Genomic DNA, 56,423 nt, shown 5'->3' on the forward strand with positions numbered 1-56,423 from the left:
TCGCCGGCCCGGAGCGCCAGGACACCTTGCCGGCCCGGGGAGCACCAGGACACCTTGCCGCCCGGAGCACCCGGGCACCTGCTTGGATGGCGCCATGAGTGCGGCAGACGAGATCCTCGACATCGTCGACGAGCAGGACCGGGTCGTCGGGCAGTCCCCCCGCGGCGAGGCGTACGCGCGGGGCCTGCGCCACCGCTGCGTGTTCATCCAGGCCCGGGACGCCGAGGGCCGCGTCTTCGTCCACCGCCGCACGCCGACCAAGCTGGTCTTCCCCTCGCTGTACGACATGTTCGTCGGCGGGGTCGTCGGGGCGGGCGAGTCCTACGACGACGCGGCCCTGCGCGAGGCCGAGGAGGAGCTCGGGGTGACGGGGCTCCCCCGCCCCGAGTACCTCTTCAAGTTCCTCTACGACGACGGCGCCGGCCAGACCTGGTGGTCGGCGGTCTACCAGGTGCGCTGCGACCTGCCGGTGCGGCCGCAGGCCGAGGAGGTCGCCTGGCACGACTTCCTGCCCGAGGACGAGGTGGAGCGCCGCCTGCGGGAGTGGGAGTGGGTGCCGGACGGCTTGGCGGCGTACGAGCGGCTCAAGGCGTACAGGTCGATGGGGTGAGGTGGTCCGCAGACCACGGAGCTCCTGGGTAAGGTCCCTCGCGTGATCGACGACTTCGTACGGAACGTCCGGTTGTGGTTCGCCCCGCAAGAGGTCCGTCAGGAGGGCCACACGCCCGACTACCGCTTCTCGCTGGCCAACGAGCGGACCTTTCTGGCCTGGCTGCGCACCGCCCTCGCCCTGATCGGCGGCGGCTTCGCGGTGGACCAGTTCCTGCCGGACCTGCGCTGGGCCTGGCGCATCGGCCTCGCGCTGGCCCTGCTCGGCGCGGGCGTGCTGTGCTCCCTGCGCGCGGTCAACCACTGGGTGCGCTGCGAGCGGGCGATGCGTCGCGGCGAGGACCTGCCGGCGTCGCGCTTCCCGGCACTGCTGAGCGTCGTCGTCGCGGTCGTCGCCGTCGCCATGGTCGTCGTCGTTCTCGTCGGTTGGGAACGGTGAGCGCGGACACGGCGGGCCGGCGCCGGGACCCCGGACTGCAGCCCGAGCGCACCCGGCTCGCCTGGCGGCGTACGACACTCTCCAGCACGGTCGCCGCCGTCCTCGCCGTGCGGACGGCCCTGCGCGGCGGCGTGTCGCCCGCCGGTGTCGTCGTCTGCGCCCTGTGCTGCGCGCTCTGGCTGGGCTTCCTGCTGGTCGCCCACCTTCGCATCCGCGCCCTCGCTCGGACGGCCAGTCCCGCGGCCCTCGCCCCACGGCACGCCACGGCGGCCGCCCTGTGCACCGTGGCCGTGGCGGTCTGCGCGGCGGTGCTGGTCGTCTAGGAACGAGCTCGGCCTGCGGTCGGCCCGCCTACCGGCCGCTCTCCTCCTCCCAGTCCACCGTCACCACGATCTTCCCCCGCGTCCGCCCCTCCTGGTTCAGCCGCTGCGCGTCCGCCGCCCGCTCCAGCGGGAACGTCTGCGACACGTGCACGGACACCACGCCCTGCTCGGCCAGTTCGCTCAGCCGCAGCAGGTCTCGGGCGTCGGGGCGGACGAAGTAGTAGCGGCCGCGTAGTAGCGGCCGCCGTAGCCGACGACGTCCGGGTCCGCGATGGACACCAGGCGGCCCTCCGGCGCCAGCAGGTTCGCCGAGGTCTTGGTGGTGTCGCGTCATCGGCACGGCGAGCGAGCGCAACCACGACTTCGTGCGCTCCCTGGGCGGCGAACCGGTGACCTACGGCGAGGGGCTGGCCGAGCGGGTGCGGGGGCTCGCGCCCGAGGGTGTGGACGCGGCGTTCGACACCATCGGCGGACGCGGGCGCCGAAGTGCCGGGCCAGCTGCACGGCGATCGAGCCGGCCCCGCCCGCGGCCGCGTGCACGAGCAGGTCTCGCCCCGCTTCACCTCGAGCGCCTTGGTGAGCACCTGGTAGGCGGTGAGCCCGGTGAGCGGCAGACCGGCCGCCTCCTCGAAGGAGAGGGTGCGCAACTTGCGGGCCAGCGTGCGCACCGGGGCGGCCACGTACACGGCGAAGGTGCCGCGGCAAAGGAAGTCCTCGCGCACGTAACCGATGACCTCGTCACCGACGGCGAACTCCGTGACGGACGCCCCCGGCCGCACCACCACCCCGGAGACGTCCCAGCCGGGGACCACTGGGAAGACGGCGTCGAGCCGTCCAGGTAGCCCTCGCGGCACTTCCAGTCGACGGGGTTCACGGCCGCCGCCCGTACCTACACCAGCACCGAGTCGGGTCCGACCTTGGGGTCGCGGACCTCCCCGTACTCGAGCACCTCGGGGCCGCCGTAGCGGTTGTAGCTGATGCCCTTCATGCCACCGGCCCTCCGGGGTACTTGAACGCCACGCAACCGGGATGCCCGAATATGCACCGTTTGCGTGGCAGCCTGTCCGTCGTCATCACCCGATCCCCCTGAAGGTGAGCTCCATGACCGTCCTCCACCAGGAACACGCCACCCACACCCACACGCACGGCCCGGACTGCGGCCACACCGAGGTGCCGCACGGCGACCACGTCGACTACGCGCACGACGGCCACCTGCACCGCGAGCACGCCGGACACTGGGACGAGTGCGAGCCCGGCGGCCACACCGCCCACGAGGGCCATGACCACCAGCACGGCGAGAACTGCGGGCACCGGCGCGTTCGGCACGGCGACCACGTCGACTATCTGCACGACGGCCACCGGCACGCCGAGCACGACGGCCACTGGGACGACCACTGACACAGACACCGCCTGCCGGCCCGTGACGCGGCCGTCGCCCGACGGCCGCGGACCCGGTCGGCCACCACCCCCCCGACAGCTCCCCGCGCACCGCGCGGGGAGCTGTCGGCCTATCGTGGCCCCGATCACGTTCGGCCCGCGCACTGGACGACATACCGACCGGTCGGCATCATGGTCGGGTCCCGTTCATGCGTCCGTAGGAGCAATGATGAGCCCCGACCACCCGCCCGGACTCGATCTCGACCGGCTGCGCGGCCTGCTCGACCGAGAGCAGCCCGGCCTGGCGCAGGGCCCTCTGACCGGCCGGCTGATCGAGGGCGGACGGTCGAACCTCACGTACGAGGTCTCGGACGGCACCTCCAAGTGGGTCGTACGGCGTCCCCCGCTCGGCCACGTCCTGGCCACCGCGCACGACATGAAGCGCGAGCACCGGGTGATCAGCGCGCTGCACCCGACGAACGTGCCGGTGCCGCGTCCCGTCCTGCTGTGCGAGGACGAGGAGGTGCTCGGGGCGCCGTTCTACGTCATGGAGTTCGTGGCGGGCACGCCGTACCGCACCGCCGACCAGCTCGCCCCGCTGGGCGAGGAGCGCACGCGTCAGGCGGTGCTGTCGCTGGTGGACACCCTCGTCGAGCTGCACGCGGTGGACCCCGCCGAGTTGGGCCTTGCGGACTTCGGCCGACCCGAGGGCTTCCTGGACCGGCAGCTGCGACGCTGGGGCAAGCAGCTGGACGCCTCCCGCAACCGCGAGCTGGCCGGGATCGACGAGCTGCACGCAGCGCTCGGCCGCGCCCTGCCCACCTCGCCCGCCCCGGCCGTCGTGCACGGCGACTACCGGCTCGACAACGTCCTGATCGGCGACGACGACAGGATCAGGGCGATCCTCGACTGGGAGATGTCGACGCTCGGCGACCCGCTCACCGACCTCGGTCTGCTGGTGATGTACAGCATGCCGCTGAGCATGCCCGACTCGCCCGTCTCCACCACCGCCGAGGCCGCCGGGCACCCCTCGCCCGCCGAGCTGATCGAACGGTACGCCGCGCGCTCGGGGCGCGACGTCTCCGCGGTCTCCTGGTACACGGCGTTCGCCTGGTTCAAGCTCGCCGTGATCCTGGAGGGCATCCACTACCGCTACACGCTCGGACAGACCGTCGGCCGCGGCTTCGACCGCATCGGCGACCTGGTCCCCGTCTTCATCGAGCACGGCCTGACCACTCTTCACGAAGGCCTTCAGGAGGGCTGATCCGTCATGGACTTCGCGTTCGACGCACGCACCGAAGAGCTGCGCGCCAAACTCCTCGCCTTCATGGACGAGTACGTCTACCCCGCCGAGCAGGTCGCGCACGAGCAGCGCGCGCAGCTGGCCTCGCCGTGGGACACCCCGCCGGTCGTCGAGGAACTGAAGGCCGAGGCGCGCCGGCAGGGCCTGTGGAACCTCTTCCTCCCCGATGCGGAGTACGGCGCCGGGCTGACCAACCTCCAGTACGCCCCGCTCGCCGAGATCACCGGCCGCTCCCCGCAGTTGGCGCCCACCGCGACGAACTGCGCCGCCCCCGACACGGGCAACATGGAGGTGCTCGCGCAGTTCGGCGACGAGCGGCAGAAGAAGCAGTGGCTGGAGCCTCTGCTCGCCGGTGAGATCCGCTCGGCGTTCGCGATGACCGAGCCGGAGGTGGCCTCCTCGGACGCCACCAACATCACCACGCACATCGAGCGGGACGGCGACGAGTACGTCATCACCGGCCGCAAGTGGTACATCTCCGGGGCGATGAGTCCGGACTGCAAGATCTTCATCGTGATGGGCAAGACGGACCCGGACGGCGCGGACATCCGCCGCCAGCAGTCCATGGTCCTGGTCCCCCGCGACACGCCCGGCGTCACAGTCAAGCGGGCCATGCAGGTCTTCGGGTACGAGGACCACTACCACGGCGGCCACGCCGAGGTGGTCTTCGACCACGCGCGCGTGCCGGTCTCCAACCTGATCGGCGAGGAGGGCGGCGGCTTCGCCATCGCCCAGGCCCGCCTCGGTCCGGGCCGCATCCACCACTGCATGCGCCTGATCGGCATGGCGGAGCGGGCCATCGAGCTGATGTGCAGGCGAGCCGTCTCCCGGACGGCCTTCGGCAAGGCACTGGCCCAGCAGGGCGTGGTCCACAACTGGATCGCGGACGCGCGGGTGGCGGTGGAGCAGCTGCGCCTGCTCGTGCTGAAGACCGCCTGGATGATGGACACGGTCGGCAACCGGGGTGCCCACTCGGAGATCCAGGCCATCAAGATCGCCACGCCCCGCACGGTCGTCGACATCATCGACAAGGCGATCCAGCTGCATGGCGCGGGCGGCGTCAGCCAGGACTTCCCGCTGGCCGAGCTCTACGCCGGCGCCCGCACCCTGATGATCGCCGACGGCCCGGACGAGGTGCACCAGCGGTCCCTGGCGCGCCGGGAGCTGAAGAAGTACCTGTGAGCCACGGGTAAGGGGCGGCTGCCATGTGCAGCCGCCCCTTACCCGTGCGTGAACGGGAATTACGGGCGCAGCGCCCGCAGCAGCAGGTCGGCCAGGTGGTCGGCGACCTCCTGGGGGCTGAGCGGGCCGTCGGGGCGGTACCAGGTCGACAGGTGGTGGACCGAGCCGAAGTGGTAGTCCACCACCAGGTCGGCGGGGGTCGCCTTGGAGAAGACGCCCGCCTGCTGGCCCTCCTCGATGAGCGCACGGAAGCGTTCGTGGTAGCGCCGGCGCTCGGCGCGCACCTGCTTGTTCTTCTCCGGGCTGAGGTGGTGCATGGAGCGGAAGAAGATCATCGCGTCGTCGAGGTTCTCGATCGTCGTGACGACGACGTCCGCGGCCGCGTCCCTGAGGCGCTTCTCGACCGGCTCGTCGGCGTCCGCGAAGGCGTCCAGCCGCTCCTGCTGGACGCGCAGCACGCGCGCGTACACCTCGTGCAGGAGGTCGTCCTTGGAGCCGAAGTAGTGGTAGAGCGCCCCCTTGGTCACGCCGGCCGCCTCGACGATCTCCTGCACCGAGGTGCGGTCGTAGCCCTGCTCGGCGAAGAGCCGGGTGGCGGCGGCCAGCAGCCGCTGCGGCACAGGAGTCCCGTCCCCGTCCGTCGTCCTGGGCACTGCCGCCACCTGCCTTTCCGTGGTTCTACAGACTGTCGCGCGCGCGGGAACGCAGTTCCCGACGGAGGATCTTCCCACTTGCCGTCTTCGGCAAGTCCGGCAGGATCTCGACCTGCCGCGGGTATTTGTAGGCGGCCAGTCTCTCCTTGCAGTACGCGGCCAGCGCATCCGGGTCCGTCTCGGCGCCCGGACGGAGGCTGATGTACGCCTTGACGGTCTCCCCGCGGTACCCGTCCGGCACTCCCACGACGGCCGCCTCGCGCACCGCCGGGTGCGTGTAGAGCACATCCTCGACCTCGCGTGGCCAGACCTTGAAGCCGGAGGCGTTGATCATGTCCTTCTTGCGGTCGACGACGTAGAGCCAGCCCTGCTCGTCCATGAAACCGATGTCGCCGGTGCGCAGTTCCCCGTCCGGGAACGTCTCGGCGGTGGCGTCGGGGCGCCGCCAGTAGCCGGGCACGACCTGCGGGCCTCGCACGACGATCTCGCCCTGCTCGCCGAAGGGCACCTCCTCGCCCTGGTCGTCGACGATCCGTACGACGGTGTCCGGCCCGGGCACACCGACGGCCAGCGTCCCGGAGGCCGGGTCGACGGGCGCCTCGCGGCCGGGCGGAACCGAGGCACAGGGCGCCGTGCACTCGGTGAGGCCGTAGCCGTTGCGGATGTACGGCCCGAAGTCCGCCCGGAACTTCTCCACCAGCGCGGGCGGCAGCGGGGCGCCGCCGGAGGAGATGATCCGGAAGGAGGAGAAGTGGTCCGGGGTGACGGACGGGTGGGCGGCCAGCGCCATGAAGGCGGTCGACGGGCCGACCGTGTAGTGCGGCCGGTGCTCGGCGAACGCGTCCAGCACGGCCCCGGGCTCGAAGCGGTACGCCAGCACCAGCGTGCCCGCGCTGTTCAGGCAGGCGCCGAACTCGCAGACCATGCCGGTGATGTGGAACAGCGGCGCCATCGCGAAGTAGACGGGCGCCTCGGGCAGGCCCAGGCCGGTCCGCTGCCGCTCGGCGTTGTACATGATGTTGCCGTGCGTGTTGGTGGCCCCCTTGGGGGTGCCGCTGGTGCCGGAGGTGTAGCTGATCAGCGCGATGTCCGAGGGCGCCGGGTCGCGGCCCTCGGGCGCCTTGTGGCCCTGCCGGGCAACGGTCACCAGGTCGTCGGCGTCCGGGGCCTGCGGCAGCCGCTCGAAGGTGAGCACGCGCGGGTCGTTGCGGGTCTGGAAGTCCAGCTCACAGCCGGTGAGCACGATCCGCACCAAAGAATCCGCGGCCGTGGCCCGCAGATACGACTCCCAGGCCCGGTCGGAGCAGATCAGCGCGGCCACCTCGCCGTCCCGCAGGACGTGGCCGACCTCCCCCGACTTGTACATCGGGTTGACGGGCACGACGGTCGCGCCCGCCTTCCACACGCCGAGGACCGCCAGCACGAAGTGCGGGGAGTTCTGCAGCAGGACGGCGACCCGGTCGCCGCGTTCCAGGCCGCGGGCGGCGAGGTGGCCGGCGATCGAGTCGCTCAGCTCGTCGACCTCACGGTAGGTCAGGCGGGCGTCGAAGTAGGCGAGGGAGGGGCGGTCGGGTGCCTCGGCGACGGCCCGGCGCAGGGCGTGCACGAGGGAGTCGGCGGGGTCGATCGGGGCGCGCTGGGCGTCGTCGAGGAGGGCCAGCCAGGGCTTGGCCGCGTACCGGGAGGCGGTCACTGGACCTCCTCCCACTTCTGCTGGATGTGGTTCATGTTCGTCAGCCAGCGGTCGGGGTCGGTGGCCCGGGCCTGGTAGTACCCGGCGACCTCGGGGTGCGGAAGGATCAGGAAGCGGTCCTCCTCGATGCCCTTGAACAGGGCGTCCGCCACGTCCTCCGGCTCGATCGCGGTCGGCTGCAGGACCAGGTCGCCCGCGCTGCCGGTCGCGGCCAGCATGTCGGTGCGCACGCCCTGCGGACAGATGGCGTGCACCTTGATCCCGCGGTGGCGGTAGGTCAGCGACAGCCACTCGGCGAAGGCGTACGCGCCGTGCTTGGTGACGCTGTAGGGGGCGGCGCCGATCATGGTGAGCAGCCCGGCGGCGGAGACGGTGGAGACGAAGCGGCCGCTGCCGCGCTCCAGCCAGGCCGGGAGCAGCGCCTGGGCGGCGCGGACGTGGGCCATGACGTTGACGTCCCAGGCGCGGGCCCAGACCTGCTCGCCGGCGGCCTCGGAGCCGCCCGAGGCGAGGCCCGCGTTGGCGCAGTAGACGTCGACGGTGCCGCCGAGCGCGTCGCGGGCCTCGGTCACGATCGCGGAGGCGTCTCCCGGTACCGCGATGCCGCCGATCTCCCCGGCCACGGCCTTGGCCCGGTCGGCGTCGAGGTCGTTGACGACGACCCGGGCCCCCTCGGCGGCGAACCGGCGGGCCAGAGCAGCCCCGATGCCGCCCCCAGCTCCGGTGACGACCACTCCAGCACCCTGAACGGCTTCCACCATCGGTCTCCTTCGACACGACGTCACGGTGCGAGACACGCCCCGCATCGGCACTGCTGAAGCGTCAGACTAACCGGTCGGTATGTGGCGGCGGAAGAGGCGTCCCCGACGCGAACCGGTCCGGTTCGTTCCGCTGGGCCGTGGCGCACGCTAGCGTGCGTGGGCATGACACCGCCGCGATCACGGAGGTCACCGCATGAAGCTGTCCAGACGGAGCCTGCTCGCCGGCACGGCCGCGGTCGCGGCATTGGCGGCCCCCGCGGCCCCGGCACAGGTGGCCCCGGAGGCCGCCGGCCGCCGGCTGCGCACCGGGTTCGAGCGCCTCGCCGCGGACGGCTACGCCCTCCTCGACGGGCAGCGGGTCGGCATCGTCACCAACCCGACCGGCGTCACCCGGGACGTGCGCCACATCGTCGACGTCATGCATGCCGACCGCCGCGTGAACCTGGTCGCCGTCTTCGGCCCCGAGCACGGTTTCCGCGGCACCGCGCAGGCGGGCGGCTCCGAGGGCCGCTACGACGACCCGGCGACCGGGCTGCCCGTCTACGACACCTACCTGAAGAGCGGGCAGCCGCTGGCCGACGTCTTCGCCGCGTCCGGCGTGGACACCGTCGTCTTCGACATCCAGGACGTGGGCGCGCGCTTCTACACGTACATCTGGACGCTGTACGACTGCATGGAGGCGGCCCGGCTCGCGGGCAAGCGGTTCGTGGTGCTCGACCGGCCCAACCCGGTGACCGGGCGGGAGGCCCTGGGACCGGTGCTGCACAAGGAGTTCGCGACCTTCGTCGGGCGGCAGCCGATCTCCCAGGCGCACGGCATGACGGTCGCGGAGCTGGCACGGCTGTTCAACGGGGAGTTCCTGACCGCGCCGGTGCCGCTGGAGACCGTGCTGATGACCGGCTGGAAGCGGTCGGACTTCTACGACTCCTCCGGACTGCCGTGGGTGCCGCCGAGCCCGAACATGCCGACCCCCGACACCGCCCTCGTCTACTCCGGGACGTGTCTGTTCGAGGGGACGAACCTGTCGGAGGGGCGCGGGACCACCCACCCCTTCGAACTGCTCGGCGCCGAGGGCATCGACGGACGGTGGGCGGCCGCGGCCAACGGCCTCGGGCTGCCCGGCGTCCACTTCAGGGAGGCGTACTTCGCGCCCACCTTCTCCAAGTTTCAGGGCACGACCGTCGGCGGAGTCCAGATCCATGTGCACGACCGGGCCGCGTACGACCCCGTGCGGACCGGGATCGCACTGCTCGTGACCGCCAGGAAGATCTGGAGCGGCTTCACCTGGCGCTCCGACAACTGGATCGACAAACTCACCGGCTCCACGCAGGTGCGCACGATGATCGACGCGGGAGCGGGCACCGACGAGGTGGTGGCGGGCTGGCGGGAGGAGCTGGCCGCGTTCCGTAAGCTACGGAAGGAATATCTCCTCTACGGATGAGCCGTGACGTATGGTCAACCCCGCCCTTTGGCAGGACGATGCGCCCATATCGCACCACTCCGGTGGACGAAGGGTCGGTCATGGCGGATGTGGAGATGAGCGTGACGCCCTACTGGGAGCTGACCTTCGACGCCGACGGGGACGTCGACGGCCGGGGGCGGGACCGGCTGCTCGCCGGGGTCGGACACAAGGGAGTGCGTGACCTGATCGTCTTCGCGCACGGCTGGAACAACGACCGCTCGGGCGCGACCCGGCTCTACAGCCGCTTCTTCGCGCCGGTCCCGCAGCTCGCCGCAGCGGCCCGGATCGGGTACGTGGGCGTGGTGTGGCCGTCGATGCGGTTCAGCGACGAGCCGATCCCGGACTTCCCGCGCTCCACTGCGGCCGAGCCGGCGCCGCGCCCGGCGCTCGACGAGGACACCCGGCACGCGCTGCTGGAGTCCTTCCCGGGGCGGGCCACGGTGATCGACCAGATCGCGCGCATGCTGGACCAGCACCCGCGCGAGGAGGCCGAGCTGGAGGAGTACGGGCGCCTGGTGCGGCTGCTCGTCGAGGTGGTGCCGCCGGGGCCGCAGGCGCTGTTCGCGGCGGACACGGTGGCGGAGGGGGTGCCGCAGAGCGAACCGGAGATGTTCTCCCGGCCCACGGCGACGGTCTGCGACGAGTTCGCCCAGGCGCTGGCGCATCTCGAATCCCCGGCGGGCGAGGCCTCGTTCGCGCTGCCCGACCCGTGGGACGGCGCCCACGAGCTGCTGCGCCAGGCGACGTACTACGCGATGAAGCGGCGCGCGGGCACGGTCGGCGAGCGCGGACTCGGCCCGGCGATCGGCCGGCTCGCGGATGCGGCACCGCACGTGCGGGTCCACCTGGTCGGGCACAGCTTCGGCGGACGGCTGGTGGCGTTCGCGCTGCGCGGGCTGCCCGACGGCGTGCGGGCGGTGAAGTCCGTGACGCTGCTCCAAGGGGCCTTCTCGCACTACGCGTTCGCGGCCCGACTGCCGTACGACACGCGCGCGGGCGGGGTGCTTCAGGGGCAGCAGAACCGCGTCGACGGCCCCCTGGTGTGCTGTTACTCGCGTTTCGACTCGGCGCTCGGCACGCTCTATCCGCTGGCCTCGCGCATGGCGGACGACGACCGGTCGGTCGCGGCCTTCGACATCGGGCGGCTCCTCGGCCCCAAGTGGGGGGCCATGGGGCACGACGGGGTGCAGGGGGTGCCGGGCACGCGCGCGTACACCCTCTCCGACGCGCTGAGGACGCGGCTTTCCGGGTCGGGCTGCGTGAACGTCGACGCGTCCGAGATCGTCCGGCGCGGCGACCCGCCGACCGGGGCGCACAGCGACATCGTGCACCCCGAGCTGGCGCGGCTGGTGCTGGCGGCGGGCCGCATCGGCTGACCCGCCGCCGTTCCGGGATCACCTGTCCAGTGAGGGATCACCGGTGTGACGTGTACTCCACCACCTGCTGGAAGGTGGGCCGGTTCTGCCAGCTGATACTGCCGTGCTTGATGCCGCCCAGCGTGCGCTGGACGATCGAGTCGGCGCACCACTGGTCGCCGGCCGAGCACTGGTCGTCGCCGGGGTAGACCTGGGCCGCGGTCCTGCCGGCCGCCTCCTTCAGCGTGCTGATCAGGATGTCCCGGCAGGCGCTGAGGCTGCCGCCGCCGCAGTACTTCTGCGCCGGCGGACCCTGCACCGGCTCACCGAGCACCGCGCGGATGTCCTTGTCGACATAGCTCCACCAGCCGTACTGGAAGGAGCTCCCCGCGTGCGAGCCGGTCGGGCCGTGCGCGGCCGACGGGGACTCGTCGACCGGCAGGTTGTCGGTGAAGGCGGTGTACAGGTCGCTGCCGAGGCCCGGTTCGAACTCGGCCTTCACCAGCAGCGGCCACCAGGCGTCCAGGATCCGGATCGCGTCGGCGTCGGCGTACGTCTTCGAGCCGGCCGAAATCTCCGTGCGCCTGGCGCCCGCCGACACCCACGCCTGGAGCTTGCTCACGGCCGCCGCGGCCGTCGAATCCGTCACCGTCGAGCTGTTGACGACCTTCAGCAGCTTCGGCAGCACGTCCTCGGCCCGCAGGTCCGCGAGCGCCGCGTCCGCCATCGCCTTCACCAGCGACGTCCGGGTCACGCCGCCCGCCGCGACCAGCTTCTTCACCCGGTCCTCGAGCAGGTTGCCGCGGTGCACGGAGCCGTCGCCCCAGGGCGCGGTCGTGTAGTCCTTGGCCTGCTTGTTGTTCCAGGAGACGTAGTAGTCCTGGTCGATGGAGTTGGGGTGGGCGGACGCGGGCGTGTAGTCGGCCGTGTTGGTCGCCGGGTCCCAGTTCCGCCACTCGTACGCCGCCTGCGCCCACACCGGGAACTCTGCGTCGACGCCGCTGGCCCGCACCGGGTTGTCGCCGCTGTTGTAGTACGCGGTGTGCTGGGAGTCGGCGTAGAACCAGTTGAAGGTGTAGTTGATGTGCTGCACCGCGCTCTGGAAGGTCTGCGGGCTCCTGACGTAGCCAGGGTCGTTGAGCATCTGGAAGCCGATGATCGAGTCGGCCTCGTGCAGGAAGGAGGAGCGCAGGGTGGTGTACGCGACCTTCTTGCCGCCGACGGTGGCGCGGTACTCGACGGGACCGTACTTCGTGCGCCAGACCCGCATCGTGTAGGAGCCGGCCGCCGTTCCGTCGGCGACGGTCGGCGACCAGGAGTTCTTCTGCTCGACCTTGTCCATCGCCGTGCACGTGCCGTGGTACAGGTAGTGGTAGTCGTCCTGGCACAGCTCGACGGCGTAGGTGTCGATGATGTCCTGGCCGGAGGTCGTGGCGCTCCACGAGTAGTCCTGGCCACGGCCGAGTTCGACGTACATGCTCAGGCCCGCGAACGAAGCGCCACGGGCGCTGATGCCCGGACCCTGGATCTCCTGCAGCATCAGCAGCTGGGGCGCGAAGTAGCCGGTCTGCGGGCCGAAGACGGCCACCGGGTGACCGCTCGCCGTGTACTTGCCGCTGACGACCAGGGCGTTGGACATGCCGCGCTTGGCCGAGCTCAGGGTCGTCCTGGCCGCGGTGGCCGAGGCAGTGGTCGCGGCGGAGCCGGCCGCGCTGCCGGTGCGGTCGTGGACGAGGGGCTCCTGGGTCACCGAGCCGGGGTCGGGCAGGGCCTCACCCTTGGGGTCGTCGGGCCGGGAGGCGTACGGGAAGCTCTCGCCGTTGTGGACGGTGAGGACGGCCTCGGGGTCGTTGCGCTCACGGAAGGACTCCCAGACCTTGGTGCCCTCCTCCACGCCGTACTTGGACTGGGCGGCAAGGAGGGAGAGGGCGTTGTTGACCTCGCCGCCACCGCCGGAGCCGAACAGTGCGCCGACGACCGATCCCAGCGCGACCAGGTCGGTGATCTTGAAGTGGTCGATGGTCCCGGCGTTGGTGATCGAGTCCTTGTGGCCGGTGAGGACGTACTCACCGGGGAAGTAGCGGCCGGAGTCGGAGGCGTCGATGTAGGCGTTGATGCCGGCGAGATAGGCATTGGCGTCGGCGAGGGCCTGCTGGCCGCGGGCGCCGTTGCGGGCGACGGCGTTGTCGATCTGGGCCTGCAGATCGGCTTCGGTGTACGGCGCGTTGCGCCAGAACTCCTGCTCCAGGCCCTGGTTGGCGGCTGCACCGCCGGCGAAGGAGGTCAACTGGCCACGTCCGACGTGCCGGAAGACGTCCATGAGCCACAGCCGGTCCTCGGCGGCGGCGTATCCGGCGCCGAACTCGGTGCCGTATCGGGTGGTGCCCGTGATGTGCGGCACACCGGCCTTCTTGTCGCGGACGATCGTCACGTCGCTGCGGCCGGCGGGCTTCTCGCTGGAGGCGACCTGGTCGGAGGGGACCCCTAACGAGGCGTCGTTGAAGAAGGTGTTGATCGCCGCGTCGGTCAGTCCGGAGTAGCCCGTGGCCAGGTTGGCGTAGGGGCCGAGCTGGTCCTCGGCGTGGCTGGGCTGGGTGCCGAAGGCCTGGTTGAGGAGGATCTGGGCGAGGGTTGCGTTGCCGTTCTCGCCGGGCGGCAGGATGTCCGAGCACTGGCCGCCGCAGTAGTCGTTCCCGGCCGTCGCGTCGGCCGCCCCGGCCGCCGCTTGGGAAAAGGGCGACAAAAGACCGGCAATGAGGACGCATACGGATGCCGTCTTCAGGAACCCGGGGAATCTGCGGGGAGTTCTCAGTCTGTCGAGCGCGTTGTGTGGGGTGCGCCGTGGCATGGCAGCTCCTCCCGACGGGGGTGGGGCGGGACGTTACCGCCGGTATCCCCGAGTTGGAAGATGAACATGCGTCACTTTTTGGAGTCACCTCGTGGAGGTCAACCAGGTCGGGCTTATGGAGGGCATCGGAAAACGGATGGAGCCGAATGGCATGTCGACACGTCTATTCGGCGACGTCCGTACGACGACTCCGTACGACGACGCCGCAGTGACCGAAGTACAGGTGCAGATGTGACGGAGGTGCAGGGCGATGGCCGGTTTCCGGAGTCTGGCAAGACAGGTGAGGGACCCGCGGTGCGATCTGGCGCTGCGGCGTTACTCGTTGCGCAAGTGCCTCGAGCGGTTCGCTCCTTATGGGCACAGGGCGACTTGGGACCATCTGTGCTCCCGGGCCGGGTTCGGTCCGGAGGACCGGTCCCCCGATCCGGCGCGGCTCGTGGCCGCACTGGAGGAGTTGGAGGAGGCGCGTTCGGTCTGGCTCGACTACGAGGTCGAGTTCGCCAGGCGCCGTAAGAAGGAGAAGCACGACGGGCTGCGCAGGCCGGGCAGCGTGGACGACTGGCACCGGCTGACCTGGGGCGGTTTCGGCGTCGCCTGGTGCGACGACCCACGGGTCCACCCCCGTGAACCGCTGGCAGAGGTGCTGCGTCGGCTGATCGCGGCGCTGGAGCGCGAACCGGGCTCGTCCTGCCCGGTGTGCGACGGGGAGCGCCTGATCTGGACGTACGACCTGGACCACGAACCGTCGTCGGGTCCGGTCTGCACGGACTGCGGAATCCTGGTGCCGCGTCCGGTGCTCACGCCCGAGGCCCTGGCGTACGCCAGGCGGGGGCGGTTGCTGATGTCGGCGTGAGCCGAAGGAACCGCGTACGACCGGGGGTGCGCCGGGGATGCCGCACCCCCTCTTTGAGCGCGGGCTCATTGTCCACAGCCGGATGACGGTCCACAGGCCGTGCCGGGGCAACGGTCGTTGTCAGTGGTGACCGGCACCATCGAGGGCATGGTGCAGGTCTGTCTCAACGGGCCCCGAGGGGCCGCCGACGGTGCAATGGTGCCGCTGGTGCCGGAAGTGATGGCGCAGTCCGCGGCCGAGGCCGTCGCGGCGGGGGCCACGGACATCCATGCCCACCCCACAACACCCTGCGGGCAGGACACCTTGTCGCCGCGCGGGGTCGCGGCGACGCTCGTGGCGATACGGGCGCAGGTGCGGGTGCCAGTCGGCGTGACCACGGGTTCCTGGGCGGAACCCGACCCGGCGGCCCGGTCGGCGCGCGTGCGCGGCTGGACGGTGCTGCCCGACCACGCCTCGGTCAACTGGCACGAGCCGGGCGCGGAGGAGTTGGCCGCCACCCTGCTCGACCTGGGCGTGCAAGTGGAGGCGGACATCTGGTCCGGGACGGACGGCGCGGCCCGGTTCGCGGTCTCACCGCTCGCGCCGAAGGTGCTGCGGGTGCTCGCGGAGGTGACCGACACGGACGCGGACACGGCCGAGGAGTCGGCGCGGGCGCTGCTGACGGACCTGGGCGACGCGCAGGGCCGCCCCGTGCTGCTGCACGGCGAGAACGGCGGCGCCTGGCCGGTGCTGCGGCTCGCCGGGCGACTCGGCCTCGCCCCCCCGCATCGGACTGGAGGACACGCTGGTCCTGCCGGACGGGGAACGAGCAGCGCCCAACGCCCAGTTGGTCGAGGAGGGCCTGCGTCAGTACGGCCGGGCCGGGCGCACCTCGTAGGGAAGGCAGCGGGCGACGAGCTGCTGTGCGTGGCCGTGCAGGCCCACGACAGCGGCCGCAGCAGGTCTCGTCCGGGCTCGCGAAGCCGTTGAACACCGTGTGGAGGTCCGAAAGAGCGGCGGCAAGGGCGGATGACGGCATGGGAGCCGGTCCCGTCGGGGCTCCGGAGGGCAGCGCGCCGGCCGAAGACCGCGACCCTACCAGCCGCTAATCGGGTCGCTCCATCCCTTTCCCGTGCGGACAGTTGGAGGCGATGAAACACAGGTGAGGAACCCGAGGAAACCAAGGAGCTCCGATGTCGACGCTGCGCGTCACCGCCGAAGTGCTGACCGTCCACGAGCATCCGAACGCCGATGCGCTCGAGCTGGCCCAGGTGGGCCTGTACCGGGCCGTCGTCGCCAAGGGCGCGTACCGCACCGGCGAGGCCGCCGTCTACATCCCCGAGCAGTCCGTGCTCCCGGCCGAGCTGATCGAGGAGCTGGGGCTGACCGGGCGCCTGGCGGGCAGCAACCACGACCGGGTCAAGGCGGTGCGGCTGCGCGGCGAGCTGTCGCAGGGCATCGTCTGCCGGCCGAAAGCGCTCGCGGACGTCGACCTGGCGGAGGCGGCGGCCAAGAGGACCGACTTCGCGGAGCGGCTCGACATCACCAAGTGGGTGCCGCCGATCCCGCCGACCATGGCCGGCGACGTCGAGCCGGCGCCCGGTCTGCTGCCCTGGGTCGACATCGAGAACATCCAGCGCTACCCGGACATCTTCACGCCGGGTGAGCGGGTGGTCCTGACGGAGAAGCTGCACGGTTCGGCGTGCCTGCTCACCTACGTCGCCGAGGACGGCCGCGTGCAGGTCTCGTCCAAGGGCTTCGGCGCGAAGTCGCTGGCACTGAAGGAGGATCCGCGCAACCTGTACTGGCGGGCGGTGCGCGGGCACGGCGTCGCCGACGTCGCGGCCCGGCTGGCCGAGCGGCTGGGGGCGCGCCGGGTCGGGATCTTCGGCGAGGTGTACGGGGCGGGGGTGCAGGACCTGACGTACGGCGCCGACGGGCGACGCGACACGCTGGGGTACGCCGTGTTCGACGTGTCCGCGGAGATCGGCGGGGCGGTGCGGTGGCTGGACGCGGCGGAGCTGCTCGGCGGGGAGCTGCCGTTGGTGCCGCGGCTGTTCGAGGGGCCGTACGACATCGAGCGGGTGCTGGAGTTCGCGTCCGGGCGGGAGACCGTGTCCGGGCGGGAGCTGCATCTGCGGGAGGGTGTGGTGATACGGCCGGTCGTCGAACGGTACAGCCCGGTGATCGGGGGACGGGCCATTGCGAAGGCGGTGAGCCCGGCGTACCTGACGCGGAAGGGCGGAACCGAGTACGAGTGAGCCGGGGTTCGGCAAAGCCCGCTGCCGGTGCGGGCGGGTGGTGTCGCCCGCCCGCGCCGGCGGGGTGCCGCAGGCGGCGCTGCCGGCCTCAGCGGCAGCCCTCCGACTCCGGCTCCCGTTCCTGCCCGCGGGCCCCGCCCCTGCGCTGCCCGTTCCCCCGCTCCACCATCAGCCGCGATCCCGCCTGCCGTTCGCCGAAGACGTCGTCGGGGTTGGACAGAACGCAGGTGTCCAAGGACAGGCATCCGCAGCCGATGCAGTCGGTGAGGTGGTCGCGGAGGCGGTTCAACTGCTTGATGCGTTCGTCCAGTTCGGACCGCCACGCCTCGGACAGGCGCGCCCAGTCCTCCCTGGTGGGCGTGCGTTCCTCGGGGAGTTCGGCGAGCGCCTCGCGAATCGTGGCCAGCGGGATGCCGACGCGCTGCGCGGCCCGTACGAAGGCCACCCGGCGCAGCGTGTCACGGGTGTAGCGGCGCTGGTTGCCCGCCGTGCGGCGGCTGCTGATCAGACCCTTGGACTCGTAGAAGTGCAGGGCGGAGACGGCGGCGCCGCTGCGCGCGGACAACTGGCCGACGGTCAGCTCGTGGATCTTCTCGGGAATCTGGGGCACTCCTCAGAGCCTACCCACCGCGTCACGGGCCCGGTCCGTTGACAGGGGCCCCGCCCCCGACCATGCTAAGCAGTTGCTTAGACATGGCGGCGTACGTGACGTACATGACGTACATGACGTACATGACGTACATGACGTACATGGCGCACACGACGCACACGACGGAGCAACGCGAGAGGCCGGGCACATGGCAGAGCCGAGGATCTTCACGTCCCCCGACGACCTGAAGGCGGCGGTGGGCAAGCAGCTGGGGTACACCGACTGGCTGGAGATCGACCAGAAGCGGATCGACCTGTTCGCGGAGGCGACCGGCGACCACCAGTGGATCCACGTGGACCCGGAGAAGGCCGCCGCGGGCCCCTTCGGCACGACCATCGCCCACGGCTATCTGACCCTGTCGCTGCTCCCGCTCTTCGGACCGCAGCTGATCAAGGTCGAGGGCGTGAAGATGGGCGTCAACTACGGCACCAACAAGGTCCGTTTTCCCGCCCCCGTGCCGGTCGGCTCGCGGCTGCGCGCCACCGCGACGATCACCGGCGTGGACGACGTGGCGGGCGGTGTGCAGGTGACCGTCGCCTTCACCGTGGAGCGCGAGGGCGGCGACAAGCCGGTGTGCGTCGCGGAGTCGGTGTCCCGGTACTACCTGTAGGCACGCCACTACCTGTAGGCACGCCGCCCGCGCACACCGTGGGTCACTTCGCCCCCACCATCCGCAGGACGAGGTCGGCGTAGAGCGCGCCGACCTCCTCGGGGGTGCGGGGGCCGTCGACGTTGAACCAGCGGGCCACGTCGATGCATAGGGAAAGCACGGCCAGTGTGGTGCCGTGCACGTCCAGCACGTCGAACTCGCCCGTGGCCACGCCGTCCTCGATGATCCCGCGCACCTCGGCGTCGACCTGGCGGCGCAGCGCGAGGATCTCCGCGCGGGCGTCCGGGCCGAGCGAGTCCAGTTCGTACTGCACGACCCGTGCCGTGGTGCGCCCGCCGGCGTGCCAGCGGACGAAGGAGCTCACGGCGTCGGCGAGCCGCTCGGTCGCGCTGCCCTCGCGCCGGGCCGCCGTCCGCAGGATCTCAAGGGCCTTCTCGTGGCCGATCCGGCTGATGCGGTGAAGGAGCTCTTCCTTGGTCTTGTAGTGGATGTAGAGCGCGGCCGGGCTCATGCCGGCGCGGCCCGCGATGTCACGGGTCGTCGTCGCGTGGTAGCCGCGCTCGGCGAAGGCCTCCACGGCGGCCACGAGCAGCCGCCGGGCCGCGTCAGGCGTGACCTCGCCCCACGGCTGCGCCTCGCCGCCGGCCGTCTCCTCCGCCGCAGTCATCGCTCGCCCCTCTCTCCGTCAGGGGATCCACCATACCGCCGAAGGTGAGCGGCCGCTTAGAGCACCGGCTCAGCGGAGTGACGCGACGACTCAGAGCTTCTCGAAGGGGTTGTACACCCGGTTCGCGGCCTCCTGGCGGTCCCGGATCACCTTGGCGAGCGTGAAGGCGGACGTGACGAGATACAGAACGGCGATTCCCAGGAAGGCCCGCACCCACGCGTCGGCGTTCAGCCTGAAGATGCCGATCGCGGTCGCCGCCATGGCCACCGCGAAGGAGGCGACGGCCTGCCCGTAGAAGGCGGCGGTGTTCTGCTGCTTGACCGGTGTCTCACTCATGTGGACAAGGGTCGGCGGATGTGGCCGCCGCCACATCCGTCCGCATACTCAGAAGGTACTCAGAACGCCGAGACCCCCGTCAGCGCCCGCCCGATGACGAGCTTCTGGATCTGGCTGGTGCCCTCGTAGAGGGTCATCACGCGGGCGTCGCGCAGCAGCTTGCCCGCCGGGTACTCGTCGATGTAGCCGTAGCCGCCGAAGACCTGCAGGGCGTTGTTCGCGGCGCGCACCGCAGCCTCCGAGGCGAAGAGCTTGGCCTTGGAGGACTCGACGGCGAAGGGCAGCCCGCGGTCGATCAGGTCGGCCACCCGCCAGGTCAGCAGCCGGGCGGCGTCCACGTCGACGGCGATGTCGCTGATCAGCTCCTGGACGAGCTGGTGGTGGGCGATTGTCCTGCCGAACTGCTCGCGCTCGCCGGCGTACTTCACCGCCGCGTCCAGCGCTGCCTGGGCTATGCCGACGCAGCCCGCCGCCACCGACATCCGGCCCTTGGCCAGCGCGGACATGGCGACGGAGAAGCCCTTGCCCTCCGGGGCCAGCATCGCGGAGGCGGGGACGCGCACGTCCTCCAGCACCAGCTCGGCGGTGGCCTGGCCGCGCAGGCCGAGCTTGCCGTGGATCGTGCGGCGGGTCAGGCCGGGAGTGTCCGTCGGCACGAGGAAGGCGGAGACGCCCTTGTGTCCGGGGGCGTCGGTCGAGCGGGCGAAGAGCAGCACGACGTCGGCCCAGGTGCCGTTGGTGATGAACATCTTGGTGCCGTTGATGACGTAGTCCCCGCCGTCGCGCACGGCCCGGGTGGCGAGGTTGCCCGCGTCGGAGCCGGTGCCGGGCTCGGTGAGGCCGAAGCAGCCGACCAGTTCGCCGGAGGTCAGACCCGGCAGCCACCGCCGCTTCTGCTCCTGGCTGCCCCAGGCGGCGATCGTCTTGGCGACGAGGCCGAGCGAGACGGAGACGATGCCGCGCACGGACGAGTCCCCGCGGCCGAGTTCCTCGGTCACCAGGCAGTACGCGAGGTGGTCGCCGCCCGAGCCGCCGTACTCCTCGTCGATCGTGAGCCCGAGGAAGCCGACCTCGCCGAGCTTCTTGACGACGGACCGGTCGACCTCCTCGGCGCGGTCCCAGGCCACGGCGTTGGGAATGATCTCGCGCTCGACGAAGTCCCGGGCGAGCTGCCGGACTGCGGTCTGCTCCTCGCTGAGTTCGAGGTTCATGACGGATCACCCCACATGTGGCGGACTTTGAAAGGCCGTACTTTTAAATTAGCACTGCTAGTTTTCAGGTGCAGCCCTACTATGTGCGCCATGGCCCGACCACGCAAGCCCCTTCTCAGCACCGACCGCATCATCGAGACGGCGCGGGACCTCGTGGACGCGGAGGGCCTGGCGGCCGTCTCCACCCGTCGGCTCGCCGCGGAACTGGGGGTGAGCGGGCCCTCGTTGTACAACCACTTCCGCACGAAGGACGAGATCCTGGAGGCGGTCGCGGACTCGGTCAGCGCCCAGGTCGACCTGTCGATGTTCGAGGACGGCCGGGACTGGCGGACCGCCCTGCACGACTGGGCCGTCTCCTACCGGGCCGCCCTGCGCGACCACCCGAACATCGTCCCGGTCCTCGCCCGCGGCCCCGGCCGCCGTCCCGCCGCGCTGCGTCTGGCCGACGCCGTGTACGGCGCGATGGTCGACGCGGGCTGGCCGCCGGCGCAGGCCACCTCCATCGGCGCGCTGATGCGGTACTTCATCATGGGCTCCGCGCTCGGCTCCTTCGCCGGGGGCTTCGTGGACGACGCGAGCGCCTACGACCCCGCCGACTATCCGCACCTCGGCCAGGCCCACCTGCTGGCCGAACAACAGGAGAAGATCGACGAACGGGCCTTCGAGACGGGGCTGACGGCGCTGCTGGACGGCTTGGCGCAGCAGTACGAGCAGGTGAAGCACACCGCCTGAGCACACTTCGGCGTCCGCCGAAGTGTGCGTGGCCCATGCTGGATGCATGACCATCAGGGAACCGGGACGGACGCGGCCCAGGGCCGCGGGGGCAGCCGGCCTCGCGCAGCTCGCCGGGCTGTTCGCCGACGAGACGCGGGCCGCGTGTCTGCTGGCGCTGCTCGACGGGCGGGCCTGGACCGCCGGTGAGCTGGCCCGGTACGCGGGTGTGGCGGCGTCGACGCTCAGCGAGCACCTCGGCAAGCTCGTCGCGGGCGGACTGCTCGCCGAGGAACGCCAGGGGCGGCACCGGTACGTATGGCTGGCCGACGCAGGGGTCGCCCAGCTGGTGGAGGACCTGGCCGCGCAGGTCGCCCCGGACATCGTCCGTCCGCCGCGCAGCCTGCGGGAGGCCGGCGCAGGGTCCGCCATGGCGCGCGGCCGCACCTGCTACGACCACCTCGCCGGGCGGCTCGGCATCGCGGTCACCGACGCGCTGACCGGACGCGGACTGCTGCGCACGAGCGAAGAAAAGGACACCGGGTTCGCGCTCACGGACACGGGGCTGAGGTGGTTCGACGCGGTCGGCATCCGCCTCGACCGCAGGGGCCGCCGCCCACTGGCCCGCGCCTGTCTCGACTGGACGGAACGGCGCCTCCATCTCGCGGGCGCGGCGGGCGCGGCCCTGTGCCGGCACGCCCTGGACGAGGGCTGGTGCGTGCGCATCGGCTCCGAACGGGCCGTGAAGGTCACGGCGACGGGCGAACGCGCGCTGTACGACCTGCTGGGCATCGAGGCGGCGGTGCTGCGCTGAGCGGCGCCGAGCCGTCGAGGCCTGGTGACGGCCCTACGCCGAGCCCTCAGCGTCCCGTCCGAAATCCGCGAGCCCTCCCTGCCCTCCCCCTCCTAGCCTCTGGAGCATGATGAACGCTTCCCCGTCCCGTCTGGCTGCCGGCGCGGCCACGGTCACCGTGATGCTGTGGGCCTCCGCCTTCGTCTCGATCCGCAGTGCGGGTGCCGCGTACTCGCCGGGCGCGCTGGCGCTCGGGCGGCTGCTGGCCGGGGCCGTGACGCTGGGGGTGATCTGCCTCCTACGGCGGGAGGGCCTGCCGCCGCGGGCTGCCTGGCGCGGGATCGCGATATCCGGGCTGCTGTGGTTCGGCTTCTACATGGTGGCCCTGAACTGGGGCGAGCAGCAGGTGGACGCCGGCACGGCCGCCCTGGTCGTCAATGTGGGCCCCCTGCTCATCGCGTTGCTCGGTGCGCGGCTGCTCGGGGATCCGATGCCGCCGCGGCTGCTGGCGGGCATGGCGGTGTCGTTCGCGGGTGCGGTGACCGTGGGGCTGTCGATGTCGGGCGAGGGCGGGTCCTCGGTGCTCGGGGTGGCGCTGTGCCTGCTCGCCGCGGTCGCCTACGCCGCCGGGGTCGTCGCGCAGAAGCCGGCGCTGGGCAGGGCGAGCGTGCTGCAGGTGACGACCTTCGGGTGCCTGGTCGGGGCGGTGGCCTGTCTGCCGTTCGCAGGTCAGCTGGTCCACGACGCCGCCCACGCTCCGGTGTCGGCGACGCTCAACATGGTCTATCTGGGCGTCTTCCCCACCGCGCTCGCCTTCACGACCTGGGCGTATGCCCTGGCCCGTACGACGGCCAGCCGCATGGGCGCGACGACGTACGCCGTCCCCGCCCTGGTCGTGCTGATGTCGTGGCTGGCGCTCGGCGAGGTACCCGGGCTGCTGACGCTGGTGGGCGGGGCGCTGTGCCTGGCGGGGGTGGCGGTGTCGCGTTCGCGTCCGAGGGCGGCGGCTCGGGCCGCGGTTGCGGAGACGGTTCCGCGGCCGCGGCCCGAGCGGGCCCGGGATTCAGCGTGAACGTGCCCTTCCAGCAAGGACCTTGATGGACATCAGCGCGATCACCGCGAGGGCGACGATGTAGCCGGACACCGCCATCGAGGTGCCCGTCGCCTCCAGCAGCAGCACCATCACGAAGGGCGCGAGGCCGCCGCCGAACACCGCCGCGATCTGGTAGCCGAGGGAGGCGCCGGTGTAGCGCATCTCGGGCGTGAACAGCTCGGCGAACAGGGCGGCTTGAGGGCCGTACATGATGCTGAGGAAACAGCTCGCGACGAAGGTGGCGACGGCCAGCCACAGCAGTGAGCCGGTGTCGATCAGCAGGAACAGCGGTACGGCCCACAGCGCGATGCCGGCCGCGCCGAACGCATAGATCCGGATGCGGCCGATGCGGTCGGAGAGCGCGGCCGCGGCCGGAATCAGCACCAGCTGGGTGAGGCTGACGCAGAGCGAGACGGTGAGCACCGCGCCGCGGTCCATGCCGAGGTCGCGGGTCGTGTAGTCGAGGACGCCGGTGATGAGGATGTAGAAGGTGGCGGTGTTCACGGCGAAGGAGCCGCCGGCGAGGAACACCGTGCCGAGGTGACCGCGGACGACGGTGCGCAGCGGGGAGCCGCGCTCGCTCTTCTCCTTCTCGGCCAGGGCGCGCTCGGCTTGACGGAATTCGGGGGTTTCCTCGACCCGGGTGTGGATGTACCAGGCGAGGGCGAGGACGAAGAGGCCGACCAGGAAGGGCAGTCTCCAGCCCCAGGCGGCGAACGCCGAGTCGGTGGTGAAGGCGCCGGCCAGCAGGAAGACCGTGTTGGCGGTCACCACGCCGATGGGGACGCCGAGTTGGACGACGCTGCCGTAGACGCCGCGCCTGCCCTCGGGGGCGTACTCGGTGGCCAGCAGCATCGCGCCGCCCCACTGGGCGCCGACCGCGAGGCCCTGTACGACGCGGAGGGCGACGAGCAGGACCGGTGCGGCGACGCCGATGGTGGCGTACGTCGGCAGCAGGCCGATGCCGGTGGTGGCCACGCCCATGAGGGTGAGCGCGAGGACCAGCATCGGCTTGCGGCCACGCTTGTCGCCCAGGTGCCCGGCGATGATGCCGCCGAGCGGGCGGGCCAGGAAGCCGACGGCGAAGGTGGCGAAGGCGGCGAGGACGCCGGCGGTGGGACTGCCGGACGGGAAGTACAGGTCGCCGAGGACCAGGGCGGCCGCTATGCCGAAGACGAAGTAGTCGTACCACTCGACGGCGGAGGCGAGGGCGGCGGCGGTGGCGACCCGGCGGCGGTGCCGGACGGCGGGGGCGGTAGTGGTGAGCGGCTGGGCGGAAGGTGCTGTGTCCATGCTGCACGCTCCGGTGGGTGCGGGGACGGAACGGGGGGGGCGGCTTGGGTTCCGGGAACGTACTGACCGGACGGTATGGCCGTCAACGGGTCGCGCAGCAGCACTTTTACCTGTACATGGCATCCAACCGGGGTGCGGGCACGCCGAAGCCCCGGCCCTGGGTCAGGGCCGGAGCGGGCGGCCGGCAGGGGGCTAGAAGATCACCAGCGCCCGTCCCCCCTTCCCCGCGACCATGTTCTCGAAGGCCGCCGGAATCCCGTCCAGGGCGATCCGCTCGGTCACCAGGGCGCCCAGGTCCAGGCGGCCGGCGCGCACGTGCTCGGCCAGCACCGGCAGGTCCTTGGCCGGGTCCGAGTTGCCGTACACGCAGCCGGACAGGGTCCTGCCCCAGTGGAAGATCTCCAGCGCGTTGAAGGTGACCTGCTGGTCCTTGCCGCCGATGCCCACGACCGTCGTACGGCCGCCGCGGCGGGTGGACTCCCAGGCGGCGCGGATGGTCACCGCGCGACCCACGCACTCGACGGAGACGTCGACGCCCTGCTTGCCGGTGAGGGCACGGATCTCGCGGGGTGTGTTCTCCGAGGCGACGACGTAGTCCGTGGCGCCCGCGCCGCGCGCCAGCTCCTCCTTCTCCGGGGAGACGTCGACGGCGATGACCTTCGAGGCGCCCGCGATCCGGGCCGCCTGGAGGGTGGCCAGGCCCACTCCGCCGACGCCGAACACCGCCACCGTCTCCCCCGTCTCGACCTTCGCCGAGTGGTGGACGGCGCCGTAGCCGGTGAGGACGGCGCAGCCGAGAAGGGCCGCGTCGGTGAGCGGGACGCCGTCCGGGAGGGGCAGGACGCAGGAGGCGGGGACGACCGTCTCCTCGGCGAAGGCGGCGACGTTCAGGCCGGGGTGCAGGTCGGTGCCGTCCACGGTGCGGGCGTGGACGTCGGCGGCGCCGTTGAGGGCATTGGCGCACAGCCACACCTCGCCGAGTGAGCAGGCGTGGCACTTCCCGCAGGACGGCGCCCAGTTGAGGACGACACCGGCGCCGGGCGAGACATGGGTGACCCCGTCGCCGACGGCGACGACGGTGCCCGCGCCCTCGTGGCCGAGGACGGCGGGGACCGGCACCCGCATGGTGCCGTTGGACAGCGACAGGTCGGAGTGGCAGACCCCGGCGGCGGCGAGGCGGACGCGGACCTGGCCGGGGCCCGGCTCCGGCAGGTCGATCTCGGTGATCTCCAGCGGGGAGCCGATGGCGGGGAGGACGGCGGCGCGGACGGCCATAAGGGCAACGCTCCTAGAGCTGGAGGGCTAGAACTGCAGGGACTTGGTCTGGAGGTACTCGGCGAGGCCGTGCGCGCCGAGCTCGCGGCCGACGCCCGACTGCTTGTAACCGCCGAAGGGGGCACGGGGGTTGAAGCGGCCGCCGTTGATGTCGACCTGGCCGGTGTCCATCCGGCGTGCGAAGGCGACCGCCTCCGCCTCATCGGCCGCCCAGACCGCGCCCGCGAGGCCGTAGACCGTGCCGTTGGCGATGCGCAGGGCGTCCTCCTCGTCCTCGTAGCGGAGGATCGACAGGACCGGGCCGAAGATCTCCTCCTGCGCGATGGTCATGTCGGGCGTGACATCGGCGAAGACGGTCGGGCTGACGAAGTAGCCCTTCTCCCGCGGGGATTCGGGGCCGCCCGCGACGAGGCGGGCGCCCTCGGCGATCCCCTTCTCGATGTATCCGCGCACGCGGGCCTGCTGCTTGGCGTTCACGACCGGGCCGATGCGGTCGCCGTACTTGGCGGCGGCGGCCGCGGCCAGCTCGACGGCCTCGTCGTACTGCGACGAGTGCACCAGCATCCGCGTCCACGCGCTGCACGTCTGGCCGGAGTTGGACATGACGTTGGCGACGCCGACGCCCACGGCCTTGGCCAGGTCGGCGCTCGGCAGGATGACGTTGGCGGACTTGCCGCCGAGTTCCAGGGCGACCTTCTTGATGGCGGCACCCGCGACGGCGCCGATCCGCTTACCCACCGCCGTGGAGCCGGTGAAGGAGACCAGATCGACGTCCGGGTGCTCGGCAAGGGCCTGGCCGGCGACCGGGCCGAGGCCCGTGACCAGGTTGAAGACGCCGGCCGGGACACCGGCCTCGTGCACCGCCTCGGCGAAGAGCTGGGCGGTCAGCGGGGTGTCCTCGGCGGGCTTCAGCACGATCGTGCAGCCCGCGGCCAGGGCCGGGGCGACCTTGGCGACGATCTGGTGGAGGGGGTAGTTCCACGGTGTGATCGCGCCGACCACGCCGACCGGCTCGTGGTAGACGGTCGAGTTGCCGACCTTCTCCTCGAAGGCGTACGTCGCCGCCAGCTCGGCGTAGGAGCCGGCGACCGCGATCGGCACGCCCGCGTGCACCGTCTGCGAGAACGGCAGGGGCGAGCCGAGCTCGGCGGTGACGGTCTCGGCGATCTCGTCCTTGCGGGCCACGAGGACGTCCCGGAGGGCGGTCAGGCGCGCGGCACGCTCGGCGGGCGGGGTCGCGGCCCAGCCCGGGAGAGCGGCGCGGGCGGCGCGTACGGCGGCGTCGACGTCCTCGGCGGATCCCGCGGGGACGGTGCCGATGACCTGCTCGTCGGCCGGGTTCACCACCTCGATGGCGTCCCGGCCCGCGGCGGGGCGCCACGCGCCGTCGATGTACATGCCGTCGTGTGCCTTCATCGTGCTCCTCCGGGGCTCCGGGGCGGGTGCGTCGTCCGCGTCACAACCTACCGACAACCCCATAAACTAGCGACGATAGTTTTCGGACGCCAGACACTCCCTCCCCAGGGGGGCCCGCACAGGCCCTCGTGGGCCCTCGTTCCTCAGGCCGTTGGGCCTCGTTCCTCAGGCCCCCTGGGCCTCATTCCTCCAGGTCCGGCAGCCGGTCCGGGGCCGGGCAGATGCGCTCCCCGTGCTGGTCGAAGACGAACAGATGGGCGAGGTCGACGAGCAGGGGGACCTGCATGCCGTGGCGGAGTTCGATGTCGGGCATGGTGCGGACGACCAGGTCGCCGGGGAGGCGGGGCTCGGGCGGCGCGGGGTCGGGACCGGCGTCGGCCGGGTGCTCCAGGACCTCCACCGGCCCCGCCCGCAGGGCACCCGCCCGCTCCCGGAGCCGGTTCAGGACCGTGCCGCCCTCGCGGCGGCGCCGCCGGGCGGGGCGGCGGGCCGGGCGCGGGGCCTCCAGCTCCGGTACGACGGCGGGCCGGGAGCCGGTGTTGAAGTGGACGAGCACCTCGTGCCCCTGGAACTCCACGTGCTCCACCAGCCCGGTGATCAGCACCTCGCCGGGCCGGGCGGCCGCGGGCTTGGCTATCCGTACGGCCTCCGAGCGCAGGCCCACGATGACCTCGCGGCCCTGCTGCACGCGCAGCAACTGGTGGTCCAGGGACAGGGGCTCGGGCAGGCGCAGGTACTGCTTGCCGAGGCTGATGGACATCGCACCGTCGAGCGGGGCGCGGACAAGGCCGCGCAGCAGGTTGATCCGCGGGGTGCCGATGAAGGCGGCGACGAAGACGTTGCGCGGCAGCGCGTACACCGAGCGCGGGGTGCCGAGCTGCTGGAGGACGCCGCCGCGCAGCACGGCGACCCGGTCGCCGAGCGACATGGCCTCGGCCTGGTCGTGGGTGACGTACACCGTGGTGACCCCCAGCTCCCTTGTCAGCTTGGACATCTCGGCGCGCAGGTGGTTGCGGAGCTTGGCGTCGAGGTTCGACAGCGGCTCGTCCATCAGGAAGGCGGAGGGGTGACGGGCGATCGCCCGGCCCATCGCGACGCGCTGGCGTTCGCCGCCGGAGAGCTGGCTGGGGAAGCGGTTTAGGAGGTCCTCGATGCCCAGCATGCGGGCGGTGGCGTCCACGCGTGTGCGGGGGTCCTCGCCGGGCGACTCGATGCGCAGCGGGAAGCCGATGTTGTCGCGGCTGGTCATGGTCGGGTAGAGGGCGAAGTTCTGGAACACCATCGCCATGTCCCGTCCGGAGGGCGGCAGATCGTTGGCGTACTCGCCGTCGAGGAGCACCTCGCCCTCGGTGATCTCCTCCAGCCCGGCGATCATTCTGAGCACGGTGGACTTGCCGCAGCCGGAGGGCCCGAGCAGCACCAGGAACTCGCCGGGCGCGATGTCCAGCGACAGGCGGTCCACCACGCGGACGCCCTCGCCGTAGGCCTTGCTCACGTCGTGCAGAGAGATGGCGCGTGTCATGAGGGATGCCCCCGGGGACTCACCAGAGCGCTGTTGCTCCGCGGTCGGACGCCTCGTGCGGGTCGTACGGGCGTGTGAGTCACGGAAGTTAACGGAATGTGCGCGCCCGGGGGAAGACACCGGGCGGGATCGGACGCTCCGGTCCAGCAGGCGAGAAAACGGACGATCGCATTCAGCGGAGCGCGGACGGCCCGGTCGCCGGTTTCGAGGCCCACGGCCACCGGCGCCCACGCCCGCGCCCGGAGTCACGCCCACGCCCGGAGTCACGCACGAGCCCGGGTGCGGGGAACTCGCCCGCGTCCACACCCGCCCCACGCCGTCGCCCGCACCCAGCACGCCAGGCCCGCCCCGCGTCCCGCGTCCGGTCAGGTCGTGGCGGTCAGGTGGGCGAAGACGACGACGTTGCTGGAGTAGCCCGTTCTGCGGTTGAAGAGGCCGCCGCAGGTGATCACCCGGAGTTCGGGTCGGCGGCTCGGGCCGTACACCTCCTTGTCGGGGAAGCGCGCCTTGTCGAAGACCCGCACCTTGTCGACGGTGTAGACGGCGGTACGGCCGTCCACGCGCCGGGCCTCGACACGGCTGCCGGGCTCCACCTGTCCGAGCGCCGCGAAGACGGCGGCCCCCGTCTTGGTGTCGCGGTGCCCGACGGCGACGGCCGTGCCGGACTCGCCCGGCGTGGGCCCGTCCTGGTACCAGCCGACGAGCTTCGGTTTGTCGACCGGCGGTGTCTCCAGTTGCCGGTTGCCGTCGAGCCGGATGCCGATGACCGGTGCATTGATGCCCAGGGAGGGGATACGCAGGGTGGTCGGCCGGGACCGGGGCAGCGGCGGAGGCGGCGGCGAGGGTGGCGCCGTCGGAGTGGCCGGTGCGGACTCCTCCGCGTCCGGGTCGCTCGCATCGGCCTCGGAGTCGGTATCGGAGTCGGCATCGGAGTCTGCATCGGAGGGGGCCGGGTCGGCCGGCGCCACGGCACCCGCGCCGCCGGCCCGGTCCGGCGCGTTGTGCTCGTGCTGTCCACCGCACCGGACTCCCGCCGTCACCAGGGCGACCGTGAGCACGGCCGTCCGCGCGAGGCGGTAGGCGCGGGTCCGGCGCCAGGGCCTGCGTCTGCGCCTACGCGACACCATGGGGACGCCGGCGGATCAGCCGGAGGTACACGACTCCGCTGACCACGACCAGCCCCACGGCCGCGGTCGCGGTCACGGGTGAGAAGGCGTCGGCCGTCCGGACGAGACCGCCGCCGCCCGCGTGGACGCTGCCCTTCGGACCCTCGCGGTCGTCGCCGCCCGACGCCACTGCGCCGCGCTGGTCCTCATTGCTGCGGCCCTGGTCCTCACTGCCGCGGCCCTGGTCTTCACTGCCGCGGCCCTGGTCCTCGATCTGGCGGCCAGGACCCTGCGCCCCGTCGCGCCGGTCGTTGTCCTGGCCGCAGTTGACGCGGAAGATCTTCTCCTTGGAAATGCCGGCGACCGTCCAGATGAGCTTGTACTGCCCGTCGGTCAGCCCCACCGGGTCGGTGTGACCGGCGCCGCTGGAGAGGCCGATGGTGCCGCTGACGGTGGCGCTGGTGGGCAGCGGGGGCTGCGCCTGGATGGTGTAGCCGATGGTCGGGAGAACGTCGAAGTTGACGGCGTCGAGGTAGAACCTGCAGACCAAGGGGTCGTCCTTCAAGACGCCGAAGGGCACGCCCACCCGGTGGATCTTGATGTCGCCGGCTTCCCCTTGGGCCACGGCGGCCGGAGCCGCCAACCACGTGGCACTCACCGCGGTGAAGACCGTGAGGGCGGCGGTGGCGCCGACGCGGGAGCCGAAGGTACGTGGGAGTGTCAGGGTGGGCATGCGCGTTCCTCCGAGTCAGACGATTTTCATACAAATCGCTCTTTCACCAGACTCTCTTTCACATCCCCACCCGGGCGCGCGCCACCGGCGCCCGACGCGCCGTCAGACATCACTCATCCGGCGCAACCGCGAGCCACTCCGCGGCCCGCACGAGGTCGGTTCGGCCCCCTCGACCCGCCTTCCCGGCCCCGGCGCGCGCAGGGCGCTGCCCGCCGAGAGGAGCAGCAGTGCGCCGAGCATCACGAACGGCGCGGCCACGCTCGCCACCCCGGCGACCAGACCCGCGGCGGCGGGCGCGGCGACCTGGCCGAGCCGGTTGCCGGTCAGCCGCAGCGCGAGGGCGGTGGACCGCGCCTCGTCGGGCGCCGCCTGCACCACGGTCGTCATCGACAGCGGCTGTCCGACGCCCAGGCAGAAGCCGAGGACGGTGAGCATCACGCCCAGCGCCCACACCGGCACGGGCAACGCGATACCGGCGCACAGCAGGGCCGCCGACAGGCAGGTCGCGGTGAGCAGCAGGGCCCTGCCGAGCAGCCGCAGCAGCGGTGTCAGCACCAGCCGGCAGGCGATGGTGGCCGCCGCGCGCAGACTCAGCAGCACGCCGACCACGGACGGCGCGATGCCCCGGTGCTCGCCGACCACCGGAAGGTAGGCGGTGAGGATGTCGGTCGCCGACAGCACGGACAGGCTGATGAAGATGCCCGCGGGCACGCCCCGGGCACCCAGGATGCGCCGGATCGGGACGCGCTCGCCTTGTCCCGTAAAGGACTTGGGTGTCGTACGGTGCTCGATGCGCCACAACGACGTGAACGCGACCGCGGCGCCCGCCGCCGCGACGAGCAGCGCCAGCGCGCTGGTGCCGGCCATGTCGGGGCCGCCGATCAGCGCGCCCGCCGCGATGGGGCCGACCAGCTGGCCGAGGGAGGCGCCGATGGTGAAGTGGCCGAAGTTGCGGTCCTGTTCGGGCGGGGCGGACTGACGGGCCACGATCGACTGGGCGCCGATCACGAAGCAGAGGTGGCCGAGACCCATCACGCCGCTCCAGATCGCCATCGCCCCCAGGGAGTCGGCGGCACCGCTCAGCGCGCAGCCGCCGGCGATGAGGACGACGCCGGCGGGCAGCAGGGGGGCGCAGCGGCCGTGGTCGGTACGGCGCCCCAGCGGTACGGCGGCGAACAGCGGGAGCAGGGCGTAGACTCCCGCGATCACGCCGACGGCCCGCTCGTCCGCGCCCAGCGCCAGGGCCCGGTAGGAGACGGCGGGCCGGGCCATGGACACCGCCCCCTGCGCGAAGCCGAAGGCGATGACGAGGCGGAGCAGCCAGCCGCGGTTCCCACCGGGCCCCATGGTGAAGTCCTCCGTCGAGTGATCAGATGATGCCGAACAGGATTCCCGCGCCGAGTACCACCGGCGAGGTCAGCGCCGCCCACTTCACCACGAACCTGGTGTGGTCGCCGAACTCGACCTTGGCCATGCCCACCAGGACGTAGACGGCGGGGACGAGCGGGCTCGACATGTGCAGCGGCTGGCCGACGAGCGAGGCGCGGGCGATCTCCACGGCGGAGACGCCGTGGGCCTGGCCGGCCTCGGCGAGCACCGGCAGGATGCCGAAGTAGAAGCCGTCGTTCGACATGAAGTACGTGAGCGGGATGCTCAGCACGCCGGTGACCAGGGCCATGTGCGGCCCCATGCCGTCGGGGATGTTGTTCACCAGCCACTTGACCATGTGGTCGACCATGCCGGTGCCCTGCAGGACGCCGGTGAAGACGGCGGCGGCGAAGACCATGTCGGAGACGTTGAGGACGTTCTCGGTGCGCGGCGATGCGGGCCTTCTGGTCGGGCATGTGCGGGAAGTTGACGGTGAGCGCGAGCGCGGCGCCGAGCAGGAACAGCACCGGGATCGGCAGCCACTCCATGATCATTGCGGTGAGCAGGGCGACGGTGAGCAGCGCGTTGAACCAGTACAGCTTGGGGCGCAGGGTGGGGCGGTCGGGGTCGAGGCCCTGGCGGCCTTCGTCCTGCGTGCCGTCCTCTTCGGGGGCGTCGGTGCCGGAGCCGGAACCGCCGGCCCGCGTGGGCGTGCTGCCGTCACGGGAGCCGGAACCGCCGGCCCGCGTGGGCGTGCTGCCGTCACGGGAGCCGGAACCGCCGGCCCGCGTGGGCGTGCTGCCGTGACGGGAGCCGGAACTGCCGGCCCGCGTGGGCGTGCTGCCGTCACGGGAGCCGGAACCGCCGGCCCGCGAAGTGCCCTTGCCGAAACCGGCGCCCACCAGCACCGTCTCCTGCTCCTCCACCAGCACCTCGTCCAGCGTCAGCACGCCGAGCCGCTTGCGCTCGCGGCGGCCGAGGACGTAGGCGAGGGCGAGGACGCCGAGCAGGCCGACGGCGAGGGCCGGGACCATCGGCACGAAGATGTCGCCGGCGTCCAGCTTCAGCGCGGTGGCCGCGCGGGCGGTCGGGCCGCCCCAGGGCAGCGTGTTCATCACGCCGTTGGCCACGGCGGCGACGCCGGTCATCACGACCAGGCTCATCTTCAGGCGCTTGTACAGCGGGTACATCGCCGAGACGGTGATCATGAAGGTGGTCGAGCCGTCGCCGTCCAACGACACGATCGCGGCGAGCACCGCCGTGCCGACGACGATGCGACAGCGGATCGGCCTTGCAGAACTTGAGGATCCCGCGAACGATCGGGTCGAAGAGGCCGGCGTCGATCATCGCACCGAAGTAGACGATCGCGAACATGAGCATCGCCGCGGTGGGGGCGAGGCCGGTGACGCCGTCGATGACGTAGTCGCCGAGCTTGGCGCCCTTGCCGACGAACACGCAGAACAGCGCGGGGATCAGCACGAGCGCCGCGATCGGCGACATCTTCTTCAGCATGATCAGGACCAGGAAGGTCGCGATCATGGCGAAGCCAAGGATGGTCAGCATGAGTGGATACCCAACGTTCGCCCTTGAGCTCCCACCAGGGCCGGCGGTGCGACGACGTTAGGTCCCGTCAAACGTCGTTAACAAGACGTTGACACGCGAGCAATAAGCGCAAAACTCCAGGTCACGGCCTTGCTCAGATCATCGGGGTGGGCTTTTCAGCCGTCGGCGGCCAGCTCGACGGGGACGCCGTTGAGGACGGCGTTGCCCGACAGCGGGTCGAGCAGGCTGCCGTCGAGGAGCTGGTTGACGTTGACGCCGGGGTCGGCGGAGGCGTGCGTCAGCCGGGTGCCGGGCCGGTCGTGGCCCCAGCCGTGCGGCAGGCTCACCACACCCGGGCGCACGCCGTCGGTGACCTCGGCCGGGGCGGTCACCTCTCCCCCGGCACCCTTGACGCGTACGGCGGCGCCGTCTCGTATGCCGAGGCGTGCGGCGTCCTCGGGGTGGATGTGCAGGGTGCAGCGGTTGGAGCCGCCGGTGAGGGCGGGCACGTTGTGCATCCAGCTGTTGTTGGAGCGCAGGTGGCGGCGGCCGACCAGGACGAGCCCGTCGGGACGGTCCCGCAGGGCTTGGCGCAGGCGCGGCAGGTCGTCGGCGATCGGCTGCGGCAGCAGCTCGATCCTCCCGCTCCGGGTCTTCAGCGGCTGGGGCAGGCGGGACCGCAGCGGCCCGAGGTCGATGCCGTGCGGATGCGAGAGCAGCTTCTGAAGGCTCAGCCCGTCCGGCCGTACGCCGAAGCCGTCGCCGTAGGGGCCGAGGCGCAGCATCATGTCGAGCCGTCGCTCGGGACCGGTCTCCCCGGTGAGCTGGGCGGCGAGCTCCTTCGGGTCCCGGCCGTGCACCGGGGAGTGCGGTTCCTCGACGGCCTTGCCGAGCGTCTGGTCGATCACCATCGCGTCGACGGCCGCCGGGTCGGCGCCGTGCATACCGGTCGCGGCGAGGATCAGCCGCGCCAGGATCTCGGTCTCCGCCATCCGGCCGGGTTCGAGGGGCACGGCGGGGCGGGTGTAGCGGACCTGGTTGCGTACGGCCAGGGTGTTGAAGGCGAAGTCGTGGTGCGGGCTCTGCGAGGGCGGGGGCGGCGGCAGCACGACGTGGGCGGGGCGCGAGGTCTCGTTCAGGTACGGGTCGACACTGACCATGAAGTCGAGCGAGTCCAGGGCCTTGTCGAGCCGGTCGCCGTCGGGTGCGGACAGCACGGGGTTGGCGGCGACGGCGACGAGGGCCCGGATCGGCTCGCCCTCCTCGGTGGCCGTGTCGATCTCCTCGGCGAGCGCGGAGAGCGGCAACTCCCCCTTCGCCTCCGGGTGTTTGCTCACCCGGGAGTGCCAGCGGCCGAGCGCGAAGCCGCGGCCGGGCCCGCCGGGCCGGGGCGTCCTGTCGGTGGCGGCCTGCGGGAAGAGGGCTCCGCCGGGCCGGTCGAGGTTGCCGGTGAGGATGTTGAGGACGTCGACGAGCCAGCTGGCGAGGGTGCCGTGCGGGACGGTGCAGCTGCCGATGCGGCCGTAGACGGCGGCGGTGGGGGCGGCGGCGAGGTCGCGGGCGAGGGTGCGGATGGTGCCGGCGTCGACGTCGCAGGCATCGGCGACGGCTTCGGGGGTGAAGTCGCGTACGGCGTCCCGGAGTTCCGGCAGGGCCAGCACATGGGGTGCGAGGTCCTTGAGGTCGACGAGGTCCTCTTCGAAGAGGACGTACGCCATCGCCGCGAGCAGCAGGGCGTCGGTGCCGGGCCGGATCGCGATGTGCCGGTCGGCGAGTTTGGCGGTGCGGGTGCGGCGCGGGTCGACGACGGTGAGGGTGCCGCCGCGGGCCTTCAGGGCCTTGAGCCTGCCCGGGAAGTCGGGGGCGGTGCACAGACTCCCGTTGGACTCCAGTGGGTTGGCGCCGAGGAGCAGCAGGTGGTCGGTGCGGTCGAGGTCCGGTACGGGGATCAGGTTGGCGTCGCCGTAGAGCAGTCCGCAGGAGACGTGCTTGGGCATCTGGTCGACCGTGGACGCGCTGAAGATGCTGCGCGTGCCGAGTGCGCCGATCAGGACCGGCGGGTAGAGGCCGCCGGCCATGGTGTGCACGTTGGGGTTGCCGAGGACGACGCCGACGGAGTGCGTGCCGTACCGCTCGACGACGGGCCGGATGCCGGCGGCGACCGCGTCGAACGCCTCCTCCCAGGTTGCCTCCCGCAGCTCTCCGTCCTTGCGCACCAGCGGGGTGCGCAGCCGGTCGGGGTCGCCGTCGACGGCCCCGAAGGAGGCACCCTTGGGGCAGATGAACCCCTTGCTGAACACGTCCTCCCGATCGCCGCGGGCCCCGGTGACGCGGGTGCCGTCGATGGTGAGCGTCAGCCCGCAGGTGGCCTCGCACAGGGGGCAGATTCGCAGGGCGGTGCGGGACACGGGTCCTCCCGGTGGGATCGCGCCAACGGTGACGCACGAACTCGCGCCGAGCATACCGACCGGTATGCATGGAGGGGAGCCCTTGCCCGGAGTGAGGTCGGAAATCCGCGGCCCTCCGGTGGTGCTCAGTCGAGGATGACCAGTCCGTTGCGTGTGGCGACCACCACTGTGCCGTCGGGGCCCGCTGCCAGGTCGGTCACGGGTGAGGGAATGTCGATCAACAGCGGTGCACGGTTGTCCGAGTCGAACACCGCCAGCTCGCCGGGGTTCTCTCCGGCCGCGCGCCGGCGCGGTGCAGGCCGTCGGCCAGGGCGGGATACCAGGAGAATGCTGTTCCTGCTCGCCGCTGTTTGCTGTCCGATGCCGTGGACGCACAAGACCCGGGACACTCCGCGCCTCCCCCGATCGGCTGCCTCCGATCACCATAGCAACGGGAATGTGCTCGCGCCCCTGCACAACAGGGCTTGGATCAGGGGCCGTTCGGCTTGGATTCGCCGGATATCAGTCCAGCACCCGCGCCAGATAAGCCCGCAGCATCTCCCGCATCTCCGCGATGATCCTCTCGTCGCCCTCCGGGTCGACGCGGAAGGCGAGGTGGACGAGGGTGTCGGCGGTTTCGACGGCGATGAGGAAGGTGCGGCGCAGGTCGTCGTCGGGTTCGCGGCGGAGGTGGCCGGAGAGCAGGTCGGTGAGGCGGTCGGCGACGCGGTGGTTGGGTTCGGCGTAGCGGGTGCCGACGGGGATCTGGTTGCCGAAGTCGACGAGGGAGAAGCCGGGGGCGGTCCGCTTCATCGCCAGGTACTCGTCGAGGACGGCGTCCATGGCCGCGCGCCAGCCTCCCCCGGGCTCTCGGCTTCGCCCGAGCAGGGCGGTACCCCCACCGCCGGTCTCCTCCAGGCGCTTTGTGACCCGCTCGGTGTACCGTTCAAGGTTGCGCTGGGCGAGCGCGTCGACCATCGCGCGTTTGTTGCCGAAGAAGCGGTAGACCGAGCCGATGGGCACGCCGGCCCGCAGGGCGACGGCGCGGGTGCTCAGGGCGTCGTAGCCGACCTCGTCGAGGAGGTCGGCGCAGGCGTCGAGGATCCGGGTCAGCCGTTCGGCGCTGCGCCGCTGCACGGGCGCACGGCGTAGCGATGTCGCGTGGGGCACGGACTTCATGATGCCCTTTTGCCGCGGTCCGGTGAAGCTCGCGCCTCAGTACGCGGGGGAAGGGCTGCGGTGCTCATCGTGGACGGCGGAAGCGCCGCTCGTGCGCGCCGCCGGGGCGTCGCTCGTGCCGTGGGTGGACCGCGTCGGCTCCGGCTCCGACGCCGTGATGTCCGCCGTGCTCTGGACCGGCTTGCCCGCCACCGCCACCGTCCCGTCGTCGGCGTACAGGCGGGCGGTGACGTGGTGGGTGCCGCGGGGGACGAGGCGGGCGGAGAGGTGGTACTCGGGGGTGCGCAGGCGGGTGACGAGGCGGCCGTGCACCAGCAGGTGGGCAAGGCCGCGGCCGGCCACCGCCCGCGCAGTCGTGCCGGCCGGCGTGAAGCGGAAGCGGCGGACACTCAGCCGTACGTCCCAGCTGCCGGCGACGTCGGGCTGCACTTCGATGCCGACCTCTGGAGCGCCCTTCCTGTCCACCTCACGGTAGTGCCGGCCCTCCTCGTCGGTGCCGTCGAGGAGTCTGCCCTCGGGTGCGGGCGACTGCCCGTCCTTCCGCCCGTGCGTATCGCCCGAGTCACAGCCCGCGGGCCCGGCCGGGAGCAGGACACAGACCGCGAGCGCAGCGAGAAGTCCGCGCGTCCACGACGACATGCCGGGGAGAGTAGACAGCGGTCCGACGGCCGATCCCCTTGAAGGCTGGTTCTCGCCATTCCCCGGAAGGAGGGCGCGAGGCCCTCTTGCGTCCGCGAAAACGCAATCCTACGGTGCTACATAGGAATCAGGTTGCAAGGGAGCGATCATGAGCGGGGACGCACGCAAGACCGCCGAGGGACTGGCCTACCTCTCCGGTTTCGGCAACGAGCACAGCTCGGAGGCGGTGCCGGGCGCCCTGCCCGAGGGCCGCAACTCCCCGCAACGCGCCCCCCTGGGGCTGTACGCGGAACAGCTCAGCGGTACGGCGTTCACCGAGCCGAGGGCGCACAACCGCCGCTCATGGCTGTACCGGATCCGGCCGTCGGCCGCGCATCCGGCGTTCACCCGCACCGACAACGGCATGATCCGCACGGCGCCCTTCACGGAGACGGTGCCCGACCCGAACCGCCTGCGCTGGAACCCGCTGCCGGAGCCCGCGGAGGGCACGGACTTCCTCGCCGGCCTGTGGACCCTGGGCGGCAACGGCGACGCCACCCAGCGCACCGGCATGGCCGTGCACCTGTACCACGCCAACTCCTCGATGGGGCGCGTCTTCAGCGACGCGGACGGCGAGCTGCTGATCGTGCCGGAGCGCGGGGGGCTGCTGCTGCGCACCGAGTTCGGGCTGCTGCACGCGGAGCCGGGGCACATGGCACTGATCCCGCGCGGGGTGCGCTTCCGGGTGGAACTGCTGGACGACTCGGCACGCGGTTACGTGTGCGAGAACTACGGCGCTCCCTTCCGCCTCCCGGACCTCGGCCCCATCGGCGCCAACGGCCTCGCCAACGCCCGTGACTTCCGGGCGCCGGTGGCCGCGTACGAGGACGTCGAGGGCCCGGTGGAGGTGGTGAACAAGTTCTGTGGCAACCTGTGGACCGCCACGTACGACCACTCGCCGCTCGACGTCGTCGCCTGGCACGGCACCCATGTGCCGTACGTCTACGACCTGCGCCGGTTCAATGTGATCGGCACGATCTCGTACGACCACCCGGATCCGTCGATCTTCACCGTGCTGACCTCCCCGTCCGACACCCCGGGCCTGGCCGGCGTCGACTTCGTCGTCTTCGCGCCGCGCTGGCTGGTGGGCGAGGACACCTTCCGGCCGCCGTACTTCCACCGGAACGTGATGAGCGAGTACATGGGCCTGATCGAGGGCGCGTACGACGCGAAGGCGGAGGGCTTCGTGCCGGGCGGCGGCTCGCTGCACAACATGATGTCGGCGCACGGCCCGGACCGGGAGACCTTCGACAGGGCGAGCGCGGCCGAGTTGAAGCCGCAGAAGATCGACGACGGCCTGGCGTTCATGTTCGAGACCCGGTGGCCGGTGACGCTCACGCCGCACGCGGCGTACGCGGAGCATCTGCAACAGCGGTACGACGACGTCTGGCAGGGCCTCGAACGGCACTTCCGCCCATTGCACTGAACGTTTGTGACCGGTACGGATAGCCCGTGACCTCCTTCGCCCCGGATTCGATTGTCCTGAACCGCAAGCTGCCGCTCTGGTACCAGGTATCGCAGTCGCTGCGCGCCTCGATCCTCGGCCGCTCGCCCCGGGACCCACTGCGCCTGCCGACCGAGGAGCAACTGGCGGGGCACTACGGCGTGAGTGTGCTGACCATGCGGCAGGCACTGAAGGAGCTGGAGGACGAGGGGCTGATCACGCGCCACCGGCGGCGCGGCACGTTCATCGAGCCCGCTGCGCGACGGGGCACCCCGGTACGGCTGCTGGGCTCGGTGGACGCCATCGTGGCCCAGCAGTCCGGCATGACGACCGAGCTGCTGGAACACGGCCGGGCGCCCGTGCCCGCCGAACTCGCCGAGTACTTCCCGGATCTCGGCGAGGTGGCGACGTACCACCGGCTGCGCAGCGACGAGAAGACCGGCGAGCCCACCAACCACGCCCGCAACTACATCCGTCCGGAGCTGGCCGGGCGCATCGCGCTGGACGACCTGGTGCGGTGGCCGATGACCAAGGTGCTGCGGGACGTCGTGGGGGCCGGCATCAGCCGCATCACGGACACGGTGGAAGCGCGGCTGGCCGACCCGGAGACGGCGCGGCTGCTCGAAGTGCCCTTGCTCAGCCCGATCCTGCACTACACGGGGGTCACCTATGACGCGGAGGGACGGCCGTTGGACGTGGCGGTCATCCACTACCGCGGGGACCGCTTCTCCTTCACCGTCACGCTCGATGCCACCTGACCCCGGCCCGGGGTGTCGGTACCCCGTCGTACGATGCCCCGCGTGACGCACGACGACGCTCCGCTGCTGGCGGATCTCATGCCGTGGTCCGTCGCACCGCCGCGGCTCGGCCGGGGGTGGCCGACGGCCCCCGACGCGGCCTCCCTGAAGGCCCGCTGGGACGCCCTGGTGAAGGCCGACGGCCCCGACCGGGAGGCCCTGTTCGAGCCGACGCGCTCGCGCACGCTGCACTCGGCGGTGGGACAGCTGCCGGGCCAGTCCAGCGGCACCGAGAAGCTGGTGCGTGCCTTCGGTCCCTGCCCGGAACCGGTGCGCGTGCTGCACGCCCCCTTCGACGAGCAGTGGCTGATCCCCGACCACCGCCTGATCGACGCGGCCCGCCCCGAGCTGTGGCGGGTGGCGGACACCCACCAGATCTTCGCGGTCGAGACGGCCGCCGCGCCCGACTCCACGGGCCCGCTCCTGCTGGCGATGTCCCTCCTGCCCGTCCTCCGCCCGGGCCGCATCCGCCCCCTCTACCGCCGCCCGGGAGGCCAGGAACCGAACCTGGCGCCGGGCCTGCTGAAGCACCTGGCCTCCCGCCTCGGCCACTCCCCCGCCCCGGTGGATGTCCTCGCCTGGATGCTGGCGACGGTACGCCCCGGCCCCGACGGACTCACCGTTCCGCTCACCGAAAACGCCGAACTGTGGGCCGAGGGTGTCGAGTTGGGCCGCCGCATGCTTTGGCTGATGCGCCGCGACGGCGAGCGCCCCAAGCTCCCCGGCGGCCGCCGCCCCTACGTCCGCGCCCCGCTGCCGTCCCGCCCGCAGGCCCTCCGCTACGACCGCGACGAGGAGACCCTCCACCTCGACGAGGGCCGCATCTCCCCGGTGCCGCCCGAGGCCTGGGACTTCGAGGTCGGCGGGGTCCGCGTCCTGGAGCAGTGGTTCACGGCCCGGACCGCGCAGGGCACCCCGGGCAGCCTGACGGCGATCCGCCCGGCGACCTGGCCGCAGGCGTGGACGTCGGAGCTGCTGGAGCTGATCACGGTCCTGGCCCTTCTCGCGGAACTGCGTCCACGGCGGGCCGAGTTGCCCGTGTCCCCCACGATCACCGCGGCCGAGCTGCACAAGGCGGGCGCGCTTCCCGTGCCGGACGCGGCCCGCAGACCGGCATCGGTGCTGGACCACCACGAGGAGGGCCCGGAAGGGCAGTTCGCCCTGCTCTAGGACCTGTCGGGATCGAAGGCGTCGAGGACCTTCCCAGCGCCATCTCGAACACGGCGTCCAGATCGATCGGCCCCGGGTCCTCCGCGAAGGCCGCCGCCATCCGCGGATAGGCGCCGCTCGCGATCTGGCTGCCCAGGTAGGCGAGGCGGACCGCGTTCTCCTGTTTCTCCGACCAGGGCAGGGAGCGGGTGCGCTCGGCCGTGGCAGCTCGTTCGCCACGTACACCGTCACGACGCCGTTGAGCAGCCCGATGAGCTGCATCTTGGTGCCGTAGGGCGCGTCGATCGGGTCCAGACAGGCCAGGCAGTGCTCCAGGTACCGCAGGGCGTTGGGGCTGAAGCCGTACACCGGGGACATCAGGCGCGGCAGCCACGGGTGGCGGTGCATCAGCGTGCGGGTCTGGTGGGCGACCCGGAGCATGTCAGCGCGCCAGTCGCCCGACGGCTCCCACAGCTCGTGCTCTCCGCTGACGGCGTCCACATCAACCCGTACAGGTCCTCCTTGCGGGGGACGTAGTTGTACAGCGACATCGTTCCGCAGCCCAGCTCGGCGGCGACGCGCCGCATCGACACCGCGTCCAGGCCGTCGGCGTCGGCGATCCGCACCGCGGCCGCCGCGATGTCGGCGCGGCTGTACGCCGGCTTCGGCCCCCGCCCCGTCCGCTCGGGACGGGCCCAGATCACTTCGGGTACGGCCGCTCGGCCAGCCATTGATCATCACCTCGCCCTCGCGTGCACGTGGATCGGGATCTTCCTGGGGCTGCTCACCCGCAGCAAGGACGCCGCCGGGCAGCTCGGTGCCTCGACCTTCGTGCTGCCCCTGCTGTCCAACGCCTACATTCCCACCGGCAACCTGGCGGGGTGGCTGCGCACGCTCGCCGAGTGGAACCCGATCAGCGCGGTGACCACGGCCCTGCGGGACCTGTTCGGCAACGCCCCCGTCCCCGAGGGCGCCGCCTGGCCGGTGGCCCACCCCGTAGCCGGGTCGCTGGCCTGGTGCGCCGCGCTGATCGGGGTGTTCGCGCCGCTCGCCGTCCGCCGGTACGCGCGCGGCGAGCGGTGACCGGCTGCTGACAAAACCGCCGCTCACGGGACATGATCCAACGCATGGATCAGCTCCCCCTGCCCCTTGCGGGCATCACCGTCGTCGCCGTCGAACAGGCCGTCTCGGCCCCCTTCGCGACCCGGCAGCTCGCCGACCTCGGCGCCCGGGTCATCAAGGTCGAGCGGGTCGACGGCGGCGACTTCGCGCGCGGCTACGACACCGCCGCCGGCGGGCTCGCCTCGCACTTCGTGTGGTGCAACCGCGGCAAGGAGTCCATCGCGCTGGACCTGAAGGACCCGCGCGGCCTTGCGGTCGTACGGCGGCTGGTCGCGGACGCGGACGTGTTCGTGCAGAACCTCGCCCAGGGCGCCGCGGCCCGGCTCGGGCTGGACGCGGCCACGCTGTGCGCCGCGCACCCGCGACTGATCGCCGTCGACATCTCGGGGTACGGATCCTTCGGTCCGTACGCGGACAAGCGGGCGTACGACATGCTCGTCCAGTGCGAGGCGGGGCTGGTGTCGGTGACGGGGACGCCCGAGCAGCCGGTGAAGGCGGGAATCCCGGCCGCCGACATCGCGGCGGCCATGTACGCCTTCTCGGGCGTGCTGGCGGCGCTGGTGCGGCGCGGCACGACCGGGCGCGGCGGGCCGGTCGAGGTGTCCATGCTGGAGGCGCTCGCGGAGTGGATGGGGCACACGCTGCACCATGCGATGCACGGCGGAACTCCCCCGGCGCGCACGGGGCTCGCGCACGCCGTCATCGCGCCCTACGACGCCTATGCCACGGCGGACGGCGGACGAGTGCTGCTGTCGGTGCAGAACGACCGGGAGTGGCGACGGCTCGCCGAACAGGTACTGGAGCGGCCCGAGTTGGGGACGGACCCGGCGTACGCGACGAATGCGGCACGGGTCGCGAACCGGGAGCGAACCGACGAACTGGTCGCCAAGGCGCTGGGGGCGCTGGACACCGAGGAGGCGCTGGCGCGGCTGGAGGGCGCGGGGATCGCGTGCGCCCGGCTGCGGGACCTGCACGAGTTGGCGGAGCATCCGCAGCTGGCGGCCCGGGAGCGGTGGCGGGAGGTGGGGACGCCGGCCGGGCCGCTGCGGGCGCTTCTGCCGCCGATCACGCTGCCGGGCGGGGCTCAGCCGCGTATGGGGGACGTACCCGCGCTCGGACAGCACACCGAGGCGCTGCTGCGTGCCGTGGGGATGACGGACGACGAGATCGCAGCGTTGCGCCGGGACGGTGTGGTGGCCTGAGCGCGGGCCCTGGAAGTCGGCCTCGAGGGACGCCGGTGACGCTCAGCGCCCGCCGAACAGCGAGCGGCGCAGCCGGCGCAGCGGTGCGAACAGCGACACCCGGCTCATCCGCGCGCTCCTGCCCGTGCGGTCGTGCGCGTCCCGCGCGGTCAGCTCACGCATCAGCGAGGTCGCCTCGGCCGTCTCGCGCTGCGGGACGGCAGGACCCGCCAGCACCGAGAGATGGCGGTCGAGACGCGAGCTGGTCGCGCTGCTACCGCACGTGATCGCAGGGACCCTCGCCCTGCTGCGCACTGTTATCTGCTCCATGTCACTCCCCACCCGTACGAGTCCACCCGGCCCGGGCAGAGTAACCCTATCGCCCCCTTGGGGCACTCGTGTATCGCTCTGACAGGATTCACCTTCCTCGTAAGGGTGTTGACGATTACTCTCCGAATCCGACCGATTTCAGGGCGAGTTGCCCAATGGGCTGGCTGGTGGGCTGAGCTGACCCCCCGTCGGGTTCGACGGTCACGGCGAGTGACGTGGCGGACTTGGTGAGGCCGGACGCGACCAGGGGTGTGTCGCCCTCGAAGAGTCCGAGGGAGCGCGGTTGCGCGCCGGGGCGCATGAGCCACAGCTGGCGCACCCTCCCACTCGGCGGGGCACCGTATCCGCTCAGGGTGATGACGGCCTGCCCCTCGGAGGCGGAAGCGATCACTCCGATACTGCGGCCCTGCGCGTCCCGGCTGGTGGTGGCCCGTGCGTCGGAGGCCGAGAGAACGTGGGCGATCTCACGTGCCCGGTCCCGCTGGGCGTCCAGTTGGTCCTGCGTCCGGTTGGCCTGGACGGCGAAGAGCGCGGCGACGACGAGGGCCGCGGCGGCGGTCGCGGTGGCGAACGGGACGAACAAGGGGCCCGTCCGGGGCGCACGGGTGCGCGCGGGCGGCGGCTGGGTGCCCCAGACGTGCGGGGGCAGTTGGGGAGTGTGCTCGCGGACCGGGGCGGGATCCTGCGGAGTCGTGCGGACGGCGGCCAGGACCCGGTCGCGCAGCGCGGCCGGCGCCGGCGCGGCCGCGGACCAGGCCAGGCGCACCGCGTCCTCGGACAGGGCGCGCACCTCGGCGGCACAGCTGTCGCAGTTCTTCAGGTGTTTCTCGAAGCGGACCCGCTCGGCGGGTTCGAGGGCGTCCAGGGCGTAGGGGGCGGCGAGGGAGTGCAGGTCCTCGCGGCGGAACAGGCGGTCGAGAAGGCTCATGCCGCACCTCCTCGGTGCACGGGGCGCAGGCGGTCCCGGTACGCCGGACGCAGACGGGCTCCGTGCACGGGGCGCAGGCGGTCCGGGGCGTTCATGCGACACCTCCCAGGCACTCGCGCAGCCGGGTGAGTCCGTCGCGCATCCGCGTCTTGACCGTGCCCAGCGGCAGGGACAGCCGCTCGGCCACTTCGCGGTACGTGTAGCCGTCGTAGTAGGCGAGGGTGACGGACTGCCGCTGGAGTGCGGTGAGGCGGTCCAGGCAGCGCCGTACCCATTCGCGCTCCAGTCCGGCCTCGACCTCCTCGGCAACGTGGTCGAAGGCGGGCGAGGAGGCGCGCAGCGCCTCGCGCTGCTCGCGTTCGCCGGCGGCGCGGGCGCTGCGCACCCGGTCTACCGCGCGGCGGTGGGCGAGGGTGAGGACCCAGGACAGGGCGCTGCCGCGTCCGGGGTCGAACCGCGCGGCGGACCGCCAGAGTTCGAGCAGCACCTCCTGGGCCACCTCCTCGGACTGTGCCGGGTCGCGCACCACGCGCCGCACCAGCCCGTACACCGGCCCGGACACCAGCCCGTAGAGCTCCTCGAATGCCTTCTGATCGCCCCCTGCCACGAGCACCAGAAGTTCCTCCGCCTCCACTCGTCTCCCCCTCTCTGCCGGCCGCTGAGGGCCCGTTCCGTCACACGAGGCGTTCGCAGCGCGCGCCTCCGGATGGGGTTACGGATCAGCGGGCCGAAAACGCGGGTCGAGCAGGGAGAAAAGATTTTCCGCCGCCGACCAATCCGCCCCCGCAGGGTCTCCGAATCCCCCAGCGACAGGCAAGTTGGCACTGAGGACGGATCGGCATGACACCTTTCTCCAGTCTCTCCGGGAGTGATGGGGGTGCCCCCAGGCGTTCAGCCCTGGGGGAGGGACGCAGAAGCCTCGCCACCCTCATCTGTGGGGCGCTGGCCGCCGGGGGGCTCGCGGCCGCCGGGGTGGCCACGCTGGAACCGGGGGCGGCCTCCGCCTCCAGCCACCGTGAGGCCCCGCTCATCTCGGGAACCCCGCAGTACGACAACACGGACGTGTACGCGTTCGTCAGCCCGGACAAGCCCGACACCACGACGATCGTGGCGAACTGGATCCCGTTCGAGGAGCCGGCCGGCGGACCCAATTTCTACACGTTCGCCGACGACGCCCAGTACGACCTGCACGTCGACAACAACGGTGACGCACAGAGCGAACTGATCTTCCGCTACACGTTCAGGACACACCGGAAGAACGGCAACACGTTCCTCTACAACACGGGCCCGGTCGACAGCCTGAACGACCCCGACCTGAACATCACGCAGACGTACGACATCGACCTGATCAAGCTGCACCACCAGAAGCTGGTCTCCAAGACGCGCCTCGCGGACAGCGTGCCGGTGGCGCCGTCGAACGTCGGCAAGGCGTCGATGCCGGACTACGGCAAGCTGCGCAAGCAGGCCATCTACAAGACGGCCAGCGGCGCGGCGACCTTCGCCGGGCAGGCCGACGACCCCTTCTTCCTCGACCTGCGCGTCTTCGACCTGCTGTACGGGGGCAACCTCTCCGAGGTCGGCCGGGACACGCTCAAGGGCTACAACGTCAACACGATCGCCCTGCAGGTGCCGAACGACCTGATCCGCGAGTCGGCGAACCAGCCGGTCGTCGGCATCTGGTCGACCACGCAGCGCAAGAACGCGCACGGCGGCTGGACGCAGGTCTCGCGCCTGGGCAACCCGCTGGTCAACGAGGTCGTCAACCCGCAGAAGGACAAGGACAAGTTCAACGCGTCCTCGCCGTGGGACGACGCACAGTTCCTGAAGAACGTCACCAACCCCGAACTGCCCAAGCTGATCGAGCAGATCTACAAGATCAAGGCGCCCGCCGAGCCGCGCAACGACCTGGTCGACGTCTTCCTGAAGGGCGTGAAGGGGCTCAACCAGCCGCCGAACGTGCGCCCGTCGGAGGAGCTGCGCCTGAACACCTCGATCAAGCCGACCGCCCACCCGAAGCGGCTGGGTGTCCTCGACGGCGACAACGCGGGCTTCCCGAACGGCCGCCGGCTGACCGACGACGTGATCGACGAGGCACTCCAGGTGGTCGAGGGCGAACTGGTCGGCGCCAAGAACGACCTGGGCGACGCGGTCGACAAGAACGACAAGAAGTTCGAGAACTACTTCCCGTACGTGGCCGAGCCGACGTCCGGTTCGCGCGGACAGCTCGCCAAGGGCACGTCCAGCGGCACCGACGTACGCAGCCAGCTGGGTGACGCCCTGCGACCGGCGGGCGCGTCCTCCGGCTCCTCCGACAACACCGTCCTGATCGCCGGCTCGGCGGCCTCGGGCGCGGCCGGAATCCTGCTGATCGGCACGGGCCTGGCGTGGTGGCGCCGCCGCATGCAGCGCCCGTACTGACCCCCGCCCCCACCGACTGGCGCGGCCCGCGCTCACCCATCCCCCACGGCGCGGGCCGCGCCGCCCACGCGACAACGGCCTTACCGGGCCAGCAGGTTGAACGACCCCAGGCGAGCGAGGAGAGGGCATGTCCCCGCGGAAGAACGACTGCGCACCGGAGAACGGGCACAGCGAGAAGCCCGCCGCGACGCCGGAGCGCGAGAGCGGCACAGTCCCGGCGCCCGGACCGCAGAACGGCGAGCACGGCAGGACGCCGAGTTCCACGCGGGACGGCGCACTCGGCACAGAGCCGCACGCAGGGCCTCGCAGCGCGCAGCCGGACGGTGACAGGCCGACGGCGACAGCAGCGACCGCCACGTCGGACGGCGCGCTCGGCGCGGGCCCGGGGCCGGAGTCGGGCAGCGAGAGGCCGACGGCGACAGCGACGGCCGGCGGGGCGGACCCCGAGTCCGGCGAGGCTGACCCCGAGTCCGGCGAGGCGGAGCCCGAGTCCGGCGGGGCGGACCCCGAGTCCGGCGAGGCTGACCCCGAGTCCGGCGAGGCTGACCCCGAGTCCGGCGGGGCGGAGCCATCAGTTGTCGGCGAGGAAGCCGAGGCACAGCGTGCCGCCGCCCAGCCCGCCGGTGCGGCCACCGTCGAGCAGCGGGTCGCTGCCGTTCGACGCGTCGGTGCGGCAGGGCGGCGGTGGCGGGCGTGGCAGCTCGCCGGGTCCGCCGTCCTGTTGGCCGTCGCGCTCACCGCCGGGGCCATCGCCGTCGGGGCGGCCCGGGACGGCGGAAAGGCCTCGGCGGCTGCCGCGTCCAGCGCCGTGTCGCCGGAGTTGTCGGCCAGTGGGAATCTCGACGCCAGTATCGCCTCCCTGCAGGCGCATCTGCAAGGACAGCCCAAGGACTACGGCGGGTGGGCGACGCTCGGGCTCGCCTACGTCGAGCAGGCCCGGACCAAGGGGGACCCGTCGCGGTATCCGCAGGCCGAGAAGGCGCTGGCGCGGTCCCTCGAGCTTGCGCCCGACAACGACCAGGCCCTCGCCGGGCGCGCCGCCCTCGCCGCCGCCCGGCACGACTTCCACGGCGCGTTGACCTACGCGGACAAGGCCCTGAAGCAGAACCCCTACAGCGAACGCGCCCTGTCCTCCCGTATCGACGCCCTGGTCGAACTCGGCCGGTACGACGAGGCGTCGAAGGCCGCCGACACCGCCGACGCCAGGCGCCCCGGGGTTCCGGTCTTCACGCGGTACGCCTACGTCCACGAACTGCGCGGCGACGTCACCACCGCCCGCCGCGTCCTCGCACACGCCCTCGCCACCGCCACCTCCCCCGGCGACATCGCCTACATCGCCGCCCAGCTCGGCCAACTCGCCTGGAACCAGGGCGACTACAAAACGGCCCTCACCGACTACGCCCGTGCGCTCGCCGCCGACGAGAACTACCTCCCCGCCCTGGAGGGCCGCGCCCGCGCCCAGGCCGCGAGCGGCGACCGGGCGGGCGCGATCAAGGGAATGGAGGAGGTCGTCTCCCGCTGTCCGCTGCCCGGCCCGCTCGTCGTGCTCGGCGAGCTGTACGAGGCCCGCGGCGCCGACGGCGACAAGGCCAGGGCCGGCGACCAGTACGCCCTCGTCGACGCCTGGATCGCCCTCGCCCGCGCCAACGGCGTCAACGCCGACCTCGACACCGCGCTCGCCGCCGCCGACCACGGCAACGCCGGGTCGGCTCTGCGCGCGGCCCGCGCCGAATGGGCCCGCCGCCACACCGTGCACACCGCGGACGCCCTCGCCTGGGCCCTGCACGTCAACGGCCTCGACCCGGAGGCCCTCCCCTACGCCCGCCGGGCCACGGCCACCGGCTACCGCAACGCCGCGTTCCTCTACCACCGCGGCATGATCGAACGCGCCACGGGCCGCATCGACGACGCCCGCACCCACCTGACCGCCGCCCTGAAGCTGAACCCCGGCTTCTCCCCTCTGGGCGCCCGTGAGGCCCGTACCGCGCTGAAGGCTCTGGAGGCGGCCAAGTGAAGTCCCCTCGTCGCGTGTTCGCCCGGTGCGCGGTCCTCCTCGCCGGCGTCGGCGCGCTCCTGCTCGTCCCCTCCGGCGCCGCGAGCGCGCACCCCCTCGGGAACTTCACCGTCAACCGCTACGACGGCCTCGTCGCCGCCCCCGGCGCACTGCGCGTCGACCACGTCGAGGACCTCGCCGAGATCCCGGCGACCCAGGCCAAGCCGGACATCGAGCGGCTGGGCATGACCGAGTGGGCCCGGCAGCGGTGCGACAAGGCCGCGCGGAGCAGCCAGGTCACCGTCGACGGACATGCGGTCGCCCTCACCATCGGCAGCAGCCACACGCGCGTGCGACCCGGTCAGGCGGGCCTCGACACCCTCCGGGTGGAGTGCCGGCTGACGGCTCCGCTGCCGAAGGGCGACGCGGTCACCCTCGGCTTCCACAGCGCGGGCGCGTCCTCCGGGCCCGGCTGGCGGGAGATCACCGCACGCGGCGACCGGACGACCCTCACCGCCGCCAACGTGCCGAAGGCGTCCGTCTCCCACGAACTCAGCAGCTACCCCAAGGAGCTGCTGTCCTCCCCGGCCGACACCTCCTCCGCGTCCCTGCGCGTGCGCCCCGGCGGCCCCGCCCTCGTCGACGACCACCGCGACGCGCCCGCCGCCTCCGTACTCCCCCGCGGCGCCGACCGCTGGACGCGCGCCCTGGACAACCTGGTCGCCCGCCACGACCTCACCCTCGGCTTCGCCGCCCTCGCCCTGGTCATCGCGGTCGGCCTCGGTGCCATGCACGCGCTCGCCCCGGGCCACGGCAAGACCCTGATGGCGGCGACGGCGGCGGCGCGCGGCGGCCGGGCCCGCCTGAAGGACGTGCTGCCACTGGCCGCCTCGGTGACCGTCACCCACACCCTCGGCGTGGTCGCCCTCGGCCTCCTGGTCACCGCCGGCTCCGCGGCCACCCCCTCGGTGATCGCCTGGCTGGGCATCGCGAGCGGCATCCTGGTGACGGTGGCGGGCGCCAACCTCGTACGCCGGGCCTGGCGCAACCGGGGGCACGGCCACGACCACGGGCACGGCCACAGCCACAGCCACAGCCACAGCCACGAGCACGACCACGAGCGCGAGCGCGACCACGACCACGACCACGACCACGACCACGACCACGACCACGACCACGACCACAACGACCGCAGCCACAGCCACGATCACCCTCACAACCACGGTCACCCCCACGCCGTCGAGCACACCCACGGCGGCTTCACCCACACCCACTCCACCGCTCCCACCCTCCGCGGCACCCTCCTCCTCGGCTTCGCCGGCGGGCTCGTGCCCAGCCCCTCGGCCGTGGTCGTGCTGGTGGGCGCCGCCGCGCTGGGCCAGGCCTGGTTCGGGCTGCTGCTCGTCGTCGCCTACGGCCTGGGACTCGCCCTGACGCTCACCGCCGCCGGGTTCGCCGTCGTCAAGCTCGGCAGCGGCATGACCCGCGTGCTGGACAAACGCCCCCGCTGGACCGCGGGCCCGATGGCGGCCCTGCTGCGCAGGACCGCACCTCTCGGCTCGGCCTTCGTCGTCGTGGCGCTGGGTGCCGGATTGATGCTCAAGGGGGCGGCATCCGCACTGGGCTGAGCTACTTTGGGGAGAAATCACGCGGTGTCACGCCGTGTGGAGAATTCGCCCGGATGCGAATGGGGGGCGCGGGTGTCCGAGGAACCGGGCCGTGAACGTGTGATCGCGGGCCGCTACCGTCTCCTGTCCCCCCTCGGCGAGGGCGGCATGGGGACCGTGTGGCGCGCCCGCGACGAGGTGCTGCACCGCGAGGTCGCTGTGAAGGAGGTGCGCGCCCCGGCCGGCCTGCCGGTCCCCGAGGTCGAGCGGATGTACGCCCGGCTGGAACGCGAGGCGTGGGCCGCGGCCCGGGTCACCAACCGCAACGTGGTGACGGTGTACGACGTGGCCACGGACGGTGGCCGCCCCTGGATCGTCATGGAGCTGGTGCGCGGCCTGTCGCTGGCCGACCTGCTGGACGCCGAGGGGCCGCTCACCCCGCAGCGCGCCGCGCACATCGGCGCCGAGGTGCTGGCCGCGCTGCGCGCCGCGCACGCCGCCGGGGTGCTGCACCGCGATGTGAAGCCGGCCAACGTGCTGCTGTCGAACGACGGTCGGGTGGTGCTCACCGACTTTGGCATCGCGATGGTCGAGGGCAGCTCCGCGCTGACCATGACCGGCGAGGTCATCGGCTCTCCCGAGTTCCTCGCCCCGGAGCGGGCGCTGGGCCGCACGCCGGGGCCGGAGTCGGACCTGTGGTCGCTCGGCGTGCTGCTGTACGCGGCCGTCGAGGGCAACTCCCCGTTCCGGCAGGACACCCCGCTCAGCACCCTGCGCGCCATCGTCGACGAGGAGCTGCCACCCCCGCGCCGGGCCGGCCCCCTCACCCCGGTCCTCGAGGGCCTGCTGCGCAAGGACCCGGCCGAGCGGCTGTCGGCCGAACGGGCCGAGCAGGACCTGCGGCTCATCGGGGCCGGCGGCACGCCGCGAGCGGACACCGTGGTGGCGTCCCCGTACGCGCCGACGGTCGCCGCTCACCCGCAGCAGCCGACCCCGCCGATGCCGCTCCCGACGGCCCGCACCCGGCCCGCTCCCGGCCCGGCCGCCACGGACCCCCGCCCGGGCCGCGACCGCCGGTCGGCCGTCGTGCTGATCGCCGGCCTGGCCGCCCTCGCGCTGGCGCTGGCCGGGCTGACGTACGCGCTGCTGAACCGCGACAGCGGCGGACACGGGAGCGCGAGCACCAGCAGCAGCCGGGGCGGCGACACGCCGTCACCGGCCGCGAGTGACAACCGCACCGACACGGGCGGCGGTTCGAGCCCCTCGCCGAGCGGCAGCCACTCCAGCACGCCCCCGCGGCAGTCCGTGACGGTGACGCTGGCCGGCGCGCACACGACGTACTCCGGGACCTGCCCGCCGCCGCGCGCGCAGGCGCCGGCCTTCACGGCGACCTTCACGGTGGGCCGGCTGCCCGCGGAGGTCGACTACCGGTGGGTGCTGAAGAACGGTGAGGTCTCCGACCCCGGCTGGAAGACACTGTCGTTCCCGGCGGGCGGCGGGACGTCGAAGCAGGACACGGTGGCTGTCACGACGTATTCGGACAGCGGGACGTCCCAGAACGCGATCAGTGTCGAGGTGCGCGCCCCGGTGCACACGACGTCGGACGCGGTGCCGTTCTCGGTGACGTGCGTGACGGAGACCCCGACGGGCGGGGCCTCCCCTTCGCCTACGGTTTCGGCCTCTCCCTGACGGTCAGGCCACGTTGGTCAGCACCGGCAGATAGCCGCCCGACTGGCCGGCGGCGGTGGGATGGTACGACTCGCCGATGTTGAGCCAGTTGACGCTGTGCAGCCAGGAGCTGCCGGAGCAGATCTCGTGGCCGGTGAACGTGCTGCCGACGTCGCCGAAGGTGAAACCGTGGTTCGCGGCCGCCTTGGCGATGGCGGCGTCCAGGTGGTCGGCCGCACCGTTGATCGCGGAGCGCTTGATCTCGGAGAGGCCGACGCAGGACGTGCCGAGCTTGTAGAAGCGGGGGTAGCCGAGCACGACCACGTGGGCGGAGGGCGCCTTGGCGCGGATCGCCGAGTAGACGCTGTCGAGCTTGCCGGGCAGCGTCGAGTCGACGTACGCCCTCGCGGTGTTGATGCGGGAGATGCAGTCGCTGTCGGACTGGAGCACACAGGTCGTCATGACGTCGGAGAATCCGGCGTCGTTGCCGCCGATGCTGATCGAGACGAGGGCGGTGGCGGAGCTGAGCGGGCCGAGCTGGTTCGCCAGAACATCATCCGTTCGGGCGCCCGAGCAAGCGGTGAAGGCGAACGAGGACGGTGCGTGGGCGGCGTTCCAGAGGTAGGGGTACGCGTTCGTGCTGCGGTCGCAGTCGCCGCTGGAGCTGATGTAGCTGCCGGCCCCAACCCCGGAGGAGTAGGAGTCGCCGAGGGCCACGTAGCCGCCGGTTGCGGCCAGTTGGGATGCCTGCGCCGACGCGGCCCCGGTGAGGGCGGCGCCGGCGGCCAGGAGGAGAGAGCTGACGTATGCGGCAAATCGGGAACGTCTCATGGAACCTCCCTTTAGCAGGATCTCTGCCATAACCGTCGTACCAACTACGCGTGTTGACGGGAAGTGTCCATGCCAAAACTTTTCAGCTCTCAACAGAAACCGCGGGCGTTCATCGCATGTTCGGCTGCCCGCCCGGGACGCCCCTTTGACAGGACGTCAACTCCCGGGAGGAGCCCGAGTGACGGCGAGGATCGTCCCGGTGACGGCCGCCCCGAGCCGCGAGCGACGGCTCCCCGGGGGCTACCGACGCTCCGGGGACCGCATGTTCAAAGTCGGACAAGAAGCGGTGAAGCCGACTTCCGCGTCTTGACGGCCCCCGCACGGCTGCGCGACATTGAAGCCCGGCATCCGGCGCTTCGGGGGGCAAAGTCGCCCATGCAGGCCATACGTATCAAGACAGCTTCATCCAAGGGCGCCGAGCGGGCGCGACCAGGACCGGGGAGGAGAGGCCGGTCGCCACTGCTCGCGGGCGCCGCGACCGCCGTCGGGGGGGTCGGCGCGATCCTCGCGCTCACCGACTCCACCTCCCCCCTGCGCGGCCCGTTCACGCTGTTCTTCCTGCTAGCTGCGCCGGCCACCGCCATCGCGGCCGCCCTGCGCGGGCTGGATCCCTTCGGCCGTTTGCTCGCCTCGGTGGCGGGCGCGGTCGTCCTCGACATGCTGGTGGCCCAGGGGATGCTGGCCGTGCACCGGTGGTCCGTCCGCGGCGGCGTCGTGGCCGTGACCGTGCTCAGCTCCGTCGTTCTCCTGCTGGTACTGGCAGGGCGGCTGCGCGGCCGTTCGGCGAGAAGACTGGGCTCCTGACGTGGACATGCTCCGAGGAGCCGGCGAACCCTTTCCTCGCCCCGGAGTTCACGCTTGCGGTGGCCCGCAGCAGACGCGGAGTGCGGATCGCGGTGGTGCGCGAGGGACGGCGGGCCGGCCGCGTTCTTCCCGTTCCGGAGATCGGCCGCCACCGACGGTGTCGCCCGTCCCGATCTCGGCCGGGACCGGAAGGAATACAAGGACTCCCTGAAGACACGCGAACTCCTGGTGTTCTGAGGGTGGGTGACATGCCGTCATCCGGTTGCGGTCGGACACCGGGCGCGCCGCGCTCCGGTCCGGCGCAACATGGTGCTGTCGCGGCCGGAACTGTTCGAGCCGGCGGACCGAATTCTCAAACGGATGGGAAAAATCCGTTCGAGGTGATGAGCAACGTCGGACAAAGTTGTGTAACGGCCAAACCAACAAAAACGTGAGGCCTCGTTCCAGGTCTTGCCATACGGGTTCAATCATCAATACCGTCGTACATCTCACCCGCATCGGTACGTCAGTACGCGGCTCTAGGGGAGGGCTCAAGGACCGCGACGTTCCGGCGCGGGGCGCGGTAGGGGGGTGCCGTGCTCGGTGACCACATGTGTGACCGAGCCGTGCCGCGCGACCGGCTGCCGTTTTTCGGTGAACCGGCCAGCTTTGCCAGCTCACCCGGCGTGCACGGAGATCCATTTCGCCGTGCCCCGAGTGAGAACCCCCCTTTCGAACCGGACAAAGAGCCGGGCCGCCCAGGGGCGGGCGGTCCACCGGACGAGAGGGACAAGACTCATGAGCTCCGTTCTGCGCACGCCGGCTTCAGGCCAAGGTCCGTTAATGGCCGCCCAATACCGGCCGATCTCTTCTCACCTGGCCATAGCGCCGCCGGTGAGTGTGGTGATTCCCGCCATGAATGAGGCGGAGAATCTCCCCTACGTCTTCAAGACGCTTCCGGACTGGATACACGAAGTGGTTCTTGTGGACGGCAATTCCACCGACGACACCGTCGAAGTGGCCCGTGAGCTGTGGCCCGAGGTCAAGGTCGTCGAACAGCGGGGCAGGGGCAAGGGGGACGCCCTGATCACCGGCTTCGAGGCCTGCACCGGCGACATCATCGTGATGGTCGACGCGGACGGCTCGGCCGACGGCAACGAGATCGTGTCGTACGTCTCCGCCCTGGTCTCGGGCGCGGACTTCGCCAAGGGCTCCCGCTTCGCCAACGGCGGCGGCACCGACGACATGACCTTCATCCGCAAGCTCGGCAACCGGGCCCTGTGCGCGGTCGTCAACCGCAAGTTCGGCGCCCGCTACACCGATCTGTGCTACGGGTACAACGCTTTCTGGCGGCACTGCCTCGACAAGATCGACCTGGACTGCACCGGCTTCGAGGTCGAGACCCTGATGAACATCAGAGTGGTCAAGGCCGGGCTGAAGGTGCAGGAGATACCCAGTCACGAGTACCTCCGCATCCACGGCACCAGCAATCTGCGCGCCGTGCGGGACGGGTTCCGGGTCCTCAAGGTGATCCTCAAGGAGCGCTCCAACCGGCGTGTGCTGCGCCGGCAGGCGCAGCACACGCCGATGCTCGACTCGTTCCAGGGAGAGGTGTCTTGAGCGATCCCGACATCTCCGTCGTGATCTGCGTCTACACCGAGGACCGCTGGGAGGACATCCTCGCGGCGGTCTCCTCGGTGCGGGCACAGTCCCGGCCCGCCCTGGAGACCCTGCTGGTCGTCGACCACAACCAGGCGCTCCTGGACCGGCTGGCCAAGGAGTACAAGGAATACGAGGAGACCACCGAGGTGCGGGTGCTCGCCAACGCGGGCCCCCGTGGCCTGTCCGCAGGCCGCAACACCGGCATCGCCGCCTCGCGCGGCGAGATCATCGCCTTCCTCGACGACGACGCCGTGGCCGAGCGGGACTGGCTGCGCCGCTTCGCCGAGGGGTACGAGGACCCCCGGGTGATGGCCGTCGGTGGCCGCACGATGCCGATCTGGGCGTCGGGCCGCCGACCCGTCTGGTTCCCGGAGGAGTTCGACTGGGTGGTGGGCTGCACCTACCGGGGACTGCCGCCGGGCCGGGTCCGGGTGCGCAACGTCCTGGGAGGAAACGCTTCGTTCCGTCGAACGGCATTCGACGCGGCGGGCGGCTTCGCCACCGGCATCGGACGCGACGGCGACAAGCGCCCGCTGGGCTGCGAGGAGACGGAGCTGTGCATCCGGCTCACCCGCGCCCGGCCCGACGCGATCCTGCTGATCGACGACCGCGCGGTCATCCACCACCGGGTGCCCGAGACGCGCGAGCACTTCCGCTACTTCCGCACCCGCGCATACGCCGAAGGCCTGTCCAAGGCACTGGTCGCCCGCAGCGTCGGCGCCGGCAAGGGACTGGAGTCCGAGCGCCGCTACACCAGCCGCGTGCTGCCCGCCGGGGTGGCGCGCGGACTGCGGGACGCGCTCCTCGCCCGTCCGGGCGGGGCGGGCCGCGCCGGGGCGATCG

Annotated in this window: 48 protein-coding genes and 7 pseudogenes (1 of these 55 running past the window's edge); 29 read left to right on the top strand and 26 right to left on the bottom strand. The window is 71.8% G+C overall.

The genetic code is table 11. The features are described from left to right. The first annotated feature begins 94 nt into the window (after positions 1-94). The 3 genes from ABZV31_RS13450 to ABZV31_RS13460 are packed head-to-tail and all read left to right on the top strand — an operon-like array spanning position 95 to position 1,371. The gene (locus ABZV31_RS13450) at positions 95-610 is read left to right on the top strand and encodes an NUDIX domain-containing protein (protein WP_355892271.1); all 516 of its coding nucleotides are present in this window, start codon (positions 95-97) and stop codon (positions 608-610) included. Between the two features lie 45 nt (positions 611-655). After that, a complete protein-coding gene (locus ABZV31_RS13455; protein WP_355892459.1) occupies positions 656-1,048 on the top strand; it encodes a DUF202 domain-containing protein in 393 nt (130 codons plus the stop codon). Further along, the gene (locus ABZV31_RS13460) at positions 1,045-1,371 is read left to right on the top strand and encodes a DUF202 domain-containing protein (protein ID WP_355892273.1); all 327 of its coding nucleotides are present in this window, start codon (positions 1,045-1,047) and stop codon (positions 1,369-1,371) included. Before ABZV31_RS13455 ends, ABZV31_RS13460 begins: the two co-directional genes overlap by 4 nt. 28 nt (positions 1,372-1,399) lie before the next feature. On the opposite strand, the pseudogene ABZV31_RS13465 reads toward ABZV31_RS13460, so the two are convergent. After that, positions 1,400-2,359 (bottom strand): annotated as a pseudogene (locus ABZV31_RS13465) (NADP-dependent oxidoreductase). 113 nt (positions 2,360-2,472) lie between these two features. Here ABZV31_RS13465 and ABZV31_RS13470 point away from each other — a divergent pair. The 3 genes from ABZV31_RS13470 (at position 2,473) to ABZV31_RS13480 (ending at position 5,233) form a co-directional block, all read left to right on the top strand. Continuing rightward, positions 2,473-2,769 (top strand): hypothetical protein, encoded by a 297-nt coding sequence (locus ABZV31_RS13470; RefSeq protein WP_355892276.1) that lies wholly within the window; start codon positions 2,473-2,475, stop codon positions 2,767-2,769. Positions 2,770-2,977: 208 nt separating this feature from the next. Next, on the top strand, positions 2,978-4,012 hold the full coding sequence (locus ABZV31_RS13475; RefSeq protein ID WP_355892279.1) for a phosphotransferase family protein: 1,035 nt from the start codon (positions 2,978-2,980) through the stop codon (positions 4,010-4,012). A 6-nt stretch (positions 4,013-4,018) separates the two neighbouring features. Continuing rightward, complete coding sequence (locus tag ABZV31_RS13480) at positions 4,019-5,233, top strand: acyl-CoA dehydrogenase (RefSeq protein WP_355892281.1); 1,215 nt, start codon at positions 4,019-4,021, stop codon at positions 5,231-5,233. Positions 5,234-5,292: 59 nt separating this feature from the next. On the opposite strand, the gene ABZV31_RS13485 is transcribed toward ABZV31_RS13480, so the two are convergent. Genes ABZV31_RS13485 through ABZV31_RS13495 form a run of 3 tightly spaced genes read right to left on the bottom strand, consistent with a single transcriptional unit; the run spans position 5,293 to position 8,340 of the window. Beyond that, positions 5,293-5,886 (bottom strand): TetR/AcrR family transcriptional regulator, encoded by a 594-nt coding sequence (locus ABZV31_RS13485; RefSeq protein WP_355892283.1) that lies wholly within the window; start codon positions 5,884-5,886, stop codon positions 5,293-5,295. A 25-nt stretch (positions 5,887-5,911) separates the two neighbouring features. Beyond that, on the bottom strand, positions 5,912-7,579 hold the full coding sequence (locus ABZV31_RS13490; protein WP_355892285.1) for an AMP-binding protein: 1,668 nt from the start codon (positions 7,577-7,579) through the stop codon (positions 5,912-5,914). Then, positions 7,576-8,340: an SDR family oxidoreductase gene (locus ABZV31_RS13495; protein WP_355892287.1), complete on the bottom strand. Its 765-nt coding sequence runs from the start codon at positions 8,338-8,340 to the stop codon at positions 7,576-7,578. The genes ABZV31_RS13490 and ABZV31_RS13495 overlap by 4 nt, the downstream gene beginning before the upstream one ends. Before the next feature lie 193 nt (positions 8,341-8,533). Between ABZV31_RS13495 and ABZV31_RS13500 the strand changes: the two genes are divergently transcribed. Further along, positions 8,534-9,781: a DUF1343 domain-containing protein gene (locus tag ABZV31_RS13500; RefSeq protein ID WP_355892290.1), complete on the top strand. Its 1,248-nt coding sequence runs from the start codon at positions 8,534-8,536 to the stop codon at positions 9,779-9,781. A gap of 80 nt (positions 9,782-9,861) precedes the next feature. After that, positions 9,862-11,178 carry a serine-threonine protein kinase gene (locus tag ABZV31_RS13505; RefSeq protein WP_355892292.1) on the top strand — a complete coding sequence of 439 codons (1,317 nt, stop codon included), beginning with the start codon at positions 9,862-9,864 and terminating at the stop codon, positions 11,176-11,178. A gap of 37 nt (positions 11,179-11,215) precedes the next feature. Here ABZV31_RS13505 and ABZV31_RS13510 read toward each other — a convergent pair whose 3' ends face one another. Beyond that, complete coding sequence (locus ABZV31_RS13510; protein WP_355892295.1) at positions 11,216-14,005, bottom strand: penicillin acylase family protein; 2,790 nt, start codon at positions 14,003-14,005, stop codon at positions 11,216-11,218. 91 nt (positions 14,006-14,096) lie between these two features. Here ABZV31_RS13510 and ABZV31_RS13515 point away from each other — a divergent pair, with 91 nt between their 5' ends. The 4 genes and pseudogenes from ABZV31_RS13515 to ABZV31_RS13530 all read left to right on the top strand — a co-directional run bounded on the left by ABZV31_RS13515 (position 14,097) and on the right by ABZV31_RS13530 (position 17,098). Further along, positions 14,097-14,240, top strand: a complete 144-nt coding sequence (locus ABZV31_RS13515) for a hypothetical protein (protein WP_355892298.1) — start codon at positions 14,097-14,099, stop codon at positions 14,238-14,240. A 15-nt stretch (positions 14,241-14,255) separates the two neighbouring features. After that, positions 14,256-14,858 (top strand): hypothetical protein, encoded by a 603-nt coding sequence (locus ABZV31_RS13520; protein ID WP_355892300.1) that lies wholly within the window; start codon positions 14,256-14,258, stop codon positions 14,856-14,858. Between the two features lie 147 nt (positions 14,859-15,005). Beyond that, positions 15,006-15,735, top strand: a pseudogene (locus tag ABZV31_RS13525) (3-keto-5-aminohexanoate cleavage protein). A gap of 295 nt (positions 15,736-16,030) precedes the next feature. Further along, positions 16,031-17,098, top strand: coding sequence for an RNA ligase (ATP) (locus tag ABZV31_RS13530; protein ID WP_355892303.1), 1,068 nt, complete (start codon positions 16,031-16,033; stop codon positions 17,096-17,098). A gap of 88 nt (positions 17,099-17,186) precedes the next feature. Here ABZV31_RS13530 and soxR read toward each other — a convergent pair whose 3' ends face one another. Further along, positions 17,187-17,708 carry a redox-sensitive transcriptional activator SoxR gene (soxR, locus tag ABZV31_RS13535; RefSeq protein ID WP_355892306.1) on the bottom strand — a complete coding sequence of 174 codons (522 nt, stop codon included), beginning with the start codon at positions 17,706-17,708 and terminating at the stop codon, positions 17,187-17,189. Between the two features lie 187 nt (positions 17,709-17,895). Here soxR and ABZV31_RS13540 point away from each other — a divergent pair, with 187 nt between their 5' ends. Beyond that, positions 17,896-18,357 carry a MaoC family dehydratase gene (locus ABZV31_RS13540; protein ID WP_355892309.1) on the top strand — a complete coding sequence of 154 codons (462 nt, stop codon included), beginning with the start codon at positions 17,896-17,898 and terminating at the stop codon, positions 18,355-18,357. 43 nt (positions 18,358-18,400) lie between these two features. On the opposite strand, the gene ABZV31_RS13545 is transcribed toward ABZV31_RS13540, so the two are convergent. From ABZV31_RS13545 to ABZV31_RS13555, 3 genes are all read right to left on the bottom strand, one after another. Beyond that, a complete protein-coding gene (locus ABZV31_RS13545) occupies positions 18,401-19,024 on the bottom strand; it encodes a TetR/AcrR family transcriptional regulator (protein WP_355892312.1) in 624 nt (207 codons plus the stop codon). A gap of 90 nt (positions 19,025-19,114) precedes the next feature. After that, complete coding sequence (locus tag ABZV31_RS13550; RefSeq protein WP_355892315.1) at positions 19,115-19,360, bottom strand: YiaA/YiaB family inner membrane protein; 246 nt, start codon at positions 19,358-19,360, stop codon at positions 19,115-19,117. A gap of 59 nt (positions 19,361-19,419) precedes the next feature. Next, complete coding sequence (locus ABZV31_RS13555) at positions 19,420-20,571, bottom strand: acyl-CoA dehydrogenase family protein (protein ID WP_355892317.1); 1,152 nt, start codon at positions 20,569-20,571, stop codon at positions 19,420-19,422. Positions 20,572-20,661: 90 nt separating this feature from the next. Here ABZV31_RS13555 and ABZV31_RS13560 point away from each other — a divergent pair, with 90 nt between their 5' ends. From ABZV31_RS13560 to ABZV31_RS13570, 3 genes are all read left to right on the top strand, one after another. Continuing rightward, the gene (locus ABZV31_RS13560; protein ID WP_355892320.1) at positions 20,662-21,303 is read left to right on the top strand and encodes a TetR/AcrR family transcriptional regulator; all 642 of its coding nucleotides are present in this window, start codon (positions 20,662-20,664) and stop codon (positions 21,301-21,303) included. Positions 21,304-21,349: 46 nt separating this feature from the next. Next, on the top strand, positions 21,350-22,096 hold the full coding sequence (locus tag ABZV31_RS13565; protein ID WP_355892323.1) for a winged helix-turn-helix domain-containing protein: 747 nt from the start codon (positions 21,350-21,352) through the stop codon (positions 22,094-22,096). A 106-nt stretch (positions 22,097-22,202) separates the two neighbouring features. Further along, positions 22,203-23,147 carry a DMT family transporter gene (locus ABZV31_RS13570; protein WP_355892326.1) on the top strand — a complete coding sequence of 315 codons (945 nt, stop codon included), beginning with the start codon at positions 22,203-22,205 and terminating at the stop codon, positions 23,145-23,147. Here the strand turns inward: ABZV31_RS13570 and ABZV31_RS13575 are convergent. From ABZV31_RS13575 to ABZV31_RS13630, 12 genes and pseudogenes are all read right to left on the bottom strand, one after another. Beyond that, on the bottom strand, positions 23,139-24,461 hold the full coding sequence (locus ABZV31_RS13575; RefSeq protein ID WP_355892329.1) for an MFS transporter: 1,323 nt from the start codon (positions 24,459-24,461) through the stop codon (positions 23,139-23,141). The genes ABZV31_RS13570 and ABZV31_RS13575 overlap by 9 nt on opposite strands. A 192-nt stretch (positions 24,462-24,653) precedes the next feature. Then, positions 24,654-25,736, bottom strand: coding sequence for a Zn-dependent alcohol dehydrogenase (locus ABZV31_RS13580; RefSeq protein ID WP_355892332.1), 1,083 nt, complete (start codon positions 25,734-25,736; stop codon positions 24,654-24,656). Positions 25,737-25,763: 27 nt separating this feature from the next. Next, positions 25,764-27,152: an aldehyde dehydrogenase family protein gene (locus tag ABZV31_RS13585; protein WP_355892335.1), complete on the bottom strand. Its 1,389-nt coding sequence runs from the start codon at positions 27,150-27,152 to the stop codon at positions 25,764-25,766. A gap of 181 nt (positions 27,153-27,333) precedes the next feature. Beyond that, positions 27,334-28,674 carry an ABC transporter ATP-binding protein gene (locus ABZV31_RS13590; protein ID WP_355892338.1) on the bottom strand — a complete coding sequence of 447 codons (1,341 nt, stop codon included), beginning with the start codon at positions 28,672-28,674 and terminating at the stop codon, positions 27,334-27,336. 365 nt (positions 28,675-29,039) lie between these two features. Next, entirely contained in the window at positions 29,040-29,801 is a 762-nt protein-coding gene (locus ABZV31_RS13595) for a class F sortase (protein ID WP_355892341.1), read from the bottom strand. After that, the gene (locus ABZV31_RS13600; protein WP_355892344.1) at positions 29,788-30,513 is read right to left on the bottom strand and encodes a hypothetical protein; all 726 of its coding nucleotides are present in this window, start codon (positions 30,511-30,513) and stop codon (positions 29,788-29,790) included. Before ABZV31_RS13600 ends, ABZV31_RS13595 begins: the two co-directional genes overlap by 14 nt. A gap of 102 nt (positions 30,514-30,615) precedes the next feature. Further along, the gene (locus tag ABZV31_RS13605) at positions 30,616-31,860 is read right to left on the bottom strand and encodes an MFS transporter (RefSeq protein WP_355892347.1); all 1,245 of its coding nucleotides are present in this window, start codon (positions 31,858-31,860) and stop codon (positions 30,616-30,618) included. A 22-nt stretch (positions 31,861-31,882) separates the two neighbouring features. After that, a pseudogene (locus ABZV31_RS13610) lies at positions 31,883-33,444 on the bottom strand (citrate:proton symporter). 155 nt (positions 33,445-33,599) lie between these two features. After that, a complete protein-coding gene (locus ABZV31_RS13615; protein WP_355892350.1) occupies positions 33,600-35,831 on the bottom strand; it encodes a molybdopterin oxidoreductase family protein in 2,232 nt (743 codons plus the stop codon). A 125-nt stretch (positions 35,832-35,956) separates the two neighbouring features. After that, a complete protein-coding gene (locus ABZV31_RS13620) occupies positions 35,957-36,082 on the bottom strand; it encodes a hypothetical protein (RefSeq protein WP_355892353.1) in 126 nt (41 codons plus the stop codon). Between the two features lie 250 nt (positions 36,083-36,332). Beyond that, the gene (locus ABZV31_RS13625) at positions 36,333-36,989 is read right to left on the bottom strand and encodes a TetR/AcrR family transcriptional regulator (protein WP_355892356.1); all 657 of its coding nucleotides are present in this window, start codon (positions 36,987-36,989) and stop codon (positions 36,333-36,335) included. Between the two features lie 36 nt (positions 36,990-37,025). Continuing rightward, positions 37,026-37,628: a hypothetical protein gene (locus tag ABZV31_RS13630; RefSeq protein ID WP_355892358.1), complete on the bottom strand. Its 603-nt coding sequence runs from the start codon at positions 37,626-37,628 to the stop codon at positions 37,026-37,028. 148 nt (positions 37,629-37,776) lie between these two features. Here ABZV31_RS13630 and hmgA point away from each other — a divergent pair, with 148 nt between their 5' ends. The 3 genes from hmgA to ABZV31_RS13645 are packed head-to-tail and all read left to right on the top strand — an operon-like array spanning position 37,777 to position 41,078. Then, on the top strand, positions 37,777-39,093 hold the full coding sequence (hmgA, locus tag ABZV31_RS13635; RefSeq protein WP_355892360.1) for a homogentisate 1,2-dioxygenase: 1,317 nt from the start codon (positions 37,777-37,779) through the stop codon (positions 39,091-39,093). 26 nt (positions 39,094-39,119) lie between these two features. After that, on the top strand, positions 39,120-39,869 hold the full coding sequence (locus tag ABZV31_RS13640) for a GntR family transcriptional regulator (protein WP_355892362.1): 750 nt from the start codon (positions 39,120-39,122) through the stop codon (positions 39,867-39,869). Between the two features lie 33 nt (positions 39,870-39,902). Next, the gene (locus ABZV31_RS13645) at positions 39,903-41,078 is read left to right on the top strand and encodes a type ISP restriction/modification enzyme (protein ID WP_355892365.1); all 1,176 of its coding nucleotides are present in this window, start codon (positions 39,903-39,905) and stop codon (positions 41,076-41,078) included. A 34-nt stretch (positions 41,079-41,112) separates the two neighbouring features. Here the strand turns inward: ABZV31_RS13645 and ABZV31_RS13650 are convergent. Continuing rightward, positions 41,113-41,788, bottom strand: a pseudogene (locus ABZV31_RS13650) (TetR/AcrR family transcriptional regulator); the annotation flags it as partial. Positions 41,789-41,813: 25 nt separating this feature from the next. On the opposite strand from ABZV31_RS13650, the pseudogene ABZV31_RS13655 reads away from it, so the two are divergent. Then, a pseudogene (locus ABZV31_RS13655) lies at positions 41,814-42,140 on the top strand (ABC transporter permease); the annotation flags it as partial. Positions 42,141-42,184: 44 nt separating this feature from the next. Next, positions 42,185-43,381, top strand: a complete 1,197-nt coding sequence (locus ABZV31_RS13660; protein ID WP_355892368.1) for a CaiB/BaiF CoA-transferase family protein — start codon at positions 42,185-42,187, stop codon at positions 43,379-43,381. A 42-nt stretch (positions 43,382-43,423) separates the two neighbouring features. Here ABZV31_RS13660 and ABZV31_RS13665 read toward each other — a convergent pair whose 3' ends face one another. The 3 genes and pseudogenes from ABZV31_RS13665 to ABZV31_RS13675 form a co-directional block, all read right to left on the bottom strand. Beyond that, on the bottom strand, positions 43,424-43,690 hold the full coding sequence (locus ABZV31_RS13665; RefSeq protein ID WP_355892371.1) for a hypothetical protein: 267 nt from the start codon (positions 43,688-43,690) through the stop codon (positions 43,424-43,426). Between the two features lie 115 nt (positions 43,691-43,805). Further along, complete coding sequence (locus ABZV31_RS13670) at positions 43,806-44,618, bottom strand: anti-sigma factor (protein WP_355892374.1); 813 nt, start codon at positions 44,616-44,618, stop codon at positions 43,806-43,808. Positions 44,619-44,709: 91 nt separating this feature from the next. Then, a pseudogene (locus ABZV31_RS13675) lies at positions 44,710-45,255 on the bottom strand (sigma-70 family RNA polymerase sigma factor); the annotation flags it as partial. Between the two features lie 203 nt (positions 45,256-45,458). Between ABZV31_RS13675 and ABZV31_RS13680 the strand changes: the two are divergent. The 4 genes from ABZV31_RS13680 (at position 45,459) to ABZV31_RS13695 (ending at position 52,325) form a co-directional block, all read left to right on the top strand. Next, positions 45,459-47,036: a DUF4331 domain-containing protein gene (locus ABZV31_RS13680; RefSeq protein ID WP_355892377.1), complete on the top strand. Its 1,578-nt coding sequence runs from the start codon at positions 45,459-45,461 to the stop codon at positions 47,034-47,036. A gap of 127 nt (positions 47,037-47,163) precedes the next feature. After that, complete coding sequence (locus tag ABZV31_RS13685) at positions 47,164-49,050, top strand: tetratricopeptide repeat protein (protein WP_355892380.1); 1,887 nt, start codon at positions 47,164-47,166, stop codon at positions 49,048-49,050. Then, positions 49,047-50,657, top strand: a complete 1,611-nt coding sequence (locus tag ABZV31_RS13690; RefSeq protein ID WP_355892383.1) for a sulfite exporter TauE/SafE family protein — start codon at positions 49,047-49,049, stop codon at positions 50,655-50,657. Before ABZV31_RS13685 ends, ABZV31_RS13690 begins: the two co-directional genes overlap by 4 nt. A 72-nt stretch (positions 50,658-50,729) precedes the next feature. Continuing rightward, positions 50,730-52,325, top strand: coding sequence for a protein kinase (locus ABZV31_RS13695; RefSeq protein ID WP_355892386.1), 1,596 nt, complete (start codon positions 50,730-50,732; stop codon positions 52,323-52,325). Between the two features lie 3 nt (positions 52,326-52,328). On the opposite strand, the gene ABZV31_RS13700 is transcribed toward ABZV31_RS13695, so the two are convergent. Then, on the bottom strand, positions 52,329-53,135 hold the full coding sequence (locus ABZV31_RS13700; protein ID WP_355892389.1) for an SGNH/GDSL hydrolase family protein: 807 nt from the start codon (positions 53,133-53,135) through the stop codon (positions 52,329-52,331). A gap of 375 nt (positions 53,136-53,510) precedes the next feature. Between ABZV31_RS13700 and ABZV31_RS13705 the strand changes: the two genes are divergently transcribed. The 4 genes and pseudogenes from ABZV31_RS13705 to ABZV31_RS13720 all read left to right on the top strand — a co-directional run. Next, on the top strand, positions 53,511-53,939 hold the full coding sequence (locus ABZV31_RS13705) for a hypothetical protein (protein ID WP_355892392.1): 429 nt from the start codon (positions 53,511-53,513) through the stop codon (positions 53,937-53,939). Positions 53,940-54,080: 141 nt separating this feature from the next. Next, positions 54,081-54,323 (top strand): annotated as a pseudogene (locus tag ABZV31_RS13710) (cellulose biosynthesis protein CelD); the annotation flags it as partial. 393 nt (positions 54,324-54,716) lie between these two features. Beyond that, the gene (locus ABZV31_RS13715; RefSeq protein WP_355892395.1) at positions 54,717-55,538 is read left to right on the top strand and encodes a glycosyltransferase family 2 protein; all 822 of its coding nucleotides are present in this window, start codon (positions 54,717-54,719) and stop codon (positions 55,536-55,538) included. Then, on the top strand, positions 55,535-56,423 hold the 5' portion of the coding sequence (locus ABZV31_RS13720) for a glycosyltransferase family 2 protein (RefSeq protein ID WP_355892397.1). The gene runs 119 nt beyond the window's last position; 889 of the gene's 1,008 nt are visible here — the first part of the coding sequence; its start codon is at positions 55,535-55,537; its stop codon lies beyond the right edge, outside the window. Before ABZV31_RS13715 ends, ABZV31_RS13720 begins: the two co-directional genes overlap by 4 nt.

The organism is Streptomyces sp. NPDC005202 (genome assembly GCF_040608235.1).
Classification (GTDB): Bacteria; Actinomycetota; Actinomycetes; order Streptomycetales; family Streptomycetaceae; genus Streptomyces.

Bases quoted from the DNA above. Each gene is read 5' to 3' on its own strand.
- ABZV31_RS13450 (WP_355892271.1), top strand. From the start codon at position 95: ATGAGTGCGGCAGACGAGATCCTCGACATCGTCGACGAGCAGGACCGG.
- ABZV31_RS13470 (WP_355892276.1), top strand. From the start codon at position 2,473: ATGACCGTCCTCCACCAGGAACACGCCACCCACACCCACACGCACGGC.
- ABZV31_RS13475 (WP_355892279.1), top strand. From the start codon at position 2,978: ATGAGCCCCGACCACCCGCCCGGACTCGATCTCGACCGGCTGCGCGGC.
- ABZV31_RS13480 (WP_355892281.1), top strand. From the start codon at position 4,019: ATGGACTTCGCGTTCGACGCACGCACCGAAGAGCTGCGCGCCAAACTC.
- ABZV31_RS13495 (WP_355892287.1), bottom strand. From the start codon at position 8,340: ATGGTGGAAGCCGTTCAGGGTGCTGGAGTGGTCGTCACCGGAGCTGGG.
- ABZV31_RS13500 (WP_355892290.1), top strand. From the start codon at position 8,534: ATGAAGCTGTCCAGACGGAGCCTGCTCGCCGGCACGGCCGCGGTCGCG.
- ABZV31_RS13505 (WP_355892292.1), top strand. From the start codon at position 9,862: ATGGCGGATGTGGAGATGAGCGTGACGCCCTACTGGGAGCTGACCTTC.
- ABZV31_RS13510 (WP_355892295.1), bottom strand. From the start codon at position 14,005: ATGCCACGGCGCACCCCACACAACGCGCTCGACAGACTGAGAACTCCC.
- ABZV31_RS13520 (WP_355892300.1), top strand. From the start codon at position 14,256: ATGGCCGGTTTCCGGAGTCTGGCAAGACAGGTGAGGGACCCGCGGTGC.
- ABZV31_RS13530 (WP_355892303.1), top strand. From the start codon at position 16,031: ATGTCGACGCTGCGCGTCACCGCCGAAGTGCTGACCGTCCACGAGCAT.
- ABZV31_RS13540 (WP_355892309.1), top strand. From the start codon at position 17,896: ATGGCAGAGCCGAGGATCTTCACGTCCCCCGACGACCTGAAGGCGGCG.
- ABZV31_RS13545 (WP_355892312.1), bottom strand. From the start codon at position 19,024: ATGACTGCGGCGGAGGAGACGGCCGGCGGCGAGGCGCAGCCGTGGGGC.
- ABZV31_RS13550 (WP_355892315.1), bottom strand. From the start codon at position 19,360: ATGAGTGAGACACCGGTCAAGCAGCAGAACACCGCCGCCTTCTACGGG.
- ABZV31_RS13555 (WP_355892317.1), bottom strand. From the start codon at position 20,571: ATGAACCTCGAACTCAGCGAGGAGCAGACCGCAGTCCGGCAGCTCGCC.
- ABZV31_RS13560 (WP_355892320.1), top strand. From the start codon at position 20,662: ATGGCCCGACCACGCAAGCCCCTTCTCAGCACCGACCGCATCATCGAG.
- ABZV31_RS13565 (WP_355892323.1), top strand. From the start codon at position 21,350: ATGACCATCAGGGAACCGGGACGGACGCGGCCCAGGGCCGCGGGGGCA.
- ABZV31_RS13570 (WP_355892326.1), top strand. From the start codon at position 22,203: ATGATGAACGCTTCCCCGTCCCGTCTGGCTGCCGGCGCGGCCACGGTC.
- ABZV31_RS13575 (WP_355892329.1), bottom strand. From the start codon at position 24,461: ATGGACACAGCACCTTCCGCCCAGCCGCTCACCACTACCGCCCCCGCC.
- ABZV31_RS13580 (WP_355892332.1), bottom strand. From the start codon at position 25,736: ATGGCCGTCCGCGCCGCCGTCCTCCCCGCCATCGGCTCCCCGCTGGAG.
- ABZV31_RS13585 (WP_355892335.1), bottom strand. From the start codon at position 27,152: ATGAAGGCACACGACGGCATGTACATCGACGGCGCGTGGCGCCCCGCC.
- ABZV31_RS13590 (WP_355892338.1), bottom strand. From the start codon at position 28,674: ATGACACGCGCCATCTCTCTGCACGACGTGAGCAAGGCCTACGGCGAG.
- ABZV31_RS13595 (WP_355892341.1), bottom strand. From the start codon at position 29,801: ATGGTGTCGCGTAGGCGCAGACGCAGGCCCTGGCGCCGGACCCGCGCC.
- ABZV31_RS13600 (WP_355892344.1), bottom strand. From the start codon at position 30,513: ATGCCCACCCTGACACTCCCACGTACCTTCGGCTCCCGCGTCGGCGCC.
- ABZV31_RS13605 (WP_355892347.1), bottom strand. From the start codon at position 31,860: ATGGGGCCCGGTGGGAACCGCGGCTGGCTGCTCCGCCTCGTCATCGCC.
- ABZV31_RS13625 (WP_355892356.1), bottom strand. From the start codon at position 36,989: ATGAAGTCCGTGCCCCACGCGACATCGCTACGCCGTGCGCCCGTGCAG.
- ABZV31_RS13630 (WP_355892358.1), bottom strand. From the start codon at position 37,628: ATGTCGTCGTGGACGCGCGGACTTCTCGCTGCGCTCGCGGTCTGTGTC.
- hmgA (WP_355892360.1), top strand. From the start codon at position 37,777: ATGAGCGGGGACGCACGCAAGACCGCCGAGGGACTGGCCTACCTCTCC.
- ABZV31_RS13645 (WP_355892365.1), top strand. From the start codon at position 39,903: ATGCCCCGCGTGACGCACGACGACGCTCCGCTGCTGGCGGATCTCATG.
- ABZV31_RS13660 (WP_355892368.1), top strand. From the start codon at position 42,185: ATGGATCAGCTCCCCCTGCCCCTTGCGGGCATCACCGTCGTCGCCGTC.
- ABZV31_RS13665 (WP_355892371.1), bottom strand. From the start codon at position 43,690: ATGGAGCAGATAACAGTGCGCAGCAGGGCGAGGGTCCCTGCGATCACG.
- ABZV31_RS13670 (WP_355892374.1), bottom strand. From the start codon at position 44,618: ATGAGCCTTCTCGACCGCCTGTTCCGCCGCGAGGACCTGCACTCCCTC.
- ABZV31_RS13680 (WP_355892377.1), top strand. From the start codon at position 45,459: ATGACACCTTTCTCCAGTCTCTCCGGGAGTGATGGGGGTGCCCCCAGG.
- ABZV31_RS13685 (WP_355892380.1), top strand. From the start codon at position 47,164: ATGTCCCCGCGGAAGAACGACTGCGCACCGGAGAACGGGCACAGCGAG.
- ABZV31_RS13700 (WP_355892389.1), bottom strand. From the start codon at position 53,135: ATGAGACGTTCCCGATTTGCCGCATACGTCAGCTCTCTCCTCCTGGCC.
- ABZV31_RS13705 (WP_355892392.1), top strand. From the start codon at position 53,511: ATGCAGGCCATACGTATCAAGACAGCTTCATCCAAGGGCGCCGAGCGG.
- ABZV31_RS13715 (WP_355892395.1), top strand. From the start codon at position 54,717: ATGAGCTCCGTTCTGCGCACGCCGGCTTCAGGCCAAGGTCCGTTAATG.